This is a genomic window from Pseudotabrizicola sediminis (assembly GCF_004745575.1).
Lineage (GTDB): Bacteria > Pseudomonadota > Alphaproteobacteria > Rhodobacterales > Rhodobacteraceae > Pseudotabrizicola > Pseudotabrizicola sediminis.
On sequence record NZ_RPEM01000001.1, the window covers coordinates 455,381 to 511,002 of the forward strand.

A 55,622-nucleotide genomic window follows, 5' to 3' on the forward strand; every position below is an offset into this window, starting at 1 on the left:
CCTGCACCCGACAATCAAACTGTCCGCCTTTGATGTTATCGTTATAAAACCGTCCTAGCGAAGAAGCAGATCGCCATTCGGAAACTGTCTCCGGATCAACTGCGCAGTAGTGATAGAATGTGCCTGTCAAATCAACCAACAGATAGGAACGCGCTTCGTCAAAGCACAAACGCTTAACTAAGCTCGACGGTTTGGTGGGCGCGCAATCGAACGTATGCAGCGATACCCTACCTTGATACTTCACATCAACCGTTTCCGCCTTTGCAAACCCTACCACGAGAAAAGTAAGCGCGGATATCATCGTAAGTGCTTGGCGCATTCTCATTGAAATCTCCACAATTGCTAGGTGACGTAGGTTGATGGCCAGTTTCGCCACCATAGCCTGTGAGTCAACAAACAGGGGAAGACACCAAGTGAAAAACTCCCATCATGCTTTCCACCTACAAGAAGCCCCCCGATGTAGCGCGACTTCAAAGCGAAGTGGTGAGGGATGCAAAGGCCCAGCCGTGAGAGGGTGGACAGTATGTCGGATGCATGGCGCACGGGGAGGCGCACCCGACGGAAAGAGCAACGGGATGTGGCGGCACGGAGGCCGCACAAAGGAAAACGACACCTTCTGCAAGTTGACGCAAGCGTTAACGGGCTGGACGAAGGCTGTTGCCGCATACGATTAGGGGGGATGCTCAATCCTTGGCCGCAGCCGACACAGGACCGGAGGTTGCTGCAAAATTTGCTTGTCCACAAAATGGAGCTTCTGGGCCGGGGGGGGGGGGGGGGGGGGGGGGGGGGGGGGGGGGGGGGGGGGGGGGGGGGGGGGGGGGGGGGGGGGGGGGGGGGGGGGGGGGGGGGGGGGGGGGGGGGGGGGGGGGGGTATTCGATCCTTCCCTGCGACACCACGAAGGACCGGGGTGGATTGCCCATCCATCATAAACGGGACCAAAAAAGGTTCGGCCAATCGACGCCATGTGCCACATCGCCAAGCGTTTTCAGGTGGTGGGGTGTGATGTGGGGTATACCCCGAAAAACGCTAAATTAGTCAATAAAATCAATGGTCATTGGCGGAGTGGAAGGGATTCGAACCCTCGAGACGTTGCCGTCTGCACCCTTAGCAGGGGTGTGCCTTCGACCACTCGGCCACCACTCCACTGACCCGTTTAAAGAGGCGGCGCGGCGGNCTGCACCCTTAGCAGGGGTGTGCCTTCGACCACTCGGCCACCACTCCACTGACCCGTTTAAAGAGGCGGCGCGGCGGGGGCAAGGGGCTGTGTCGAAATATTCTGTGGCGCTCTGTCGGGCGGCCGTTCTGGTCAGGGCTGTTCCATCGCGGCGCGCCATTCGGCCAGAAAGCGGCTGCGCGACATCGGGTCCAGATTGGCCAGCAACCCCGGGTCCAGCCGGATCGGGCGCAGGTGCGGGTTGCGGTCAAAGGCCGCCCCTTCGACAGTCACCAGCCCGTCACCGCTGGCAATAAGCGCCTGACCATCGGCCGACAGCATGTAGCGCAGAAAATCGGTCGCGGCTCCCGGCGCGGCAGCGGTTTGCGGGACCAAAGCGGTGCGCAGCAGCGTCAGCGTGAAATCCTCCAGCTCCACAACGGTGACACGGTCCACATCCGCGCTTCCGGCATAGATCCCAAGCACGTTATAGCCCACCAGCAGGCGGCCTTCGCTCACAGCCTCGATCATATCGACCGAACAGCAGAACAGCTGCGCGTCCAGCCGCCCCATCACCTCGGCCAGCCGCCAGAAAGTATCGGACAACCGCGCATCCTGCGCCGCGAACAGATAGCCCACGCCCGAAACCGCCGGGTCATAGGTGCCCACGCGCCCGCGGAAGCGGTCCGGATTGTCACGCAACAGCGCAATCAGCTCGCGCCGGGTGCGCGGCACCGGCTCCCCCGGCAGCAGGGCCTGATCCGACAGGATCAGCACCACAGGCTCCTGCGCCACCGACACCAGCAGATTGCGCCAGCGGGCCCAGGACGGGTGGCCCGCAATCAGATCTTCGGGCAGCGGCAAGGCAAAGCCGTCATTGGCCAGCTTGACCTGCAGATCCATCGCCGATGAGATTACCAGATCAAACGCCGCCGCGTCTTCGGCGATGGCGCGGTGGACCTGTTGGCTGGTTGCCATCACATAGGTCAGCCCCAGTCCGGGATTGCGCGCCAGATAGCCGGTGATCACCGGCGCCAGCACCGCGATATCGGTGGTCGACAACACCGACAGCACCCGCTGCGGATCGGCGGGGCCAAACACCTGTGTCGCCTCGACCTCAAAGGCCAGGGTTTCGGCGGCGCTGAAGATCAGGCCGCAGATCAGGCCAGTGGCAAACAGAATTCCGCGCATGCGCCGCCCCCCTGCCGGGCGCGCAGGCGGAAGGTGCCCCCCATCGCGCCGGCTGCTTCTTCGACAATGGTCAGGCCCAGACCCGACCCCATCACATCACCCACATTGTCACCGCGACGGAACCGGCGCAGCAGGCGGTCCGGCTCTGTGCCGCCCAGCCCCCTGCCCCGGTCCGCCACGGTGACCACCGCCATCGGCCCCTCGGCCAGCGCCGACACCTCGACCACCGAATCCGGTGGTGAATACTTGATCGCATTGTCCAGGATGTTGCGCAAAGCCGCCTCGATCAGCACCGCATCGCCCTCGCAGGTCAGCACCGCGGGAATGGTCAGCACCAGATCCATATCCTTCATCCCCGCCGCCGGGGCCAGGCGCGCAGCCACCGCCCGCGTCATCGCCGCCAGATCCAGCTTGGCCCAATCCGCCTGATCGGCACGGTAGAGCACGGTGGCATGGTCCAGCAACTGCCCGGCCGAGCGCGCCGCATCATCGGCCGACCGGATCAGCCCGCGCAGCCGCGCGCGCGTGTCTTCCTCGCTCGACTGGCGCAGCGCCAGTTCGGCCTCGTTGCGCATCACCGCCAGGGGGGTGCGGATGTGGTGTGCGGCCTCGGCAATAAAGGTCTCGGTCTGGCTCAGCGTGCCGCGCAGCCGCCCGATGAAACTGTTCAGCGCGGTGACAAAGGGCTGCAATTCACGCGGGGCCGGGTGGCGCACCGGGCGCAGATCGCGGGGGCCGCGCCGCCCCACCGCCTCGGCCAGCAGATCGATCGGGCGGGTCAGGCTGCGCGCGACCAAGAGCGCCAGCGGAATTGCCGCCAGAAACACTGCCAGCCCCAGAGCTGCTGCCTGCAGCCCCAGCCGTGCGGCAATCGCCTCCTGCCCCTCGCGCGTCTGGCCCAGCAGCACCAGCGCCGGTGCGGCCCGGCCATCCACCCGCAGCGACCTTGCCACCGCCGCCACCCGGATCTGCGCCTCGCGGAACGGCACGGTATAGAACACCGGGGTCAGGGCCGTGGGCAACCGGCCCGGCAAAGGCAGATCGCCATATCCCGTCACCGTCAACCCGCCGATGTCGACCCGGTAGAAGATGCGCTCCTCTCCCATCGCGGCCAGCATCGACAGGGTCGCGGGCTGCATGTCGATCACAACGCCCCCTTCTTCGGCGCGCATTTCTTCCGCCATGCCCTGTGCCGCCGCGCCCAGCACCGCATCCAATGTTGCTTGCGACGCGCGACCGGCCCCGACCTGCACCGCCAGCGACAACACCAGCGCCAGCACCGCCGCCAGCACCAGCAGTTGCACCACCAGCCTGCGGCGCAGCGACGGGGCCCGCAGCACCTTTTCCCGCCCGCTGTCGCGACCCGGCACGCCTCAACCGTCGGTCAGGCGGTAGCCAAGGCCCCGCACGGTTTCGATCCGGGCCTCACTGCCCGCCAGTTTCTTGCGCAAGCGGCCCACATAGACCTCGATCGCATTGTCGGTCACCGGTTCCGAGAATGAAAACAGCCGGTCGCACAGATGCTCTTTCGACAGGATACGCCCCGGCGCATTCAGGAACAATTCCAGCAACCGCACCTCGCGCGATCGCAGATCCCGCGATTCGCCGGCAATGACCACAGTGGCCGCCAGCGGGTCGAAACTCAGGTCGCCAAATCGGCGAAAGGTCTGCACCGACCCGCCCTTGCGCCGCAACACCGCCCGGCACCGCGCTTCCAGCTCGGCAAAATCGAACGGCTTGGTGATGTAATCATCCGCCCCGGTGTCCAGCGCATCCACCCGGTCACTGACCGCAGACCGCGCCGTCATCACGATCACCGGGGTCTGTCTTTCCGCCCGGCGGTGCCGCGCCAGAAAATCCCGCCCGTCCCCATCCGGCAGCATGATATCCAGCAATATCAGATCGTAAGACGCCGACAGCAGAAATTCCTCCGCCTCGGCCAATGTGCCGGCATGGTCCACGCCATGCCCTTCCAGCCCCAGCCGCGCCGCGACCGATGCGGCCAGATCTGCATTGTCTTCGACCAGCAGGAACCGCACAGCACCCCCGTTTGCCTGTTCTCACCCTGCACAGAAAATTTGCGCATGACAGGTTCGTGTCAGCTTTCCAGCTTTGTGTATGTCCTGCAAGACCCGTGCGTCACGAGGAAAACACGGGCTGCCTGACATCTTGAGTCTCGGGAGGACTTACATGCGACTAACCATCAAGACGCTGGCTCTCAGCGCAACCGCCGTCATTGGCATCACCACATCGGCGATGGCCACCGAATGCATCGCGCCCGCCAACCCCGGCGGCGGCTGGGACTTCACCTGCCGCCAGATCGCGAACATCATGCAGGAAACCGGCCTGTCGCCGAACATGGTGCAAGTCACCAACATGGCCGGCGCCGGTGGCGGCATCGCCTATACCCATGTCGTCGGCCAGCGCAACGCCGATCCCAATACCTTCGTTGCCGCCTCTTCGGCCACCACCACCCGTCTGGCTCAGAACGCCTTTGGCGGCATGACCGCTGATCAGGTCCGCTGGGTCGGCACCATCGGCGGTGATCCGGGTGTGATCGTTGTGGCCAAGGACAGCCCGCTGCAAACCATCAACGATCTGGTCGAGGCGGTGAAGGCCGATCCGTCCAAGGTCGCTTTTGCCGGTGGCTCGGCAGTGGGCGGCTTTGACCACCTCAAGGTGCTGATGCTGCTCGACCGCGCCGGGTTCGGCGATGCGCGTGCGGTGAAATACATCGGTCTTGACGGCGGCGCGGATGCCATCACCCAGACCGTGGGCGGCTTCACGCAAGCCATGACCGGCGACATCTCGGAAATCCAGGGCTTCATCCGTTCGGGCGACGTGCGCGCTCTGGCGGTCCTGTCAGATGAGCGCGTGGCCGGATTCGAAGACATCCCGACCGCGAAAGAGCAGGGCATCGACATGGTCGCGATGAACTGGCGCGGCATCTATGTGCCAAAGGGCATTTCCGATGAGGATTACGCCAAATGGACCGACACCCTGCAAAAGGTGGCCGATTCCGAGCAATGGCAGAAGGTGATGACCGAAAACGGTCTGGCCCCCTATACCCTGATCGGTGCCGAGTTCGAGACGTTCATCAACGAAAACATTGCTGAAATCACCGAAATTTCCAAAGAAATCGGGCTGATCCAATGATGCGCGCCGACCGCATCTTTGGTGTGGTCATGATGATCGTGGCGCTGGGGTATATCCTCAGCGCCATGACCATCCAGACCTCGTTCCTGTCCGACCCGGTGGGGCCGCGTGTGTTTCCCTATATGGTCGCAGGCGTTGTGATGATCTCCTGTCTGGTCATGATCCTGCGCCCCGACCCCGAGGTGCACTGGCCCGTCGGCGGCATGCTGTTGCAGATGATCTTGGCCCTCGCCGTTCTGCTGGGCTATGCCATGCTGATTCAGCCTTTGGGCTTCATCATCCCCACCGTGATCGCCGCAGGCATCCTGTCCTGGCAGATCAACCCCCGACCGGTTCCGGCGGCATTGTCCGGCCTTGGCCTTGGCATCGGGCTGTTCGTGCTGTTCAAATTCATCCTCGGGCTGGGTCTGCAAGGCCTTCCCCGCGCCCTGATGGGCTGACCCAGAGGACCACACCCCATGGATATTTTCGCAAATCTGGCGATGGGCTTCGGCATCGCCCTGACCCCCTATACGCTGATGCTGGCGCTGATCGGCTGCTTTGTCGGCACCATCATCGGTGCCCTGCCCGGCCTTGGTCCATCAAACGGCGTGGCACTGCTGATCCCGATCTCGTTCTCGATGGGCCTCTCGGCGATCCCGGCGCTGGTGCTGCTCACCTCGGTCTACTACGGCGCGATGTATGGCGGGCGGATCAGTTCGATCCTGCTGAACATTCCGGGTGACGAGCCTGCGATGATGACCACGCTGGACGGCTATCCGATGGCCAAACAGGGCTTTGCGTCGGATGCTCTGGTGATCTCGGGTGTGGCGTCGTTTGTCGGTGCCTTTCTTGCCACCATCGGCCTGATGTTCCTGTCGCCGATGCTGGCGCAGGTCGCGTTCAAGTTCGGCCCTGCCGAATACTTCGCGCTGTACATGCTCGCGTTCTGCACCCTTGGCGGCATCGGGTCAAACAATCAGGCCAAGGCAGCGCTTGCCGCCGCCATCGGTCTGGGCATCTCGATGATCGGGCTGGACAAGACCACCGGCATGCCACGCTTCACCTTCGGCGAGATGCACCTGATGGACGGGGTTGATTTCCTTGTCGCCATCGTCGGGCTGTTTGCCGTGGCCGAAGTGTTCCACTTCATCGAAACCCATGGCAAGGACAGCGCCATCGGCGTCAAGCTGGGCAAGATCACCGTGAACTGGGCCAAGCTCTGGTCCACCCGCTATGCCATGCTGCGCGGGTCGGGCATCGGCTTTGTCGCCGGCATCCTGCCGGGGGCTGGCGCGTCACTGGGGTCGTTCCTCGCCTATATGACCGAAAAATCGTCGGCCAAGGACAAATCCACCTTCGGCAAGGGCAACCCCAACGGCGTGGCCGCGCCCGAGGCGGGCAACAACGCCGCCGCCGGTGGCGCGCTGATCCCCATGCTGACTCTGGGTGTGCCGGGGTCCGGCACCACCGCCGTTCTGCTGGCGCTGCTGCTCACGCTCAACATCACCCCCGGCCCGCTGCTGTTCACCGAACGGCCCGAGGTGGTGTGGTCGCTGATCGCATCATTGCTGATCGCCAACTTCATGCTGCTGATCCTGAACGTTCCGATGGTGAAGGTGTTTGTGAAAATCCTGCAGGTGCCAAGCTGGGTGCTTCTGCCGGGTGTGACGATGATCGCCTTTGTCGGCATCTACTCGCTGACCGGATCGTCCTTCGACATGATGCTGATGGTGGCCTTCGGGGTCATGGGCTGGCTGTTCCGCAAGCTGGATATCCCGACCGTGCCCGTGATCCTCGGCATCCTCTTGGGCAACGCGATGGAAGACAACATGCGCCGCGCCATGGTGCTGTCGGATGGCGACTGGACCTATCTGTTCTCGTCCCCCATCGCCATCGGGCTGTGGATCGCCGCTGTTGTCGGCTTTGTGGCGCCGATGTTCCTGCGTGGGGTCTTGAAGAAGCCGCCGCAGCCGTCCACAGACATCGGCATCCCGGATTAAGGATCAGACCCATGCCCACCCGCGTTCTTGTGCCTTCGGGCGTCCTCGGCCTTGGCTTCGACCGGACCGCACTGGCGCGCGGGGTGGCCATGCGCCCCGACATCATCGCAATCGACGGGGGGTCCACAGACAGTGGGCCCTTCAGCCTTGGCGCGGGCCAGTCGAAATACGCCCGCGCCGCCACCAAATCCGAATGGCGCGATCTGATGCTGGCGCGGGCAACCGCTGGCGTGCCGCTGGTCATCGGCACCGCAGGCACCTGTGGCGCGGATGCGACGGTGGACTGGATGTTCGACATCACCGTGGAGCTGGCGCGCGAGCTGGGCCAGACCCTGCGCATCGCCCGGCTTTATTCAAGCCAATCGCCGGATACCGTAACCACCGCTCTGGCACAGGGCCAGATCACCCCCCTCTCCCCCGCCCCCGAAATCTCTGCCGAAACCCTTGCGAGCATGACCAACATCGTCGCCCTCGCCGGGGCCGAACAGATGCAGGCCGCCCTGCAAACCGGGGCCGATATCGTCATCGCCGGCCGCACCACCGACACCGCCACCATCGCAGCCTTGCCACTGCTGCGCGGCGACCATCCGGGTGGCGCATGGCACGGCGCCAAGATCGCCGAATGTGGCGCGCTGTGCTCCACCAACCCCACCTCGGGCGTGATCGTGGTCGATTTTGACGAAACCGGCTTCACGGTCGAGGCGATGCATGAAACTGCCCTGTGCACGCCGCATTCCGTTTCCGCCCACATGCTTTACGAAAACACCGACCCCTTCATCCTCTATGAACCCGGCGGCCACCTTGACGTGACGCGCGCCCGCTACACCGCGCTGGACGCCCGCCGCGTGCGGGTCGAAGGATCAGAGTGGGTGCCCGGCCGCTACACGGTCAAGCTTGAGGGCGCGCGGATCGCGGGGTACCAGACCACCATCCTCGCCATCCTGCGCGGGCAGCATTACGCCAGCCACGCGCGGGAATGGGTGGCCAAACTCACCACCTTCCTGGCCGACACCATCAGCCGCCGCATGGACCTTGCGCCAGACAGCTACGCCCTCGACTTCCGCCTGATCGGCGTCGATGGCGCTTTGGGCGGCCTGGAAAACCGCGAAGGTTCACCGGTCGAGGTTGGCGTGCTTGGCATCGTCACCGCCCCCACGCAAGCCATTGCCGCCGAAATCGGCAAGCTGATCAACCCCTTCGTGCTGCATTACCCGCTGACCGAGAATGAAGAACTGCCCACCTTCGCCTTCCCCTATTCCCCCGCCACCACCGACCGCGGCGCGCTGTATGAATTCGCGCTGAACCATGTGATGGAACTGGCCGACCCGATGTCCGCCTTCCGACTGACCGTGACGGAGGTCGGCGCATGAAAACTCTTGGTCAGCAAGTCCTCAAGGTCCGCTCGAAAAACGCTGGTCCCTTCTGGGTCACCATCGACATTTTCTGCGGCACGGCGCAGGCTTACGCGGCGATCCTCCCACGGCTGCACACCGCAGTTGTGGCCCGCCTCTACGGCACGCCGGAACAACTGGTGAAACGCTTCGACATCGCCGATCTGTACGTCATCAAATTCTCGATCCCCCGCCCGGTGGTCCAAGGCTCGGCGGCAGACCGCGACATGCATGGCGCGCAATGGGCGCATCTGCTGGATGAGATGTTGTTGTGACCTTTCTGACCAGACCGCGCCTGCTGACCTTTGCCATCGCCATCACAGGGGCCGCTTTGTTCCTGTTGCTGCAGCTGCCGCTCGCCCTGCTGCTCGGCCCGATGGCCGCCTGCCTCGTGGCGGCGCTTCTGGGCGCAAAGATGCAGGATGCGGGCACGCTTGGCACCTTCATGCGTACCTTTCTGGGGGTGGCCGTCGGGTCTTCCATTACGCCTGAAACCATCGGCCACCTGCCCGATTTCGCTCTGTCCTTGCTGTTCGTGCCGCTGTTCATCGCGGTGATCGGCGCGGTTGGCTACCCGCTGTTTCGCTATGTCTTCGGCTTCAACCACCCCACCGCCTGGTATGCCGCCATGCCCGGCGGCTTGCAGGACATGCTGGTGTTCGGCGAAGAAGCAGGCGGCGACGTGCGCGCGCTCTCGCTGATCCATGCCACCCGCGTACTGGTCATCGTTACCGCAGCACCCCTGATCATGACGCTGTACTGGGGCATCGACCTGACACAGCCGCCCGGCAAACCGGCGCTGGAAACCGACCCGGTGCAGATCGCCCTGATGATCTTTGCCTGCTTTGCCGGCTGGAAGATTGCCGAGCGTGTCGGCCTGTTCGGTGCCTCGATCCTCGGTCCGATGATCCTGACCGGCGCGCTGTCGCTGGGCGGCATCATCACCACCCGCCCGCCGGCCGAAATCATCTGGGCCGCGCAGTTCTTCATCGGCATCGCGGTCGGGGTGAAATACTCCGGCATCACTTGGAAGGAGTTGCGGATCGACGTGGGCGCAGGCGTGGTCTACGCCCTGATGCTCGCTGCGATTTCGCTGGCGTTCTTTGAGGTGATCTACCTCGCGGGCTTCGCCCCCGCGCTGGATGCGTTCCTTGCCTTCCTGCCCGGTGGGCAGGCCGAAATGGTGGTCATCGCCATCATCGCAGGGGCCGATCTGGCCTATGTGGTCAGCCACCACCTGCTGCGCATCATCCTGGTGATCATGCTCGCCCCCATCGTGGCGCGCCTCTTCCGTTAGCCCGGCACCTCATCCGCCACCACCGCCACACAGTCCCCCGGCTTCACCAGCCCCGGAAAGTGCCGCGCAGTGAACAGCCCGCCCCGGCGCAGACGCACTTCCACCGGCGCGGTTCCGGTGCGGCCTGTTGGATAGATCAGCGCAATCACCTGCCCCGCCGCTACCCGGTCGCCCAGATCGGCGGTAAACCGGATCAGCCCGCCGTCTTCGGCAAAGGCAAAGCAATCCCCGTCCGGCATATCCAGCCATTGCGTCGGACGGTCGGCCACCGCGCCCCGCACTATCCCCGCTGCGATCAGCAGGTTGCGCAGGCCAACTACCGCAATCCCCACCGTGCGGGCAGAAGCCGTCCCGCCACCGCCCAGTTCGGTGGTGACAAACACCTTTCCCATCTCCTCGGCGGCGGTGTCATACATGCCCACCGCATCAATCTCCAGCATCCGCACCGAATACGGGGCACCAAAGGCCCGCACGAGGCGGAACGCCTCGGCCTCCTGCGCCTTGTCAGGCAGCACATGGGCGGCGCAGAACGGCAGGAAATCCAGTGTCTTGCCGCCCGAATGAAAATCCATCACCACATCGGCCATCGGCAGAAGCACACGCTGGAAGTAGTCGGCGATCTTTTCAGTCACCGACCCGTCAGGACGGCCCGGAAAGCTGCGGTTCAGGTTGCCCCGGTCAATCGGCGATGTCCGCGTGCCCGCCGCAAACGCAGGCTGGTTCATTGCAGGCACAATGATCACCCGGCCCGTCACCTGATCGAGGCTCAGCCCCCGCGCCAGATCGAACAGCGCCACCGGTCCCTCATACTCATCGCCATGATTGCCCCCGGTCAGCAGCGCCGTCGGCCCTGCCCCGTTCTTGACCACACAGACCGGAATCATAACCGACCCCCAGGCCGCATCGTCCCGGCTGTAGGGCAGGCGCAGGAAGCCGTGCTGCACACCATCTGCGTCAAAATCCACCGATGCCGTGATGGGAGAGTCGCGCATCGCCTACCCCTTCACAAACAGCTGGCGCGGCACGTCTGCCAGACATTCAACGCCCGTCTCGGTGATCAGAATGCTTTCGGTGATCTCCAGCCCCATATCTTCCAGCCACAGCCCGGTCATGAAATGAAAGGTCATGCCTTCCTGCAACACCGTGTGGTCGCCCCGGCGCAAAGACATGGTACGCTCGCCCCAGTCTGGCGGGTAACTTACGCCAATGCCGTATCCGGTGCGGCTGTCCTTCTGAAAGCCAAAGCGGGCGAGGGTGTCAAAGAACCCAGCCGCAATATCCTCACAGGTGTTGCCCGGCTTTGCTGCCGCAAGGCCAGCCGCCATGCCTTCAAGAACCGCCTCTTCGGCGCGCAGAAAGGCATCCGTCGGCTTGCCCAGAAACAACGTGCGCGACAGCGGCACATGATAGCGGTTCACACAGCCCGCGATTTCAAAAAACGTGCCTTCGCCGGATTTCAGCGGGCTGTCATCCCAAGTCAGATGCGGGGCGGCGGCATCGGCACCCGATGGCAACATCGGCACAATCGCCGGATAATCGCCGCCGATCCCCGGCACACCGCGCAAAGACGCGTCATAGATTTCCGCCACCAGATCGCATTTGCGCATGCCGGGTTCGGCCACATCAACAATCCGCCGATGCATTTCAGACACGATCTTAGCTGCATCCCGCATGTAACTGATTTCACGCGCTGATTTAACCGCGCGCTGCCAGTTTACCAAGCCGGTCGCATCCACCAGATCTGCTTTCCCCAAACCTGTCAGCAAACTCCGGTAAGCGGCTGCCGTAAAATAGTAATTGTCCATCTCGACCCCAATCCGGCCCCGCGCCAGACCGCGCGCGGTCAGTTGCGCCGAAAGATCGTCCATCGGGTGGCGTTCGGTCGATTGTACATAGTGGTCGGCATAGGCCAGCATGTCGTCGGGCTCCAGCCAGGCCGTGCGTCGCGCCCCCTCGCGGTCCATGCCCCGGCCCCACCAGAACACCGCCCCTTCCAGCGGCACCACCACGCCCTGATGCACATAGAACGACCAGCCGTCATAGCCGGTCAGCCAGTTCATGTTGCTGGGGTCTGACACGATCAGACAATCCAGCCCCCGTGCCGACATATCGCGCCGCACCCGCGCCAGACGGGCGGCAAACTCTTCGCGTTCAAATTTCAGCTTCGGCGTGATCATCGGCCCCTCACACATGCGTATGCGCAAGGCTTGCGCCCGTTTCCCGGTCCGTCAAGCCCCCGCGCTTGCGCCCCGTGCCGCGATGGTGTTCGTTGGCGGCCAAAAGGGGCCTGACCATGCGGCTGGATGCCATCGACCTGAAGATCCTTGATGCCGTGCAGCGTGACGGCCGCATCACCAAGCTGCGGCTGGCCGAGACGGCGGGCCTGTCGCCTACCCCGGTCTGGCTGCGCCTGCGCAAGCTGGAGCAATCCGGCCTGATCGCGGGCTACCACGCCCGCCTTGCCCCGCGCAAAGTCATGCCCTTTGCCGCCGTAATCATGGAAATCACCCTGTCCAACCACCGTCAGGCCGATTTTGACCGGTTTGAGCGCGCGGTGAAAACTGCGCCGCAGGTGGTGGCGATCTGGTCGGTCGGGGGCAAGGTGGATTACTTTTTGAAAATCCTGACCCCGGATATCGAGGCGTATCAAACCCTTGTCGATGACTGGCTTGCCACTGACATCGGGATCGAACGCTATTTCACCTATGTCGTGACCCGCACGGTGAAGGACGACCCCGATTTCCCGCTTGCCCTGCTGGGATAGAGACTTTCTCTGAATATTACCGCCCAAACAGACCAGACACTTCGCCAAACCCGAATGTTTGGTCCCCTCCTTCGCCCCCCACCTGCCATGCTGCGCGCAACACAAAGGACACAGCATGACCGACCGCGCCAATGACCTGACCGCCTGGGATCGCGACCATTTCTTCCACCCCTCTACCCCCGCAGGCCAGCACGCGCGCGGCGATACCCCGCGCCGTCAGATTGTGGGCGGCGACGGGGTGCATATCATTGATTCGACAGGAAAACGCAGCCTTGATGCTTTTGGCGGGCTCTACTGCGTCAACGTAGGCTACGGCCGCACCGAGATTGCCGATGCCATGGCCGCACAGGCGCACGCGCTGGCCTATTACCACGCCTATGCCGGGCACAGCACCGAGGCCAGCATCACGCTGTCCCGCATGATCATCGAACGCGCGCCTGCCAATATGAGCCGGGTTTACTTCGGCCTGTCGGGGTCTGATGCGAATGAGACCAACATCAAACTTGTCTGGTATTACAACAACATCCTTGGCCGGCCCGAGAAGAAAAAGATCATCAGTCGCTGGCGCGGCTATCACGGGTCGGGCGTGATGACCGGCAGCCTGACCGGCTTGCAGGTCTTCCACGACCATTTCGACCTGCCGCGTGCGCCCATCCTGCACACAGATGCCCCCTATTACTTCCGCCGCGATGACCTTGACCTTACCGAGGCGCAGTTCACCGCCCGCTGTGCGCAGCGGCTGGAAGACATGATCCTGACCGAAGGCCCCGACACGATCGCGGCCTTCTGGGCCGAACCGGTGCTGGGCACCGGGGGCATCGTGCCGCCACCGGCAGGCTACTGGCCCGCCATTCAGGCGGTGCTGGTGAAATACGATATCCTGCTGGTCGCGGATGAGGTTGTTACCGGCTTTGGCCGTCTGGGCACGATGTTCGGGTCAGACCATTACGGCATGACGCCCGATCTGATCACCATCGCCAAGGGCCTGACCTCGGCCTACGCGCCGCTGTCTGGCTCCATCGTGTCGGACAAGATCTGGCAGGTCATCGTCGACGGGGCCGACCGGATGGGCCCGATGGGCCATGGCTGGACGTATTCCGCCCACCCGGTCTGCGCCGCCGCCGGGGTGGCGAACCTGAAGCTGATCGACGATCTGGGTCTGGTCGAAAATGCAAGGACAACCGGGGCGTATCTGCGGCAAGGTTTGCAAGACGCGCTTGGCACACACCCCAATGTCGGTGATGTCCGGGGCGAAGGCATGCTGGCCGCGGTCGAACTGGTCGCAGACCGCGACAGCCGCCGCTTCTACGACCCGGCGCAGAAAATCGGCCCCCGGATCGCCACCGCGATGCTGGAGCGTGGCGTCATCGCCCGCGCCATGCCGCAAGGCGACATCCTCGGCTTTGCCCCGCCGCTGTGCCTGACCCCGGCAGAGGCCGACACCATCATCAGCGTGACGCGGGACGCCATCACCGCCACCTTGGGCTGAACCAGACCAACGGGGCGGCTACCGGCCCCCTCCCTGTGTCAGGCCGTCACATCCTGCTTGTAGAGCCAGTCAAACCGCTTGATCGCGGCACCGGGGGCCACCACCGACCCCAGCCGCAGCCCCAGATGCGCGATGCCGCGCGCAGGGCCCGACAGGTGATACAGCCGCGCATTGGTATTGGCTGCCGCCACAATCCGGGCGCACCGCGGCAGGCGCGCGGCCTGATAGGCCGCAAGCCCCGCCGCCATACTGTCATGCGTGGCCAGACAGTCGGCCAGCACCCAGGCATCTTCCAGCGCCATGCAGGCCCCCTGCGCCAGAAACGGCAGCGTCGGGTGCGCCGCATCGCCCAAAATGACAGCCGCCCCCTGATTCTGCACTGCAAACCATTGCTTCGCCACCGGATGCCGGAACAGCCCCCACAGCCAGACATCCTCCACCTGATCCAGCCAGCCGCGCACGCGCGGGGAAAACCCCTCGAACGCCAGCTTCATGTCCATGCTGTCATCGCGGATAGTCCAGCCTTCTTCCACCCAGGCCCGCCGCTCTTCCACCGCCACGATGTTGCGCAGGGTGCCGCCGCGCAGCGGATAGCTGACCAGATGCCGCCCAGGCGCCATATGCACCTCGGCCCGGTTTTCCACGCCCGGAGTCTCTGGGATCAGCGCCCGCCACGCCACCTGATGGGTAAAGAACGGGGCCACCTTGCCGGTCAGTGCCGCCCGCAGGGTCGAATGCAAACCGTCTGCGCCGATCAGCAGATCGGTCTCCCCCGCCGCGCCTTGCGCGTTCTGCCACCGGGGCCGCGCGCCGCCAAGGTCAACGGACGCGATCTTTTGCAGCAACCGCAGCTCTACCCCGGCCTCACGCGCGCCCGCCAGCAAGAGCGCGATCAGATCGGCGCGGTGCACAAAATGATAGCCCCCCCCCGCGCCGGAAACATCCAGCCGTGTCACCAGATCACCCGACGGCCCGTCGCGCAGTTCCACCGCCAGCGCGCGGGTCGAGGCCGCCTGCAGCGCATCGCCCAAACCCAACGCACGCAGCACCGCCGCGCCATTCGGGCTGATCTGCAAGCCCGCCCCCACCTCGCGGATGGCGTCGGCCTGTTCCAGCACCACCACCTGCGCCCCGCGCAAGGCCAGCGCGCGGGCCACCGCAAGCCCGGCCACTCCGGCCCCCAGAACCGTCACGCTTTGCCCGATCAGGCTCATCCGCCCATCCTCCGTCTTCCAATGCAGAACGCCGGACCATCGGCCCGGCGTCATTCCTTCGTCGGCCCCAGACGGGCCGGCAAACTTTGCGACGGGCCTAATCCTCGCGGTGAACCTTTTCCCGACGCTCATGCTTTTCCTGCGCCTCCAGCGTCATTGTCGCAATTGGCCGCGCATCCAGCCGCTTCAGGCTGATCGGTTCGCCGGTCATCTCGCAATAGCCGAATTCGCCATTGTCGATCCGGCGCAGCGCGGCTTCGATCTTGGAAATCAGCTTGCGCTGGCGGTCGCGGGTGCGCAGTTCCAGCGCGCGGTCGGTTTCTTCCGATGCGCGGTCGGCCAGATCGGGCACGTTGCGCCCGCTTTCGGTCAGATTGCCCAAGGTTTCCGCGCTTTGATCCATCAGCTCCTGCTTCCAGGTCACCAGCTTGCGGCGGAAATACTCCAGCTGCCGGTCATTCATGAAAGGTTCGCTCTCGGCGGGACGATAATCATCCGGGAGGAAGGCTTCTGGCTTCATCGCAGCACTCTCCAGTTGGTCGGAACGCGGCGACAGGTGGGCTTCTGTCATGGCGCACTCCTGTTGGCGCAGCACCTAGCTCTTTTCGCGGCCGTTGTCACTAGCTGTTGCGAGATTTTGTGGTCACGGATAGCGTGCGCCACATCTCCCCGCAGCAATCCCCGGACGTGCAATGACCTTTTCCTCGACTGACCGCTATGTCGCCACCAAAGACCTGACCGTGGCGGTCAACGCCGCCGTCACCCTGCAACGCCCGCTGCTGGTAAAGGGTGAACCCGGCACCGGCAAGACCGAACTGGCCCGGCAGGTGGCAGAGTCGCTGGGGATGGAATTGATCGAATGGCATGTAAAATCAACGACAAAGGCCCAGCAAGGCCTTTATGAATACGATGCCGTCAGCCGGCTGCGCGACAGCCAGCTGGGCGACGCCCGCGTGCATGATGTGGCCAATTACATCCGCAAGGGAAAGTTGTGGCAAGCCTTCATCGCGCCCGCGCGGGTGGTGCTGCTGATCGACGAGGTGGACAAGGCCGATATCGAATTTCCGAACGATCTGTTGCAGGAACTCGACCGGATGGAGTTTCATGTCTACGAGACCGGCCAGACCGTGCGCGCCTTGCACCGGCCCGTGGTCATCATCACCTCGAACAATGAAAAGGAACTGCCCGACGCCTTTTTGCGCCGCTGCTTTTTCCACTACATCCGATTCCCCGATGTCGAAACCCTGCGCGCGATTGTGTCCCTGCACTTCCCGGATATCAAAGAGGCGCTGCTGACCACCGCCCTGATCCAGTTCTTTGAGATCCGCGACACGCCGGGGCTGAAGAAAAAGCCCTCGACCTCCGAAGTGCTGGACTGGCTCAAACTGCTGCTGGCCGAAGACCTGAGCGCGGAAGACCTGCGGCGTGATGCGAAATCCGCGCTGCCACGTCTGCACGGTGCGCTGTTGAAGACCGAACAGGATGTGCAGTTGTTCGAAAAGCTGGCCTTCATGGCGCGTGGCAATCGCTGAGCGCGGCACGCGGCGTGTATTTCCGAATCGGGTTGATTTGCGGGGGCTTAGCGCACCTTCTTCAGGCGACAGATCACCTTTGCCTCCGCCAGGATCACGGATATCCGGCAGATGAAACATACTGACACATCCCGTGCAACCTGCCGGGCAGATAGGGCGCCAAGGCCCCCGTTCAGCGCCATGGCTGGTACGGCGGGCGGGCGGCAGGGATCACAGGATTGACACCGCCCCGTCGCTTTGCCGACATAGGCCCCTGATCATCGGGTGCTGTCAGCGCCCTCAGGTTCCCGGTCCCGGCCATGCGCGCAAGCGCCAGACGGGAAAGGGCGGGGCTCGGGGGGGGCCCCGGACATGTTGCGGGTTTCGGCTGTCCGGTTCTGCCCGGATGGCCGGACCGGGTTGAAACCGGGGTTCTTGCCGTGCCCCCAATGCAAAGAGCTGCCTCATGCGCCTGTCCCCGCTGTTCGCAGCCCTCGCTGTCGCCTCCGCCCTTTTTGCCTGCGCACCTGCGCGCGAAACCGATGTCAGCAAGGCGGCGTTCGACCCGCCGCTGGCCCTGCCGGGCAACCTGCCCTTGCGCAGCTTTGCCCCGGCGCAAGCCACCGGGGCGTTGCGAAGCAATGCCGAAATGGCACAGGATTTTCTGGACCTGAATTTCCGCATGGAAAGTGGCCGCACCCTGCCGGTGCTGACCCGGTTCGAGGAGCCGATCACGGTGGCGCTGTCAGGCGACGTGCCCGCCACCGCGCGCAATGACCTGACCGGTCTGCTGGCCCGGCTGCGGGCCGAGGCGGGGCTGGATATCCGCCAGACCAACGCCCCCGCCGCCATCACCCTTGATTTTCAGCCCAAGGCCGCCCTGTCCCGCGCCGTACCCTCTGCCGCCTGTTTCGTGGTGCCCAATGTGACGGGGCTGGCGGATTACCGCAAGAAACGCGGCAGCGCCGCGGTGGACTGGGGCCAGCTGCCGCAGCGCACCCGGATTGCGGTCATGCTGCCGTCGGATTCCAGCCCGCAAGAGGTGCGCGATTGCCTGCACGAAGAACTGGCGCAGGCGTTGGGTCCGCTCAATGACCTGTTCCGCCTGCCCGACTCTGTGTTCAACGATGACAATTTTCACTCGGTCCTGACCGGGTTTGACATGCTGATGCTGCGGGTTCACTACGCCCCGGACCTGCGGTCGGGCATGACAGAGGCGCAGGTCGCCGCCCGCCTGCCCGCGATCCTTGCCCGTCTGAACCCCGCCGGACAAAACGTCGCGGGTGGTCCCAAACAAATCAGCCCGCGCGCCTTCCTTTCGGCAACCCAGACCGCCTTTGGCACAGGGGCCGGTGCAGGCGGGCGGGCCAGCGGTGCGGCCCGCATGCTGGCCATCGCCCGCGCCGAAGGCTGGACCGATGGCCGTCTGGCCTTCAGCCATTATGCCCATGGCCGCGCCCTGACCGCCCGCGACAGTGCCGCCGCGACCGAAGCATATTCTCAGGCCGCGCAGATCTGGCGGGCGCAACCCGGCGGCCAGATCCATGCCGCCCATGTCGACATGCAGCTGGCGGCCTTTGCGCTGTCATCGGGGCAGAATGACGCCGTGCTGTTCCTGACCGCCCGCGCCATCCCCGTCGCCCGCAGCCACCAGAATGCATCCCTGTTGTCGTCGCTGCTGGCAATGCGGGCCGAAGCGCTGACCACGCTGGGCCGCGCGGCCGAGGCGCGGTCGGCGCGTCTCGACAGTCTGGCTTGGGCGCGCTATGCGTTCGGCTCAGAGGCGCAGGTGCGGGCCCGGATGTCGGATATCGCGGCACTGGCCCGGCGCGGCGGACGGGGCTAAGGCGGAACCGCCCCCCGCACAGCAGGCAAGGGGAAGCGGATGATCGTTCTGGCTGGTTTGGTCCTTGGGGCCATCTTCGGGGCCTATACTGCCCGCAAACGCGGCGGCAACCGGCTGGATATGGCACAATACGCCGCAGGCTATGCCATCGCGCTGATGCTGCTGGGCCTGTTCGTGACCATCTTCATCGAGCGCGTGCTGGCCTGATGCCCGGCGCGCGGAAAGGCTGAGCGATGTTCCTGCCGTTCTTCGACTGCCTTCGAAAAACCGGCGTGCCGGTATCCTTGCGCGAATATCTGGCCTTTCTGGAAGGCATGGCCGCCGGGCTTGCCACCTATGATGCCGACGCCTTCTATTACCTGGCCCGCACCGCAATGGTGAAGGATGAACGCCACATAGACCGGTTCGACCGCGCCTTTGCGACAAGCTTTCAGGGGCTGGAGGCGATCACGCCCGAACAGGTTCTGGACGCCATCGACCTGCCCGCCGACTGGTTGGCGCGACTTGCCGAGCGTCACCTGACGGCTGAGGAACGCGCGGAAATTCAAGCGCTTGGCGGCTTTGACGCGCTGATGGAGACGCTGAAGGCGCGGCTGGCAGAGCAAAAGGGCCGCCATCAGGGCGGCAACAAGTGGATCGGCACCGCCGGCACCAGCCCCTTCGGTGCCTATGGCTACAACCCCGAAGGGGTCCGCATCGGGCAGGACCGGTCGCGCCACCAGCGCGCGGTCAAGGTCTGGGACAAGCGCGAATTCCGCAATCTGGATGACCAGGCCGAGCTTGGCACCCGCACCATCAAGATCGCCCTGCGCAGCTTGCGCCGCTGGGCCCGCGATGGCGCGGCGCAGGAATTTGACCTGGACCGAACGATCCAGTCGACCGCGCGCAGCGGGTTTCTCGATGTGCAGACCCGGCCAGAGCGGCGCAATGCGGTCAAGGTGCTGATCTTCTTCGACATCGGCGGCAGCATGGACCCCTACGTGCGGGTGATGGAAGAGCTGTTCTCTGCCGCCCGCAGCGAATTCAAGCACCTTGTGCCGTTCTACTTCCACAATTGCCTGTACGAAGGTGTGTGGCAAGACAATGCCCGCCGCTGGGATGCACAGACGCCCACAGCCGAGGTGTTGCGCAGCTATGGCTCCGATTACCGCTGCATTTTTGTCGGCGACGCCGCCATGTCGCCCTACGAAATCCTGCACCCCGGCGGGGCCAATGAACACTGGAACCCGGAATCCGGTCAGGTCTGGCTGGAACGCGCCTGCGCCCAATGGCCGCATCACCTGTGGATCAACCCAGTGCCCGAGGCGCATTGGCAGTACACCCAATCCACCCGACTGATCTCCGGCATTTTTCAGGGCCGCATGGTGCCGATGACGATTGAGGGCCTGACCCGCGGCATCAGGCAGATCCGATGACCCTGCTGCGCCGCCATCCGGTTCTGGCCACCCTGTTCGTGCTGGCCCTGATCCTCACGCTGGTCTTTGCCGGGCGGTTTGTGGCGCAGGTGGTGTACTGGTCCGACCCCGCCCGGCAGGAACAAGAGGTCGAGGGCTGGATGACCCTGCGCTACATTGCCCGAAGCTGGCAGCTGCCGCCGCGCGATCTGTATGAGGCGGCAGGGCTGCCCGGTCCGACGCGGGGCCAGCCGATGACGCTGGAGCAACTGGCCGTAGACCGGGGCATGCCGCTGGACGCCCTGATCGCCGAGGTCGAGGCCGGTATCGACCGTCTGACCGCCGCGCGCGACGGGGCCCACGCACCGTGACCGACTGGATGCTCTCTGCCGTGCCGACCTATGGGCCATGGCTGGTGGCGCTTGTCACCTTTCTGTCCTGTGTCGGCGTGCCTGTCCCTGCGTCGATGCTGATGCTGGCCGCCGGGGGCTTTGCCGCCGCCGATGATCTGGATGTCTGGCAGGTGGCACTCGCCGCGCTGCTGGGCGCAGGGCTTGGCGACCAGACCGCCTATTGGGTGGCGCGCAAGGGCGGGGCGCCTTTTGTTGACCGCATCGCCACCGGGGCCCGTGCGCCGCTTCTTGCCCGCGCCCGCGCCCTTGTTGCTTCGCGTGGCACCATCGCGGTGTTCCTCAGCCGCTGGCTGGTCAGCCCGCTGGCCCCCTACGCCAGCCTGATCACCGGGGCAAGCCGCATGGGGTGGCTGCCCTTTACCACCGCCGCTGTCGCGGGTGAGGTGGTCTGGGTTGGCGTCTATGTCGGTGCGGGCTACACCTTTGGCGACAATCTGGAAGCGGCCACCGAATTTGCCGGATCCATCCTTGGCTTTCTGGCCGCCGGCGCCATTGCGGCGGGTCTGGGCTGGTGGCTCTGGACGCTTGCAAAACGCGGGGATTGACCCTTTCCCTTTGCCCCCTTCCGCCCCATATTCCGTACCATGATAAAGTTCCTGCCCATCCTCCTTGCCATCGGTTACGCGCTGCTGATGTGGCGGTTTTCCGTATGGCGCACGGCAAAGATGCTCGACGAACAGAGCCAGCCGCTGACCGACCCCGCCATCACCCGTTTGGCCGACCGGATGGCACGGGCGCTTGAGATCCCGACGATCAAGGTCAATGTCTTCGAGATTGACGCCGTCAACGGCCTTGCCGCCCCTGATGGCCGCATTTTCCTGACCCGTGGGTTCCTCAACCGCAAGGCGCGCGGCGAGGTCAGCGCCGAAGAACTGGCCTCGGTGATCGCGCATGAACTGGGCCATGTGGCCCTTGGCCACACCCGCCGCCGGATGATTGATTTCACCGGGCAGAATGCGGTGTTCATCATGCTGTCGGCCCTGTTGAACCGCTTCATCCCGTTCCTTGGCGTCTGGATCGCCAACCTGATCTCCACCGCGCTGATGGCCCGCATGTCGCGCCGTGACGAGTTCGAGGCCGATGCCTATGCCTCGGCGCTGCTGGTCAAGGCGGGCATCGGAACCGCGCCGCAGAAATCGCTGTTCCGCAAACTGCAGGCGCTGACCAACAACGCAGGCGCAGGCGTGCCCGCCTGGCTGCTCAGCCACCCCAAGACCGACGACCGCATCAAGGCCATCGAAGCCGCCGAAATCCGTTGGCAAGCCCGCTAGCTGCAGCGGGCAAGCCCGCTAGCTTTGGCGGTTTTACGGAACCAGCCCTGCGTCCCGCACGTTCCCCCTATGTAATGACACATATACAGGAGGCATCATGTCCGCCCCCCAGACAAACATCGACAAACAAAAACGCCGTCACCGTGGCCCGCTGCTTGGCATGATCGTGGTGGTGATCGCCGTGGGCATCGGCTTCGTGTGGTGGCTGGGGTATGAGGCTGCCGAGAGCGATCCGGTGCAGGGCGACCAGACCCAGATCGACGGCCGCACCGGCGAACAGGTCCCCCCCGGGTCTGCAGCGGACACGCCTGACCCTACGGTCGTGCGGCGTGAAGAGCAGTCGTCCCCCGGAGTACCGGCCCAGAATGTCGACCCGCAGACCCCGGCCGATATCCCGGCGGTTGACCCGATCGAGCCGGAAACATCCACGCCGTCCACCTACTAAGGCGCGCGGCGCGGCGGATATCCGTTCAGATATCACAGGCGCGGCAGACCGGTTTCAGCGGGTTACCGCGTACAGCGCTTTGGCCAGCCGGTTCAGCCGCGACCGCTTCAACAGCGATTTGCGGCTGAATGCCTGACCCGCCAACCGGCAGGCGGTGGCATGCACATCCGCCACCACCTGCGACACGGTGTCCGGGTTGCGCGACCACAGCTCCCACAGGAACCCATCCGGATCGCGGCGGTCCACCCCCTCTTCCGCCAGCAGATGGCGCGGGAAATCCATGGCATTGAAGGTGACGATGCAATCGGCCGATCCGCCGATCGCCACTGCCAGCACATGCACATCATCAGGGTCGGGCAGCATCAGCCGCGCCTCGATATCGGGCCGTTCCCGCAGCATCGCCTCTGGGAATTTCGCCCGCAGCAGCGCCGCCTCGCCTTCGGCAATCATCTGTTGGGCCGGACCCAGCTTGGCTGTCGCTCGCACCCATTCGCGCAGGATGCGTTCCGACACCAAGGGATCATACAGCCCGGCCGCCGCACAGCCCAACAGGATCTCGCGCAGCACCGTGGGATAGATCACGCAGGCATCCAGAACCGCCCTCATGCCGGACGCTCATCGCGCAGGATCGCATTTGCCCGAAGGTGTAGGGCGGGGTTCACCCCGCCATGCCATGACCTGCCGCAAGCGAGGGGAGCCTGCCTCCGGCCAGACATCAGCCATCCAGCCGGAAGGTCAGCGCCTTCAGATAGCCCGATTCCGCCAGTTGCGGCAGCATCGGGTGGTCCGGCCCGGCAAACCCGGTGTGGATCAGCTGCGCGCGGCGCCCGCCACGCCCGATGCCGCGCCCCGAAGCGTTGCGGAACGACGCCAGATCAGCGGCATGTGAACAGGAACACAGCACCAGATAGCCGCCCGGGGCCACCAGCGGGGCCGCCAGCCGCGCCACCCGTTCATAGGCGCGCAACCCCGCCTCCAGCGCAGGTTTTGCTGGCGCAAACGATGGCGGGTCGCAGATCACCAGATCAAACTGCGCGCCCTCGGTGCCCAAAGCCTCCAGCACGTCAAAGGCATCGCCCTGACGTGTGGCAAAGCGCGCCTCTACCCTCATCGCCGCAGCGCCTTGCGCGGCCAGAGCCAGCGCCGGGGCCGACCCATCAACCGCCAGCGCACTTTCTGCCCCCGCCGCCAGACAGGCCAACCCAAAGCCGCCGACATGGGAAAACAGGTCCAGCACCCGCGCGCCCTTTGCCAGCCGCGCGGTAAAGGCGTGGTTGGGGCGCTGGTCATAGAACAGCCCGGTTTTCTGCCCGCCGACCAGATCCGCCATATACAGCGCGCCGTTCATCGGCACCGTCACCGGCCCGTCAACCGCGCCGCGCACCACGGCCACCTCTTCAACCAGCCCCTCAAGGCTGCGCGACCGGCCCGATCCGTTCTTTACGACCGATGCCACACCCGTCACCGCCACCAAGGCCGCGACAAGCACATCCAGATGCGCCTCGGCCCAGGCCGCATTCGGCTGCACCACCGCCACATCGCCGAACCGGTCGATCACCACGCCGGGCAGGCCATCGGCCTCGGCATGCACCAGCCGGTAGAACGGCGCGTCGAACAGCCGGGCCCGCATATCCAGCGCGCGGGCAATCCGCGCCTCGAACCACGCCTGATCGATCACCGCCTCGGGGTCGCGGTCCAGCATCCGGCAGATGATCTTGGATTTCGGGTTGACCGTGACCAGCCCCAAGGGCCGCCGTTCGCCATCCTCCAGCACCGCAAGCTGGCCGGGGGCAAGCCCCTGGGTGCGCCGGTCGGTCACCAGTTCATCGGCATAGACCCAAGGGAAGCCATGCCGGATCGCCCGGGCCTCGGCCTTGGGTTTCAGCCGCACCACGGGCTGGCTGCGGGCGGTGTGGATATCGGAGTCGGGGGCGTCATGCGCGAAGGGAGGGGTCATCATCCCCTCCCCTTACCGCAAACGCCCGGCTTGGGAAATGCCCCTCAGCGCAAGGTAACCACACTGAGCTGCGTCTGCGCGCGGCTGAGCAGCATCGGGTCCGTCACCCGGGCCGACAGCTCTGAGCGGATCGCATCCGCCAACCGCTCCACCACCACCACCCGCTGGGTGCGCCCCGCCAGTTCCTCGGCCACCGCCTGCTTGCCGCCAGCGGCGCGTGCATCCGCCGCCACCACACGTGGCCCGTCGATCACCGCGCCGGTTTGCGCATCGCGCACCGTCAGCGTGAAGCGCATCGAATGGGTGCCGCCGACCGTGTAGCGGGTTTTCTCCGTCACCGAATGGAACCGCGTCACCTCGACATCCACCACCACCCTGCGGCCCGAGGTCATCGTGCCGGTGCCCCGGTCCATCGCCTCGCGGAAGATCGCCGCCACCTGGGCATGACGGTTGCCCATCGGCTCGCCGCGCCAGACGATGTCGGCCACCGGGTAGAACATATTGGCTTCCGAAACGTTCAGGCTGCCCGGCACCGCGATGCGGGTTTCCGTCACATCATATTGCGCCATCAGCACCGGCCGGACATCGCGCAAACCCGTGTCAGGCCCCTGCGTCGCCAGCGTCATCTGCGACCTGTCCGAGCGCATCACATCCGGCCCGCCGCCTGCGCAGGCCGACAGACCCGTCACGACAGCCAGCATCGGCAAAAGAAGCGTCTTCATCACCAAACCCTCCGGGGGAGGTCTTCCCCTGAAAGACCAGATATACCGGCCAAAAATGGCACGATTGCGCGCGAATGCGTGCAAAAGCGGGGTATTGTGGTGGCGGATGGGTAAGCGGTCGCCCAACCCGGACACAAAGCGAAAGGCCCCTACCGGTCCCTGTCAGCCCGGGCTTCCATCCGGTCAGCCATCTCCGCATGCCCTGACGCCCTCAGCCCCTCGACGGTCCCAAGATAATCCATGGCCTCTCTGTTCTGGCTCAGCTTCGATTTTGCCAGAATCCGGCTGACGGCGATCCGGAACGCAACAATCCCATCAAGCATCGCGGTCATGTAATCGGCGGGCGCATCCGCCATCCGCCACGCCTGCGCGCCGTTCAACCGGCGTTCGTGATGCCGCGTCAGCAACCCCACTGCGGCGCGCTTTGCATGATCGTCATGCTGGAACATGATGGTGCCATAGACATGAACAACCTCGTAATTCCATGTCGGCACATGCCGGTGATGCTCCTGTTTCGTCGGATAAAAGTTGGGAGAGACATAGGCATCGTCGCGGCGGAACACCGACAGCACCTCCTGCCCCTCCGCGATCAGGCGGTGCATGTCATTGGCAAGGGCGACATGTCCGACAAGATCACCCTTGGGGGTTTTCAGAAGCGGCAGATGATTGGCAACAAGCCCGAAACCCGTATGGGCAACCACGCAGGCAAGGGGGGCATCCTCCAGCAGACCAGCAATCGACTCACCGCTGACCTCGGCGAAATGGGGGGGAATATACATGGCTGGCCGTGCCCCGTCTGTGATCCTGCCCGAACCATAGGCTGCGCGCCTTTCCATGGCAACGACAGCCCTGTGCCCGTCACAATCCGCCCGTTCCAACCGATCCGGACCTCGCTTCTTTCCCTCACCCTTGTTAGCGCTAACAAATTCTGCTATGCTCACCACATCGCCAGCCCCAACCCAAAGGCCCGCCATGACCATGCACCCAACTATCGCCCGCGTCACCGACCGTATCCGCGAGCGCAGCCATGGGCCAAGGGCAGGCTATCTGCGCCAGATGGCCGCTGCCGTCGCCGCTGGCCCCGCGCGCAGCCACCTGACCTGTGGCAATCAGGCCCATGCCTATGCCGCGATGGAGCAGGACAAGGAAACGCTTGCCACCACCCGCGCGCCCAATATCGGCATCGTCACCGCCTACAACGACATGCTCTCGGCCCACCAGCCGTTCGAGCGTTACCCCGACCTGATCCGCACCGCCGCCCGCGCCGCCGGGGCCACCGCGCAGGTCGCAGGCGGGGTGCCCGCCATGTGCGATGGCGTGACCCAAGGCCAACCGGGGATGGAGCTGTCGCTGTTCTCACGCGACGTGATCGCGCTGGCCGCAGGAGTGGCGCTGTCGCACAACACCTTCGACTCCGCCCTCTATCTCGGCGTCTGCGACAAGATCGTCCCCGGCCTGATCATCGCCGCCGCCGCCTTCGGGCATATCCCGGCCGTGTTCGTGCCCGCCGGGCCAATGACCTCTGGCATCCCGAACGACCAGAAATCCGCCGTCCGCAACGCCTATGCCGAAGGCAAGGCCACGCGCGACGAGCTGATGGCGGCCGAGATGGCCAGCTATCACGGCGCGGGAACCTGCACCTTTTACGGCACGGCCAACACCAACCAGATGCTGATGGAATTCATGGGGATGCACCTGCCCGGCTCCAGCTTCATCAACCCCGGCACGCCCTTGCGCGACGCGCTGACCACCGCAGCCGTCCAACGCGCGGCGCAGATCACCGCGCTTGGCAACGATTTCCGCCCGGCGGGCGAGATCCTGGACGAGCGGGCTTACGTCAACGGCCTTGTCGGCCTGATGGCCACCGGCGGCTCCACCAACCTTGTGCTGCATTTGCCCGCCATGGCGCGGGCGTCGGGGGTGATCCTTGACCTTCAGGATTTTGCCGACCTGTCCGATGTGGTGCCCTTGATGGCCAAGGTCTACCCCAACGGCCTGGCCGACGTAAACCACTTCCACGCCGCCGGGGGCCTGCAATTCCTGATCAACCAGCTGCTCGATGCGGGCCTGCTGCACGCCGATGCCAAGACCGTCGCGGGCGAAGGGCTGGAGGCGTACCGTCAGGAACCCACCCTGAAAGACGGCAAACTCGGCTGGCAGGACGGCCCGCGCGACTCGCTCAACGAAAAAATCGTGCGCCCCGCATCTAACCCCTTTGCCGCCACCGGCGGGCTGAAGCAACTTTCGGGCAACCTCGGGCGCGGCGTGATCAAGGTTTCCGCCGTCGCACCCGAACGGCACATCGTGCAGGCCCCGGTCCGCATCTTCCACACCCAGGACGCGGTCAAAAACGCGTTCAAGGCCGGCGAGTTCACCTCTGACACCATCGTCGTGGTCCGCTTTCAGGGCCCCAGCGCCAATGGCATGCCCGAGCTGCACTCGCTTACCCCCACCCTGATGGTGCTGCAGGATCGCGGGCTCAACGTGGCGCTGGTCACCGATGGCCGCATGTCCGGGGCCAGCGGCAAAGTTCCCGCCGCCATCCACGTCTCGCCCGAAGCGGCCAAGGGCGGCCCCCTCGCCCGCCTGCGCGACGGCGACATTGTCCGCCTTGACGCCGTGGCAGGCACCCTCACCGTGCTGGCGGATGATTTCGACAGCCGCCCCGCCATCACCGTCGATCTCTCGGCCAACAGCCATGGCATCGGACGCGAGTTGTTCAACGTCTTCCGCCAGACCGTCGGCACCGCCGACACGGGCGCCGGCGTGGTGATCTAACGCACGCCCCCCTTGTTCCATCATCTGTTCTTAAATATCCCCGCCGGAGGCTCCGCCATTTCCGCCTCCCTGCCGCCAAAGGACTGACCCCATGACCCCCGCCGAACAATCCGCCCGCGCGCTTGACGTGTGCCGCCTTGCCCCCGTCGTTCCCGTTCTGGTGATCGACGATCTGGCGCATGCAAAGCCGCTCGCACAGGCCCTCGTCGCCGGTGGCCTGCCCGCGCTCGAAGTCACGCTGCGCACCCCTTGCGCGCTTGATGCGATCCGCGCCATGTCGGAAGTGCCCGGTGGTGTGGTGGGGGCGGGCACGCTTCTGACCCGCGCCGACGTGAAGGCCGCCAAAGAGGCCGGGGCCACCTTTGGCGTCTCTCCGGGGGCCACCGACGCGCTGCTTGATGCCTGCGCCGAATTTGATCTGCCGCTGTTGCCCGGTGCCGTCACCGCGTCAGAAGTCATGCGGCTTCTGGAAAAGGGCTACACCGTCCAGAAATTCTTCCCCGCCGAACAATCCGGGGGTGCTGCCTTCCTGAAATCCATCGGAGCGCCGATTCCGCAGGTCAGCTTCTGCCCCACGGGGGGCATCAGCCTGAAAAACGCGGCCGATTACCTGTCGCTGAAGAACATCCTTTGCGTCGGGGGATCGTGGGTCGCCCCGAAAGAGGCGATGGCAAAGGGTGACTGGGCCACCGTCACCACCCTCGCTGTTGAGGCCTGCGCCTTGCGCAACTAAGGTCACGCCCGCGCGCGGGCGGCGCGGGCGTCAATTTTTCGTATTGAATTTACGGCCTTATGCAGCCCAGCTCCATCGGTCGGTCCGCCGTTTGCGGCGCGCCGCGCGCGGCACCTCGGCCCGCAGGTCCTCGGCCAGAGCTTCGGCAATCGCCGCCCCGATTTCGGCCGAGGCGGTGATGCCCTGCACGAACGGCCGGTCGTGCATCAGGTAGGGCAAGGCCGCCAGCACCAGCCGCCCCTCGAACCCCGGAACCCCGGTCAGCGCAAAGCCAGCGTCCAGGTCCGGCACCTCCTGCCCCGCCTCCAGCAGCGCCCGGCGCAGCCCGGCAAAGGGCATGTCCTGTGCCGCCATGGGGCGCTGGCCGCGCGCGTCGATGAAGACGTCAAAGTGCAACTGCCGCGTCTGCGCAGCATCCTCTTTTGACTGAGCCAGAGTGATCACAGTCTGCTGATCGCCGGCCTGAAGATCGCCGATTTGCAAATCATAGTCATCCCCCAGCCCCTCCACCCCCAGCACGCCCGCATCACGCAGAGCCAGCAGGCGGCGGATCGATTCCGGCGGCACGGCGGCGTAATTGTCGATGAACACGCGCTTCAGCCCCGCATCAAACCGGGCGCGGTCTGGGTCGGGCAGGCTGGCCACCACCTCTTCAACCTGCTCATGCATGCGCAAGATCGCATAGCGCCAACCCACCGTGACCTTGTTGGCCTTGTTCGCCTCGACCTCGCGCAGGTTCTCGCGCGCCCAGCCAAAGGGGTCGCGCGCCATCCGGTCGGCGAAATAGGCCTGCGCAAAATCATCCGCTGTCAGTGTCTCCAGCCCGATCTGCATGGCATAGTCCGGGTCCGCCCCCGCAATTTCGGCGCGGAACAGATCAAACACCGCATCCAGCGGCTGTGGCCCGGCCAAAGCCCGCGCCAGCGCGCTGTCGGTCATCACCCGCAACGGCGCGTAGGGTATGGGGCAGTAGAAATCCGCCTCGGGCAGCACCCCGCTGCGCGACATCAGGGTGATCCGCAGACCATTGCCGTCCCCCGGCGCGTCATGGCGTTCATAGGTCAGGTCTTCCCCCTGCCCTGTGCGACGGAACCGCCCATGCTGCGTTGCCACCGCCATCGCCGCGTCGATCCCGCTCAGCGAGGTGCCAAGGATGCCAACGCGCACCGCCGGGATATCGGTCTGGATCAACCCGGACCACGGGTTGAGGAAATAGCGCCCGCTGCCCGGATCATCCTCGCCAAAGCTGTGGCCGGAGGCGACGATCACATGGTCAAACACACCCTCGTCGGGCGAAACCCCATCCACCACCAGCCGCAACCCGCCCGTGTCCGCAAGAATATCCGTCACCTCGACCTCGGTCCGCACCTCCACCGCATGGCCCGCCGCCTGCGCCAGACCGATCAGCTGTTGAAACTGCGCATGGAAGTAGCTGCCCAGCATCAGCCGGGGTGTGAACAGCCGTTCATCCAGATCGGCACGCGCCAGGCCGAACCGCTCCAACGCCGCATCGGGTTGCGCCTGCATCCAGTCCAGATAGCCGGTAACCAGCGGCGGAATTTCGATGCTGGCGATATTGGCCAGCATCGCCTTGGTCGCCGACTCAAGCGAATAGGGCGTGCCCACCCCAATGGTATCGCCTTTTTCATACAAGGTGATCCGGCAGGCCGGCCCCGCCACCAGCCCGGCAAAGGTATAAAGCCCGGTTGGACCGGTTCCCACAATCGCAACTGATCTCATGCTGTCTGTCTCCTGACCAGCGAACGCTTCGGTGCTGTCACAAACGCGCATCAAAGCCCGCAGGTTCCGCAGTCTCCGTGTAGGGCATGCGCAGCACATCCCAGACGAGACATGCAAAAAAACTGCGCCGGGGGAAAGACTTCCCCCGGCGCAGGACCACTCATGAAATACCAAACGGGAAATCAGACAACTTGTTAACTATCGGTGCGTGGAACAGCCCCGCACCGAATGCCGTGAACCTGAGGCGACGCAGGCAAGGCCGCGCGGCCGTCAGTCCAGATGCCGCGTGTCTTGCAACAGCAGCGTCAGCTCATCGCGCATGTCGCGCAGTTGGGTTACATCCGCCGGGGGCATGCCCGATGCGCCGATGGCCTCGTCAAAGGCTTCCAGCACATGGTTTTCGCCGTCGCGGATGCTGTCCATCACATCCTCGTCAATGTCATCGAACAGGGCACGCAACGACACCACAGCCTTGTTCACCGTGCCCATGAAGCTGCCATCGGCATCGGGTTCGACCCCGTGCCGGATCAGTACGGCGGTCAACGCCGCATTATGGCGGTCGTGAATGGCGCGAAAGCGTTCGGCCACCGGGCGGAACTCCGGCTCGGCCTTGTCAACCATGGTCACATAGCCTGCCAGCGCATCTGCCGTCCGGCGTTGCAGCACCAGCAGCGCATCGGCGGCATCCGGGGCGGCTTCGGGCGAATCGCCCGCTTCGGTATCAAGCATCATCGCGGCGGTTGTCGGGGTCAGCATGGAAACTCCTTTCACGCGGTTGCGAGGGGTCTGTCTGGCCGCCTTGCGCAGCCTCACGGGTATAACGCCGTTCACCCGGCTACGGTTCCGGCCCAACTTTCAGCTTTGCACAAACACCAGCACAGACTGCCCCGGGACAATCACTTGCCCCGATACCGGACCATCGCCCGCACCATCCGGCACCACCGCCTCGGCCGCAGAGTCCAGCCGCAGGGTCCAGTCACCTTCGGGTAAGGCAAAACCGCTGTCATCGCCTGCATTCAGCAGCACCAGCACATCGGCCCGCTCCGCCCGGCGCAAAAGCAGGCCCAGCGGACCTTCGTGCTCCCAGTCACCATCGGTCATTTCGCGACCTTCGGCCTGCAGCCAGACCGCTTCATCGGCCATGCCGTCGCCATCCCCCGCTCCCACGGCAAAGCGTCGCCGGGCCAGACCCAGATCGGCGCGCAGGGCGATCATCTGCCCAACCGCCTGCACCAGCCCGGGCTTCGCCTCGGCCCAATTGAGCCAGGCAATCTCGTTGTCCTGACAATAGGCGTTGTTGTTGCCCTGCTGGGAATGACCCATCTCGTCGCCCGCCAATATCATCGGCACGCCTTGCGACATCAGAAGGGTCGCCAGCATTGCCTTTGCGCGGCGCAAGCGGCCATGGGTGATGCCGGGGTCATCGGTCGGCCCTTCGGCCCCCATGTTGTGCGACAGGTTGTTGTCATGGCCATCGGCATTGCCCTCGCCATTGGCGTCATTGTGCTTGCCGTCATACGATAGCGTGTCCCACAGGGTGAACCCGTCATGCGCCGCGATGAAGTTGATCGAAGATGTGGCAGGCCGCCGCGAATGGTGGAACTGCACCGGCGACCCCAGCAGGCGCTGCGCCAGATCGCCGCGCTTGCCCGCATCGCGCCGCCAATAGCTGCGCAGATCATCGCGCGCCTTGTCGTTCCATTCCCGGAACGGCCACGGAAAGCCGCCCACCTGATACCCGCCCTCGCCGATATCCCAAGGCTCGGCGATCAGCTTCACGCGACTCAGCACCGGGTCCTGACGGATCGCGGCAAAGAACGCGCCTTCGCGCTCGAACCCCGCGCTTTCGCGCCCCAAGGTCGACGCAAGATCAAAGCGAAAGCCATCCACATGCATGACCTGGACCCAATAGCGCAAGCTGTCCAACACCATGCGCAGCACCATCGGATGCGACACGTTCAGCGTGTTGCCGCAGCCGGTGGTATCGAAACTGTGTCGCGGGTTTTCCGGTGACAGCAGGTAATAGGACGCATTGTCGATCCCCCGGAACGACAGGGTGGGCCCCATTTCATTGCCCTCGGCGGTATGGTTGTAGACCACATCCAGCAGCACCTCGATTCCGGCATCGTGGAACCGCCGGATCGCATCCTTGATTTCCGACAGCTTGCCGGTCTTGAGGTACGGCGCATTGGGCGCAAAGAACGACAGCGAGTTGTAACCCCAGTAATTCGACAAGCCGTTTTCCAGCAGATGCCGGTCCTGCACAAAGGACTGCACCGGCAACAATTCAATCGCCGTGATCCCCAAGGCCTTCAGATGGTCGATCACCGGGGCGGAGGCCAGCCCGGCAAACGTGCCCTGATCGGCCTGCACCACCCCGTCATGGCGCATGGTCAGCCCTTTGACATGCGCTTCATAGATCACCGTCCTGTCCCATGGGGTCTGCAAGGCCCGGTCCGCCGACCAGTCATAGGCCGGGTCCACCACCAGCGCGCGCGGCATGAACGGGGCGGAATCGCGCTCGTCAAACCCGGTATCCTCGCCGCCCACCGGATAGCCGAACAGCGCATCATCCCACTGCAGCGGCCCGGTCAGCTGCCGCGCATAGGGGTCCAGCAGCAGCTTGTTGGCGTTGAAGCGGTGCCCCGCTTCCGGGGCATAGGCCCCGTGCGCACGGTAGCCATAGGCCTGCCCCGGTGCCAGCCCGGGCACAAAGCCAAACCAGACCCCGCCCTCCATGTCGGGCATGTCCATGCGGGCGGTTTCGGTCTGGCCATCGGGACCATACAGGCACAGCTCCACCCGCTCGGCATGGTCGGAAAACAGCGCGAAATTGACACCCTCACCGTTGTGTTCCGCCCCAAGGGCATCAGGATGGCCTGCGTCCCGGTCAAAGGCCACATCCTGCATTACGGCTTTCAGCATCACGACACCATCTGTTGGAAAAATTTCAACCGCCCGGGGCGGGCCGTGCGGGGCATGCGTGCGGCCCGGCGCGACAGCATCTGGGTTGTCACCAGCGTGGTGCCCCCCGGTGTCACCCGGAACCAGCGCGCATCTTCCACCGGGTCTTCGCCCACCACCAGCCCTTCGGGCAGCGTCACACCCGGCGCGATCAGCGCCCGTGTCAAGCGGCAGCCCGGCGACAGCCGCGCGCCCTCCATCAGCACCGATTGCTCGATCACGCCCCAACCGGATTTGCCGGCCGGGCTGTGCAGTGGCGCAAACAGCCGAAGCCCCCCCACCGTAGTCGACATGCCAAAGCGCGACAGCACCGGATCGAGATCGGCCAGATCGGGCGATGGCAGGGCGCAGGGCACCTGACCCGACTCAAACAGCAGCGCAGTCTCGCGCAAGCTGTCCAGCGTGCCCACATCGCGCCAGAACGCGGGCCGCCCGCGCTCGGTGTCCCAGATCCAAGCAAAGGCATCACCCGCCGCCACCGCCTGCGGCAGGATGTCATGGCCGAAATCATGGCCGCTGTCTTCCCGTTGCGCGTCGCGCGTCAGCACATCGCGCAGCCAGTGCCAGTCGCAGATATAAATGCCCATGCTGGCCAGTGCGTGATCGGGGTCACCCGGCAGGGTCGGCGGATCCGCAGGCTTTTCCACGAAATCCCGGATCTGCCCACCCGCATTTGCCGTGATCACGCCAAAGCCGCGCGCCGCATCGCACGGCACCGGCTGCGCCGCCACGGTGATCCGCGCGCCCGAGGCGCGATGCGCCGCGATCAGCGGGCGATAGTCCATTTCATACACATGATCCGCCGACAGGATCAGCACCTCACGCGCGCCCAGCGCATCGAGTTCGGCCCGGTTCTTCCACACCGCATCCGCCGTACCCGTATACCCCAACGGCGAGTCGGGCAGGTCAGACCCCCGCCGCAACCGCAGCGCCCCTTCGCCCAACCGCCCGGACCAGGCGGCCTGCACATAGTCTTCCAGCGGCCCGGCCCGATACTCGCTGGCCAGGATCACGCAGTGCAGCCCCGACCGCGCGATGTTTTCAAAGGTGAAATCGACAATCCGCCGCCGCCGCGCAAAGGGCAGCGCCGGTTTACAGGTCCGCTCGGTTAACTCATGGAGCCGCGAGCCGCGCCCCCCGGCGAGAACGATTGCCACCAGATCGGCAGAACCATCGTCATGCGTCGCGTCAGTCACCATGCGGGCCATTGTGCGGGTCTCCGGAAACAGGGACAGGTGCCGTGTCAGCACCAATGTCGGTCAACTGTGTGAAGTTACACACCAACGCCGCAATCGCCGGTTCGGTTTCATGAATTCTGCGCGCCTGGGCAGATTTTGCGCCGGGGTACCGCCGGTTTACAACGGCCAGAACCACAGGATCGCCGGCATCCCCACCACGATCACGATCGCCTCCAGCGGCAGTCCCATCCGCCAGTAATCCGAAAACCGGTAGCTTCCCGGCCCCATGACGATGGTGTTGTTCTGATGCCCGATCGGGGTCAGAAACGCACAGGACGCCGCAATCGCCACCCCCATCAGATAGGAATCGGCATTGGTCCCCGTCGCTTCCGCAAGCCTGATGCCCACCGGGGCCGCCAGAATGGCGGTGGCGTTGTTGTTCAGCACGTCCGAGATGAACATCGTCGACACCATCAGCACCAAAAGTCCCACCCAGGCTGGCAGCCCCGATGTCGCCGCCGCCAGCGCCCCCGCAATCAGCCCCGACGCGCCGGTGCTGTCCATCGCCATCCCAAGCGGGATCAGCGAGGCGAGCAGGATGATCACCGGCCAGTCGATGTGATCATACAGATCCTCGACCCCCAGCACCTTGACCAGCACGTAGCCGATCACCACCGCCCCCAGCGCCACCGGCATGGTCACCAGCCCCAGGCTGACCGCCGCAATCGCGGCGACAAACATCAGCACCGCCCACACCGCGCGCTTTTCCATCGTCACCGTCTCGCGCCGGCTCAGCGGCAGCAGGCGCAGCGCGTCGGCAATCGCCTCTGCCTCCGTCTCGGGGATCAGCACCAGCAGGATATCGCCCGCCAGAATCTTGGTGTCGCGCAGCTTGTCATGCAGGGTGCGGTCGCGCCGCAGAATACCCAGCAGAACCGAGTCGTGATCCACCGCCAGCCGCGCCTGCCGCGCCGTGCGCCCCACAATGCGCGACGCATTGGTCACGACGAATTCCACCATCACCTCACCGGCCAACGCGATCCGGGGGGCATCTGCCGACAGGCCATCCGGGTAAGCCAGCTGCATCTCGACCCGAACCTCTTCCAGCAGGGTCGGGTTCGCCTCGACCAGCAGAATATCGCCGAGTTCCAGCACAATGCTGGCGGGCGCGCCGTAGACCCGCCGCCCGCGGCGCTTGACGGCAATCAGGCTGGCCCCCAGCTTTTCGCACGCGGCGCGCAGTTCGGCCTTGGTCTGGCCGATCGTCTTTGCCGCCTCTGGTACCACCAGTTCGGCCACATAATCGCGCATCCGCGCTGCGGCATCCTCGGCCGCAGTGCCGTCATGACGCTGCGGCACCAGCCGCCAGCCGACGAAGGCCACGAACAATAGCCCCGCCACCGCCACGATCCCGCCCGCATAGGCGAAATCGAAGAAGCCAAAGCCTGTGCCTGTCGTCTCGGCGCGAAAGCTCGAAATGATCAGGTTCGGCGGCGTGCCGATCAGCGTGATCATCCCGCCCAGGATGGTGGCAAAGGCCAGCGCCATCAGCGTCAGCCCCGCCCCCCGCCCGGCTTTGCGCGCGGTCGCCACATCAACGGGCATCAGCAGCGCAAGCGCTGTCACGTTGTTCATCACCGCCGACAACAGCGCCCCCACCGCCCCCAACCGCAAGACATGCATCGACACCGGAAGATCCGGGTCCGACAGCACCCGGGCCAGTGCATTGATCGCCCCCGTCCGGATCAACCCAGCTGACACCACCAGCACCAATGCCACCGTCACCACCGCCGGATGCGCAAAGCCCGAAAACGCCTCGTCCACCGGCACCACGCCGATCAGAACGCCCACGATCAGCCCGGCAAAGGCCACGATATCATGCCGCCACCGCCCCCAGATCATCAGCACGACGAGCGCCGCAAACAGCGCAAACAACAAAATCTGGGGTTGGGTCACTTGGGGGGATGCTCCTTGGTTTAACCACGTAACGCGGCTGAGGATCAGCGGTTCCGGCCCCCCGATCATCGGCCCAGATATTGGCCTCGGGCCATCAGATCAGCGTTTGTGCTGCAACAGGGCAGGCACGCTGATCGCCAGAAGGATCAGTGCAAGCGGCATCGAGAAGAAGAACCCGATCTGGCCATATCCCAGCGCACCGATCACCCCTCCGCCCAGAAAGGCACCCACCAGCCGCAGCAGGATCCGCAGCTTGACACCGTCCACCCGCACGCCAAGTCCGGGCCGCACCAGCCAAAGACAGGCGCGCCCGGCTTCTATCCCGATATCGGTGATCATGCCGGTTGCATGCGTCGTGCGGATGCGCGCGCCCGAGATCTTGGTGATCGTCGCATTCTGCATCCCCATGATGAAACACAGGCAGGCCAGTGCGAACAGCCGGCCTGCCTCGCTGGTCAGGGTGCCGCCAAAGGCAAAGCAGAACAGAAACATCCCCTGCACCGCCAGGGGCCAGGCAAACTGCAGCCGGATCGCGGCCGCGCGGGCCAGATGGATCAGCACCGTGCTCAGGCCCGCACCGGCGACAAAAGCCGTGATGGCCAGAGCGCTGACAAAGACAATCCGCAGGTTCAGGGTCACCAGATTGTCGGCCAGTTGCGACAGATATCCGGTCATATGCGATGTGTATTGCCCCAACGCGAAAAATCCGCCCGCATTCGCGGCCCCGGCGATTCCCGCCAGAACCGTCGCCAGCACAAGATCATTCCCGGCCGAGCGCCGATGCGTCACAATGGCCCGCGCCAGACGTAGAGGATGCAGAATGCGGCGTCTGGTTTTCATCGCATATCCGACTGTCAAATTTGCCCCGCGCCGGCGTGACCCGGGCCCTGCACCGCGAGGTGCCAGACACGCCCTCATCAAGACCAGGGAGACCCATCGGCCCTGTGGCCCCCGGCGCCTCCTATGCGCCCAACCGTGCCGCCCGTCCACCCCTGCGGCGCGGCGGGTCCGGGCGCACCAGCGCCTGCGTCAGCACCGCGCTCATCGGGTGGTCTGGTGCGGCCAGCGCATATTCGGCCAGCACCGCCCGCAGCGCCTCGTCCACATCCACCCCCGGCTGCAGGCTCAGCGCCCAGTCGATGAAGATCGACCGGCACTCCGGCCCCGTTATCCCCTCGATCCGGTAGCTTTCGCGTACCAGCCCTTTGGGGTCTGCCTCATCCTGCCGCATCACCGCTCTCCCCATCAAGGTCCCCCATCAGCCCGGTGATCACCCGGTCCGCACGGCCCGTCACCGCCTCCAGCCGCGCGGTCAGCGCCTCGGCGCTGGCCTCGCCCGTTTCGCGCAACAAAAACGCCCGCCCGCCGATGCCAAGCCCCTCCATCTCCAGTGGCCCTTCGGTCAGCAGCCGGGTGCCGCATTGCAGCCGCCACAGCAGTCTGTAGGCGTCCAGCAGCGCCGTCTGATCCGCCTGCGACACACCCGCCGCCGATCCCGCCGCAATCTGGCGCTCGACCCCGCGCGCGGGGCTGCCGCCGATCAGCGCCAGCATCTGCGCGCACAGCTCCACATCCATCAGCCGACCGGCACCGTTCTTGGCCTCCCAGCTGCCCTTGGCAGGCTTGGCCGCCTGCAACCGCTGCCGCATGGCGGCAACATCGGCGCGCACCGTCTCTCCCTTGCCCTTACGGGCCAGCAGGTCGCGCCGGAACGCCTCCCATTCCGCCGCAAGCCCCGCATCCCCCGCCAGCGCCCGTGCGCGCGTCAGCGCCAGATGCTCCCAGGTCCAGGCCTCATCCTCCTGATAGCCGGTGAAGCTCTGCCATCCCGTCGCCACCGGCCCCTGCCGCCCGGATGGCCGCAGCCGCATGTCCACCTCATACAGCCGCCCCTCCGACATCTGCGCCGTCAGCGCCGTCACCATCGCCTGCGTAAGGCGCGCATAATAGGGCCGCGTGGCAAGCGGTTTCGGACCGGTGGACTCCTCTATCCCCGCCGCATCATAAATCATGATCAGGTCCAGATCCGACCCCGCATTCAACCGCTGCGCGCCCATCGAGCCCATTCCGATCAGCACCGCCCCGCGCCCCGGCATGGCCCCGTGCTTGCGGGCAAATTCTGCCGCCACAACGGGCCACAATGCGCCGACCACCGCATCGGCCAGATCGGCATAGGATTTTCCGGCCTCGAACGCGTCAATCAAGCCGCGCAAATGATGCACGCCGACGCGGAAATGCCATTCCCGCGTCCAGCGCCGGGCGGTATCCAGCTTCTTCTCGTAATCCGGCACCTCGTCCAGCACCTTTGCCAAGTCCGCCCGCAAACCCGCCGTTCCCGGCCAAGCGGTCCAGAAACTGCCGCCGATCACCGCATCCAGCACACCCGCATTGCGCGACAGATGCCGCGCCAGCGACGGCGAGGTGCCCGCGATGTCGATGATCAGTTCGATCAGCGTCGGATTGGCCTCGAACAGCGAAAAGATCTGCACCCCGGCAGGCAACCCGCCCATGAACCCATCCAGCGCGCGCAGCGCCTCATCCGGGTTGGCGGCGCGGTGCAGCTGCTTCAACAGCTGCGGACGCAAGCGCTTGAAAATCGCCTGCGCCCGCTCGGATCGCAGCGCCGGGTAATGCATCCAGCCCGCCACAATCTTGCCCGCCGCCTCGGACAGCTCCGGCCCGGTTTCTGCCTCGCCGGGGGCAAAGAAGGCATCGGTCAACGTATCGACCCGCGCAATCCGCTCCAGCAACCCCTCACGGAACGCCGCCTCCTCCTGCCCGCAGAAAGCGGCGATCCGCGCCACCCCTTCGGCGGTGACCGGCAGATCATGGGTCTGTGCATCCCCCACCATCTGCAACCGATGCTCCAGCTCGCGGTGCGCGCGGTACAGCGTGGTCAGCTCCTGCGCCACGTTCTCCGGCACCCAGCCTTTCTCAGCCAGCACCGCCAGCCCCCCTACCGTGGTGCAGTCCCGCAGGTCAGGGTCGCGCCCGCCCGCAATCAGCTGCCTTGTCTGGGTAAAGAACTCGATCTCGCGGATGCCACCCTGCCCCAGCTTCATGTTGTGGCCCTCGACCACAACCCGCCCGTTCAGCCCGCGATGCTCGCGGATGCGCAGGCGCATGTCATGCGCGTCCTGAATCGCGGCGAAATCCAGATGCTTGCGCCAGACAAAGGGGGTCAGCGTCTTCAGAAACCGCGCCCCCGCCGCCAGATCGCCACCACAGGGCCGGGCTTTGATATAGGCCGCGCGCTCCCATGTGCGGCCGACGCTTTCATAATAGCTTTCCGCCGCCGCCATCGACAGGCACACCGGCGTCACAGAAGCATCGGGCCGCAAGCGCAGATCGGTGCGGAAGACATAGCCATCCCCGGTCAGATCCGACAGGATCGCCGTCATCTTGCGGGTGACGCGAATGAAGGCCGCCCGCGCCTCCTGTTCCACACCCGGATAGCGGGTCTCGTCAAACAGGCAGATCAGGTCGATGTCGGACGAATAATTCAGCTCTCCCGCGCCCATCTTGCCCATGGCAAGGCAGACCATCCCCGCCGCCGTCGCCGCATCCTCAGACACTGCCCCGGGTATCTTGCCACGCCGGATCTCTTCGGCGACCAGCCTGATCATCGCCAGATGCACCGCGCGGTCGGCCAGCCCGGTCAACGCGCCGGTAACCTCCTCCAGCGCCCAGACCCCGCCCAGATCACACAGCGCCGTCATGAGCGCGGTCCGCCGCTTGGCCTGCCGCAAGCCTGCGCCCAGATCGTCCAGCGACAACGCCTCGATCCGGGCAAATTCGGCGTCCAGTGCGGCCTCCGGCCCCGCCGCCAAAGCCGTGCGCAGCCAGTCGGCCTCGCGCGACATCAGCCCACGAAGGTAGGGGCTGCACCCGGCCGCCCCCGCCAACAGTTCCGCCACCTCCGGTCCCAGATCGGCAAAGGCAACCCGTGCCTCGTCTCCGGTGGCGCGGTCAAAAGGATGCGGAGATCGGGTCAGCCGTGCTGAAAAATCGGTCATCATGGCCGCAGCTTTGACCAAGGATGCAGGCAGGGTCAATTCCTGACGCATATCACAGGCGGAAACGGTGGAAGGGGCTCTGCCCACGGATCCGCACCTTTCCCAGATACGCCCGCGCGAAGCGCTGTGCGGAGCCGGTTGGCCGCAGGCCAGAGGCGACTGAAAAACAATGCGGCGCAGCCGCTCAATTGTCTTAAAGCCAACTCAGGCGGCGGGCGCGTCCTTGAACTTGATCGACTCGCCGCAGCCGCAGGCCTCGGCCACGTTGGGGTTGCGGAACTTGAACCCGGCGTGCAGCAGGTCAACCTCATAGTCGATCTCGGTGCCGATCAGAAACATCTGCGCCATGGGTGCAATCATCACCCGGGCACCGTCCTGTTCCACCACAGCGTCCAACGGGTTCACCTCGGACACGTAATCCATGGTGTATTCCATCCCCGCACAACCGCCTTTCTTGACGCCGATGCGCAGGCCCTGACGGCCGTCTTTTGCCATCAGCCGCGCAATCTGGCTGGCGGCAAGGGGGGTCAGGGTAACGGCGGCTTTGCCGGGGATGCCAAACATGGGGTGCTCCTGTCTCTGTCCCCAATCTAAGGCGAAAGGTCGGGAATTCCAAGCGGTGGCAGCGATGATAACACCATCACCGTGCCGATCGCCGTCAGCATCGCCCAGCCGAAGGACGCCAGCGTGCCGATGATGACATATTCCGACAGCCGCGACTCCTCCTTGACCGCGCCAAAGCGCAGCACGGATTTGGCGGCGATCAGAAAGCCGATGCCGCCGGGCTCGCCCGCCAGGATCAGCACAAAGATGATCCCGCGCTCCAGCATCCCGATGATCCGGCCACCGCCGGGCAGACCGTCCAGGCCCACCTCGCCCCAGGGCCGCATCAGCAGACCAAGCGCAAAGCCACCCGCACGGGTGGCCAGCACCGCACCTGCGATCACCGTTGCTGCGGCGGGCAGCCAGAGCGGGGCGTGCGCGGCCCACAGCCCCTGCGCCCAAAGCTGCGGCGCAAGGCCGGCGACCAGGCCCAGCGTCACCAGATGCGCCGCCTGATCGGCGACAAAGGCGGCAATCCCCGACAGGCGCGCGCCAATCGCCACCTTGGCCGCATCAATTCCAAGATGCGCCAGGCTCAGTCCCGCCACCCAGGCCGCCGCCTGCGGCGTCTGCACGCCCAGCAGCACAGTGGCAACCGCGCCCACCACCCCGATATGCGCCATCATCCAGCCGATGTGCCCCCCGGCCTTGGCCAGTGCCATGCGTCCCGGTTGCAGCACGAAATCCGCCAGCACATGCGCCAGCAGCAGCAGGGCAAGGGTTTCAGCCATCAGCAGCCCCTTGCGCAAACTGCGCGGCAAAGGCGCGGGTGGCCTGCCGCGTCAGATCGAACCCGGCCGCCGACAAGCGCGCCGCGAAGGCCTGCCGCGAAATCCCCAACCGCTCGGCCTGCACCTGCTGGCTGTACGGCCCGTCGGGGTCGAGCGACAGGGCGACCGCCTCGGCCTGTTCCGGCGACCAGCCCTGCACCTGCGCGTCAAGATAGGCCATCAGCGCATGGTGCAGCGGGTCCACCCCTTTCCCGGCCAGGGCCAGCCACTGGCCATCGGTCATCGCATCCAGCGCCCGGCCGGACTGGACAAAGGCCGTTCCCCCCGCCGTTCCAAGAGTGCCCGTGTCAAAGCCGGTGGCATCGCCCAACCCAAGTGCCATTCGGCTGGACAGAAGATCCATGGCGCGCAGTTGCGCGGCAAGGAACAGCATGGCCTCCAGACCCCGCCCCGCCGCGCCGATATAGGCCTGCCAGCCGTCACCACGATAGCGGTGAAAGCGGGTGTCATCGCCGAACCGGTCCACCGCCTCTTCGATCACCATCATGGTGTCATCGACCTGCGCCGCAGTGCCGCGGGTTGACAGGATCAGATCGCCGGTAAGGACTGCGTGAAACTGGGCCATGCGCAAGTCATATGACTTGCATTGCCAATATGCAAGTCAAACGGCCTGCACTCTTTGATGCAAGCCAAGTGCGTTGGATTTTCAACAAACAAGCCAAACATCCAGCACCCCTAGAGCAAGCCAAACGGCTTGCAAATGAAAAATGCAAGCCGGATGGCTTGCATTCAGATCGCTACAACTGTTGTAACGCCTACATGAAGCCCAGTTCCAGCCGGGCCTCATCGCTCATCATCTCCATCCCCCAGGGCGGATCAAAGGTCATCTGCACATCAACCTGCTTGACGCCAGCCAGCGGCTCTACCGCATCGGCGACCCAGCCCGGCATCTCACCCGCCACCGGGCAGCCGGGGGCGGTCAGGGTCATGATGATACTGACCGCGTTTTCCGTATCAATCTCAACCGTGTAGATCAGCCCCAGATCAAAGATGTTCACCGGGATTTCCGGGTCAAACACCGTGCGGCAGGCATCGACCACCGAGTCATACAACGGATGATCGGTGCTCGATGGTTTGATGAGCGGGGTGCCCTCGACTTTTGTTTCGCTGTTCATTCCGACCTCATCAAGGGTTGTTGAGGGATTATATAGGAAATCCAGCCCGCCCCGTCCAGTGCGGCAGATCAGTCCCGGTGCGGGCGGGCTTCGGGCAGGTTGATGCGGGCGACCTGTTCGGCAATCGGGTCCATCGATAGCGGGTGCAACTCGGCCCGGTGCGCGGCGGGATCACCCAAATCCTGCCACGCGCCGCCCTTGTAAATCTCCAGCGCGGAAAACCCGGCCTTGTAGCCCATCTTGCGGCTGCCCGGCACCCAATAGCCAAGGTAGACGTAAGGTAGCCCCGCCTCGCGCGCGATGGCGATATGGTCCAGGATGATATGGGTGCCAAGCGACAGATCAACCAGATCGGGGTCGTAAAAGCTGTAGACCATCGACAGCCCGTCATCGAACACATCGGTCAGGCAGACCGCAGCCAGCGCAGCCCCGCGGCCCCCCGCTGCATGCGGGCGGGTGTACTCGATCACCCGGCTTTTGATCGGGGTTTCCTCGATCATCGCGGCGAATTCAAAGATATCCATGTCGGCCATGCCACCATCGGCGTGGCGCGCATCCAGATAGCGGCGGAACAGCGCGAACTGATCTTCGGTGGCCCAGGGGCTGGTGGCATTGCGGCGCAGATGCGCTGCACGGCGCATGACGCGGCGCTGGGTCCGGCTGGGCTGAAAATCAGCCACCCGGATGCGGGCCGACAGACAGGCCGAGCATTCGGAACAAGACGGGCGGTACAGCACATTCTGGCTGCGGCGGAACCCCTGCTTTGACAGCGTATCATTCAGCCGCTGCGCATGTTCGCCCTGCAGCGCCGTAAACAGCTTCCGCTCCATCCGCCCCTCAAGGTACGGACAGGGCTGCGGAGCCGTCACATAGAACTGGGGCGCAATGGGAAGGGTGTGGCGCATGGCTGACTGATTGTGAAAAGATGTATCACGTTAGCAAGCCACGCGCCGGACGCCAAGACGGCATTTGTCGCACGCCATCACTTGATCATCTCGGATGGGTCAGCGTGTGGCCGGACTGTTGATCGCCACCGAGCCCATCACCAGATCGCTGAGGCCCTGCCCGCGTGACGAGGTCAGCATCAGCACGACCGACACCACCTGCGGCGCAACGAAAGCCATCGACAACGTATAGCCCAGCGTGTGCAGCAATGCGTTCGCACCATCAAAACGCTGGCCATTGCGGTCAAGAAATTCGATGTTCATCAACCGCATGCCCCAGGTGGCCGAACGGCCCGACAGGGTCAGCCAACGATAGACAAAGCCGACCACCAAAAACAGCGCTGGCAGGAAAAACAGGGCAGTAAAGGCCGTGAACGGCACGATCAGCGCCGTCGCCAGACCGATCAGCACAAGGTCCAGCACCCAAGCCAGAAAGCGCTTGGGCAGGACACCTTCGTAAAACGCGGCATGGCGCTCGGGGTCGGGTTGCATATCGGACATCGTCATAGGGGAAACAGTGCGCATGGCAATCGGTCCTGAACAAGAGGGTTCGTGCGGAAAAGGGCGGATAGGGGCGGCGGCCCGCAACCGGGCCGCCACATCTCAGACATCAATACTCGCCACGCGGGCCAGCTTCGGCAGCAACCGGCGGGCGCGCGGCCCCTTTGGCGCGGTCTTCCATGAAACTGTCGAATTCCTGCTTGTCCTTGGCGTCGCGCAGACGCTGCAGGAAGGACTCGAAGGCACCCTGTTCGTCTTCCAGGCGGCGCAGCGTATCGGCCTTGTAGGCGTCAAAAGCGCTGTTGCCCGAAGACCGCCAGGCGGCGTGACGGCTGGTGCCACCATCGCGGCGGCTGGCGCAGAATTTACCTTTGAACATGCTTTTGCTCCATTTGTTGGCGTAGGTCATGTATATCACCAGGGCCAGCCCGACCGGCCAGACAAAGACAAAGCCCAGCACCATGGCGGCGATCCACGCCCCACGGCCCCGTTCATCCATCCAGTCTTCGGCACGGCGCAGTCTGTCTGTCAGGCCGCCGAGCGCAGGCGCTTTGGCGGTGGTATCGGGGGAATAGGTCATAGCGTCTCTCCATCTCGGCGGCTGCGTGCCCGGTTGGCACCCCTTTCGGGGCGTCATGCCCGTCAGGTCGTAATGTGAATGCCTTTCACATGACACAAGATGCGCACGCCCTGCCCTTCGGTCAAGATGCGATGTAAAACATTTTTACATTATTTTCGGCCCGCAAAATCTGATGTGGTTCAAGAGCGCGATGCCGCGCGATTGGCGCTTGTGTCATCAGGACCGGCTTCTATGATCGCGCCCTGTCAATCTGAACTGTGTCAATCTGAACTGTGGAGAAGGCGAGATGCGCAAACTGGCGGCTGGAAACTGGAAGATGAACGGAACGCAGGCCAGCCTGTCCGAGGTGGTGGCGCTGCTGAACGCCCATCCTGCCCCGGCCTGTGACATGCTGCTGTGCCCGCCAGCCACGCTGCTTGCGCGGATGGCCGATCTGGCACGCGGCACGGCGCTGCTGGTGGGCGGGCAGGATTGCCACGCCGGCACAAATGGCGCGCATACAGGGGATGTCTCGGCTGGCATGCTGGCCGATGCCGGGGCGGCCTGTGTGATCGTCGGCCATTCCGAACGCCGCACCGACCACCACGAGTCAGATGCGCAGGTGATGGCCAAGGCGCAGGCGGCGCAGGTGGCCGGTCTGGTCGCGGTGGTCTGCATTGGTGAAACCGAAGCTCAGCGCGATGCGGGCGACACGCTGGATGTGATCGGTCGTCAGCTGGTGGGGTCGGTGCCCGAAGCCTCCACCGCCGCAAACTTGGTGGTGGCCTATGAACCGGTCTGGGCCATTGGCACCGGACGCACGCCCACAATTGCCGAAATTGCCGAGGTGCACGCGTTCATCCGCGCCCGCCTGACCGCGCGGATCGGCGCGCAAGCCGATGGCGTGCGCCTGCTGTACGGCGGGTCGGTCAAGCCGTCGAATGCCGCCGAGATTTTCGCGGTGCCGCATGTGGACGGCGCGCTGGTCGGCGGGGCCAGTCTGAAGGCCGCTGATTTCGGCGCGATTGTCGCGGCGCTGTCTGCGGCCTGAGCGGCTGCGCTGATCCCGGTGCCTGATTGCGGCACGGGTTGCGTCGCGGGCAGGCAAGCCTGCGGCGGTGGCGACAGGCATCAAGGCCAGATGACCGTCGTACCCGCCACCCTGCCCCGACCCTCGCTTGCGCTGGCGCATCTGGCCTGCGCCGGATCTATGCTGGTCTGGGCGGCGGGGCTTCCGGCGGCAGACCTGCTGATCCCGCATGTACCGGCCCTGACCCTGACCGCCGCGCGGATGACCATTGCCGCGCTTGCCCTGCTGCCGGTCTGGTGGCTGCTCGACGGATCGCGCGCCATTCTGGGCGCCGCATGGGGCATCGGGCTGATGATCGGGGCGGTCAACAGCCTTGGGGCCTTTGGGCTGATCCTGGGGCAGGCAAGGTCTGATGCGGTGACGGTGGCCATCGTTTCTGCCGCCATGCCGATCATCGGCATGGGGATCGAGGTAGTTCTTGATGGCCGCCGGATCACGCGCGCGCTGATCCTTGGCATCGGGCTTTCGCTGTTGGGCGGGCTGATCGCGCTGGACGGGGGCGGATCGGGTGGTGGTACGGTGCTGGGGGCGCTTCTGTGCCTTGGGTCCATCGTGATCTTCACCTTCAGCTCGCGCTGGACGGTGACCGCCTATCCCCGCCTGTCGCCCTTGGGGCGCACGACGATCACGCTCTGCGGCGGCGCGCTGGCGGCTGTGGTGATGGCGGGGCTGGCCACGCTGTTTGGCCTACCCGCACCCGAATGGGACGCGCTTGGCCTGCCCGAGGCCGGGGCGATGTTTGTCTATGCCTTTGCCGCACTTGCCCTGTCGCAGGTGCTGTGGATCACCTCGGTCGGGCGGCTGGGGATCGGCATCGCTTCGCTGCACATCAACGCCACGCCCTTCTATGTGATGCTGATCCTGTTCGCCTTTGGCGGCCCGTGGCTCTGGCATCAGGTGTTTGGCGCGGCGCTGGTGGCGGTGGGGGTGATGGTGGCACAAGGCCTCTTGCACCCGTCCCGCCTGCGCGGGTAAGCCCATGCCCATGCAGACCCTGTCCCAATCCCCGACCGAGCCGGATTTTGTCCAGAATCCCTATCCGTTCTACGAACGTGCCCGCGCCGCCGGCCCGTTCTTTCACTGGCAGGACTACGGGCTGATCTGCACGCCTGTCGCGGCGGCGGCCAATGCCATCTTCCGCGACCGCCGCTTTGGCCGCGAGGTGCCGCCCGACCTCGCGCGCCCGATTGCCCCGCACACCGCCCCGTTCTACGCGGTCGAGGCGCATTCGATGCTGGAGCTGGAGCCGCCACGCCACACCCGCCTGCGCAGCCTTGTGCTGCGCGCCTTCACCTCGCGCCGGATCGCCGGGTTGCAGCCGGATGTCGAAAGCCTGAGCCACAGCCTGATCGACGCGCTGCCGGAGGGCGAATTCGACCTGATCACCGGCTTTGCGCAGGCCCTGCCGGTGATCATCATCGCCCGCCTTCTGGGCGTACCCGAGGATATGGCGGGGCAGCTTCTGCGCTGGTCCAACGCGATGGTCGGCATGTATCAGGCGCGGCGCACGCATGACATGGAGGTTGCGGCCAGTGATGCCGCGCGCGACTTCTCCGACTTTCTGCGCGGCTATGTCGAACAGCGCCGCAAAGCCCCCGCCGATGACCTGATCACCCAGCTGATCGCGGCCGAAAGCGACGGCGAACGCCTGTCGACGGATGAGCTGATCACCACCTGCATCCTTTTGCTGAACGCAGGGCACGAGGCGACGGTGCACACCATCGGCAATGGCGTGAAAACCCTGCTGGAAACCGGATCTGTGGCGCAGATCCTGTCGCCCGACACGGTGCAGGACACGGTAGAAGAGATCCTGCGCTTCGACCCGGCGCTGCACATGTTCACCCGCACCGCCTATGAAAGCGTTGAGGTGATGGGCCATACCTTCGCGCGCGGCGATCAGGTGGCGCTGCTGCTGGGGGCCACCAACCGCGACCCGGCCCTGTGGGACCGCCCCGACCACTTTTTGCCGGGGCGCACCGCAAAGCCTAACCTGACCTTCGGCGCGGGCCTGCATTTCTGCGTCGGCGCGCCGCTGGCCCGGCTGGAACTGCAGATCGCCCTGCCCATACTGTTTCGCCGCCTGCCCGGCCTGCGTCTGGCCGAAGCCCCCCGCTACGCTGATGTTTACCACTTCCACGGGCTGGAGCGGCTGTTGCTGGCGCGATGACGCCTGCGCCAGCCCCTATGGCCACGCGATCCTGAAGGTGCTGCTGGTGGCGTGAGGTCTGGGCGACCCTATAATGGCAGCACGGTGGTGGACTTGATCTCTTCCATGCTCAGCAGGGCTGTCACGTTGTAGATCTTCACCTCGGAAATCAGCGCCTGATAGAACTGATCATAGGCGCGGGCATTCCTGACCCGCACTTTCAGGATATAGTCGATATCGCCCGCCAGCCGGTGCGCCTCCAGCACTTCGGGGCGGTCGCGCAGGGTTTTGAGGAACTTGCGCTGCCATTCGGCCTCATGCTCTGACGTGCGGATCAGCACGAAGAAGCAGGCCTCCAGCCCCAGCGCCTCGGCGTCCAGAATCGCGGTCTGACGGGTGATCACGCCCTGTTCGCGCATCCGGCGGATGCGGTTCCACACCGGCGTTTTCGACGACCCCACCTTGCGCGCGATTTCATCCAGCGACTGGCTGGAATCCAGCTGCAATTCGCCAAGGATTTTCCGGTCCAGTTCGTCCAGTTGGGCCGCCATTCACCATTTCCTTCGTTTTGCAGAACCCCTGCCCCGCTTCGGCGCAGTATCGGAACAGGTTTCCTTATCTGCAAGGGGGCATGGCGGGGGGCAGGGAAAATATCCTATATTGACGCGGCACAGCCAAAGGAATCCGCCATGCCCACGCTGCACCAGCCCTTGCTGCCCGCCGTCGCCTTTGTCGGCGCAGGCCCGGGTGCGGCCGAGCATCTGACGCTGGGGGCTTACCGCGCGCTGCAAGAGGCCGAAGTGGTGATCCATGACCGGCTGGTGGGGGCCGAGGTGCTGGCGCTGATCCCGGCCACGGCGACCCGCGTCGATGTCGGCAAGGAAGGTTTTGGCCCCAGCACCGCGCAGGCCACGATCAACGCGACACTGGTTGCCCATGCAAGGACCGGCGCGCGGGTGGTGCGGCTCAAGGGCGGCGATTGCGGGATTTTCGGGCGGTTGGATGAGGAGATGGACGCGCTGACCGCAGCGGGCCTGCCGTTCCGCATCCTGCCCGGCCTGACCTCCGCCACCGTGGCTGCCGCCAACATCGGCCAGAGCCTGACCAGACGCGGTCGCAACGCCAGCCTGCGCATCCTGACCGGGCATGACATGGCCGGATTTGCCGAACAGGACTGGCGCGGCATGGCGCGGACGGGGGAGGTTGCGGCGATCTACATGGGCAAGAAATCGGCCCGTTTCATTCAGGGCCGGCTGATGATGCATGGTGCGGCCCCCGGCACCGATATCACCATCGTCGAAAACGTCAGCCGCGCCGATCAGCGCATCATCGGCACCACCCTCGCCCATCTGCCCGAGGCCATCGCCACCTGCGACGGGCCGGCCGTTATCCTGTTCGGCCTCGCCCCGCGCGCGGCTGCGTCCTCCCTTGCCCAATTGAAAGAAGCCACCGCATGAGCCGCCAGTTCACCCCGAAAGTCGTCACCGCCAACCGCCTGCGCGAAGGCGATGTGGTGTACCTGACCGCCGATGACCAATGGTCGCCGCTGCACCATCAGGCAGAGCTGATCGAGGATGAGGCCCATGCGCAACTGCGCCTGCTGCATGCATCGAGCCAGAAACTGCTGATCGTGGGCCCCTATCTGGCCGATGCCAAGGCAGGCCCCAGCGGGCCAGAGCCGGTGCATTTCCGCGAGGCATTCCGCACCCGTGGCCCGTCGAACTATGACCACGGCAAGCAAGCAGATCTAAGGGCATAAAGATGTATTCCTATTCCGACTTCGACGAGTCCTTCGTCCGCGCCCGTGTTGCCCAGTTCACCCAGCAGGTCGAACGCCGCCTTGATGGCTCGCTCACCGAAGAGGAATTCCGCCCGCTGCGCCTGATGAACGGGCTTTATCTGCAACTGCACGCCTATATGCTGCGGGTAGCCATTCCCTATGGCACCATCAGCCCGCATCAGATGCGGCAGCTGGCGATGATCGCCGACACCTATGACAAGGGCTATGGCCACTTCACCACCCGGCAGAACATCCAGTTCAACTGGCCCATACTGCCCGATGTGCCCGCGATCCTTTCCGCACTGGCAGATGTCGAGATGCACGCCATCCAGACCTCCGGCAACTGCGTGCGCAATGTCACCGCCGACCATTTTGCCGGGGCGGCGGCGGATGAGATTGAAGACCCGCGTCCTTACGCCGAACTGCTGCGGCAATGGTCCACCGATCACCCCGAATTCCAGTTCCTGCCGCGCAAGTTCAAGATCGCCATCACCGGTGCCCCAAATGACCGCGCCGTGACCCGCGCGCATGACATCGGCCTGCGTATGGTCAAGAACGCCGCGGGCGAGTCGGGGTTCGAGGTGATGGTCGGCGGTGGCCTTGGCCGCACACCGATGATTGCGCACACGGTCAGGAATTTCCTGCCCGTGGCCGATTTGTTGCCATATGTCGAGGCGGTTCTGAGCGTTTACAACACGCTGGGACGGCGCGACAACAAGTACAAGGCCCGCATCAAGATCACCGTGCATGAGACCGGGAAAGAAGAGATTTCCCGGATGATCGAAGAGCGGTTCGCTGAATTGCGCCCGCTGTTCGGTGGCCATGATCAGGAATTGCTGGAAGACATCCGTGCCGCCTTCGCGCCGCCTGCGTTCCGCAACGCGCCGCTGGGTGCCTATGACGCGTTCTACAAGGCCGACCCCACCTTCCGATCCTGGGCCGACACAAATCTGTCGCAGCACCGCAATGACCAGTATGCCATCGTCACCATCAGCGTGAAGGCGCATGGCCAGACGCCCGGCGACGCGTCCTCGGATCAGATGCGCATGATGGCCGATCTGGCCGAGCGCTATGGCCACAACGATCTGCGCATCAGCCACGAGCAGAACGTGATCCTGCCGCATGTCCACAAATCCGACCTTCCGGCGGTGCATGCGGCCCTTGCGCAGGTGGGGCTGGCCACCGCCAATGTCGGGCTGATTTCCGACATCATCGCCTGCCCCGGCATGGATTACTGCGCCCTTGCCACTGCGCGATCGATCCCGATTGCCACCCAGATCGCAGACCGCTTCGAGGCGCTGGATCTGGAGCATGACATCGGGCCGATGAAGATCAAGATCTCGGGCTGCATCAACGCCTGCGGGCACCACCATGTCGGCCATATCGGCATTCTGGGGCTGGACCGGGCGGGGGTGGAAAACTACCAGATTACCCTCGGCGGCGACGGCACGGAAACCGCCGCCATCGGCGACAAGACCGGCCCGGGCTTTGCCTATGACGAGATTGTGCCGGCGGTGGAACGCATCATGCGCGCCTACCTGACTGTGCGCGAGGCCCCGCAGGAAACCTTCCTGCAAACGGTCCGCCGTTTGGGGCTAGACCCGTTCAAAGCCGCGCTGTACGGGACCGAAGGCGCTCAGGATGCCGCGTGATCTGCACACCGGCCCGGTGGCAGAGCGGGTGGCAGCGCTGAACACGCGCTATAAGCACCACTCTGCCACCGCCGTGCTGGAACACAGCCTGAAGGATGACGATCTGGGCCGGGTGGCCTTGGTCTCATCCTTTGGCGCGGAATCAGTGGTGCTGCTGCATCTGGTGTCGGTGATCGCCCCCGAAACCCCGGTGCTGTTCATCGACACAAAGATGCTGTTCACGGAAACGCTCGATTACCAGCGTCAGTTGGCCGACATGCTGCACCTGTGCGACGTACGCACCATCCGCGCCGCGCAGCCGCGCGTGGCGTTCGAAGACCCGGATGGCAGCCTGCACCAGTTCAACACCGATGCCTGCTGCGCGGTGCGCAAGGTGGAACCGCTGGAACGCGCTCTGTCGGGCTTTGACGGCTGGATCACCGGACGCAAACGCTATCAAAGCAACACGCGCGGTACGGTGGATTTCTTCGAATCCGAAGGCGATACCCGCATCAAGGTCAACCCGCTGGCCCATTGGGGCCGCGAAGATCTTGAGGACTATATCGTCAACAACCGCCTGCCACGTCATCCGCTGGTGGCCAAAGGCTACCCCAGCATCGGCTGCGCGCCCTGCACCAGCCCGGTGAAACCGGGTGAAGACCCGCGCGCAGGCCGTTGGCGGGGAACACAAAAAACCGAATGCGGCATCCATTTCATTGATGGCAAACCCGTTCGCATCACAAAGGACAGTGCCGCATGAGCGTGATCGTCACCGATACGGGCTTTGCGCCCGCCCCGCCCGTCAATGCCGTTACTCTGGCCGATATCGACAGGCATCAGGGCACGCTGGACCTGACCCACACCGATGACCCGGCGACGGTTGAACCGCACCTTGCAGGGCTGACGCTGATCCGCATCTCGTTTCCTGTCTTCAGCGATGGCCGGGCCTTTACCGTCGCACGCCGGTTGCGGATGCTGGGCTATACCGGCGAATTGCGCGCCACCGGCCCGGTGATTTCCGACCAATACGCCATGGCGCGGCGCGTCGGCTTTGACTCGGTCGAAATCCCCGATGATCTGGCCGCACGTCAGCCCGCCGACCAGTGGCAGTTCCGCGCCGACTGGCAGGCGCATCATTATCAGGCACGTCTGCGCGCCTGACAGCCCTGAGACACCCCGACGCTTTCCTCCGATCCGGATCATAGCTAGAAGGAAGATGCCGGTGTACCCGCCGGACACAAATCTCATGACCGAAGTGACCCTGATGACCGACGCAAGCCCTGCCCCGGCCCCCGCCGCAAAACCGCACCTGCCCGACGCGGCAAAAGTCACCTCCGTGACCCATTGGACCGACCGGCTGTTTTCCTTCCGGGTCGAACGCCCGCGCACCTTGCGCTTCCGTTCGGGTGAGTTCGTGATGATCGGCCTGATGGGCGACACCGGCAAACCGCTTTTGCGCGCCTATTCCATCGCGTCGCCCGCCTGGGACGAAGAGCTGGAGTTCTATTCGATCAAGGTGCCCGATGGCCCGCTGACCAGCCGGCTGCAACATATCAAGGTCGGCGACGAGATCATCCTGCGCCCGAAACCCGTGGGCACGCTGGTGCATGATGCGCTGCTGCCCGGCAAGCGGCTGTGGTTTCTGGCCACCGGCACCGGCATCGCGCCTTTTGCGTCGCTGATGCGCGAGCCGGACACTTACGAAAAATACGACCAGATCATCATGATGCACACCTGCCGCGAGGTGGCGGAACTGGACTACGGCCGCCAGCTGGTGGAAAGCCTGAAAGATGACCCGTTGATCGGCGAGCTGGTGGGCGACAAGTTGCTGTACTATCCCACCACCACGCGCGAACCCTACCCTCGCATGGGCCGCGTCACCGACAATCTGTCCTCGGGCAAGGTCTTTGCCGACCTCGGCCTGCCGCCGATGGACCCTGCCACCGACCGCGCCATGGTCTGCGGGTCACTGGCGTTCAACGTGGATGTGAAGGCCATTCTCGAAGGGTTCGGCCTGCGCGAAGGGGCCAATTCGGAACCGCTGGAATATGTGGTGGAAAAGGCCTTTGTCGGCGACGGCATCTGAACCGATCGTCCCGAAACAGAAAAAGGCCGCGCACCCTGCGCGGCCTTTTCCCGTTCTGGTCCCGGATCAGAGGCCGAGGGCCGATTTGACCTGAGTGATCACGCCTTCCAGCAGGGCCGGGTTGGAAGATGCGGCATCCACGGCAGAGGTCAGCGTGGTTTTGGTCGCGGCATCCAGCGACGAGCTGGCGATCAGGCCCTTGACCGCATCGGCGTTGAAATTCTCCGGGTCAAGCGCTGCGGCCCCTGCCGTGGCTGCGCTGGACGCGGCCTCTTCTGCGGCGTCGGCTGCGGATTCGGCGGCCACATTGGCCGCGTTTGCGGCATCGGTGGCCGCGTCGGTGGTCGCCTCGGCAGCACCTTGAACCGCTTCGACAGCGGCAGCGGCTGCACCCTGGGCCGCTTGGGCGGCTTCGGCAGCGGCGGCTTCGGCAGCGGCGGCGGCCGCTTCCACCGCTTCGGTCACGGCGCTTTCGGCCTCTGCAGCGGCGGCCTCTTCGGCGGCAGCAGCAGCGGCGGCTTCGGCCTCGGCAGCGGCGGCCGCAGCGGCTTCTTCCGCTGCCTGCGCTTCGGCAGCAGCGGTGGCGGCGGCCTGCTCAGCGGCCTGTTGTGCCGGCACATAGCTGAACTGGTAATATCCGCCAGCGGCCAGCAGAATGACGACCGCGCCAATGATTACAGTTTTGTTCATCTTGATACTCCCATATCCGGGTGTCCCGCCCGGTTGCGTCGCCCATATGGCAGGTGAGCACCCGGTTGAAAAGACGTGCGCCGCACTGCGGCATGGATTTGGCAGCGATTGGCCGCTTTTCTGCACGTCTTCGGACCAAAATCGCGGTGAATCACATTGAACCCAAAGCGCAGGGCGTTTATCTTGCCTGCGCCTGTGCAAACCACCAAAGGACGAAAACCATAGCCCGCAGACCCCACAACGCCCCGCCGCAACGTGACACCGGCCCGCGTATCAATGATCGCATCCGCAGCCCGGAAATCCGCCTGATCGGCGCGGATGGCGAAAATGTCGGCGTCGTGACGCCCGCCCGCGCCATGGCGATGGCCGAAGAGGCTGGGCTTGATCTGGTCGAGATCAGCCCGAATGCCGAACCGCCGGTCTGCAAGATCATGGATTTCGGCAAGTTCAAGTATGAGACGCAAAAGCGGGAGGCCGAAGCCCGCAAGAAGCAGCACATCATCGAGATCAAGGAAATCAAGTTCCGTCCCGGCACGGATACCCATGATTACGACGTGAAGATGCGCTCGGTCCTGAAGTTTCTGGAAGAGGGTGACAAGGTCAAGATCACCCTGCGTTTCCGGGGCCGCGAAATGGCCCACCAGAACCTTGGGATGGAACTTCTGAACCGCGTGGCCGCTGATGTCGGCGACAATGGCAAGGTAGAATCGATGCCCCGGCTGGAAGGCCGCCAGATGGTGATGATGATCGGCCCGAAATAAGGGTTCAGCATTTTCGCAGACCATTCGTGACGGATTGCGGGGGCCAGTGCGGCCCCCGTTTTCATGCCGGGCGGCGCGCTTCGCGTGGCTGCGGGCGGATCGGGATTTCCTTCAGCAATCCCCCCACCCCCATGGCGGCGATGTCATCATCCCCAAGCGTCAACCCGCAGGCCAGCCGTTCCAGCACCCAGTCGGCCCCGTTCAGCGCCGGGCTGCGCGCGCAGCCCGGCAGGCCGATCACCGGGCGGTCCCCAAGCTGGCCGTGAAACAGCAGATTGCCCGGGTCCACCGGCATGCCAAACCGCGCGACACGCCCGCCCGCCCGGCGCAGCGCTTGCGGGGCGGTGTCATGCAGGTCTGATG

The 55,622-nt window shown here is 64.8% G+C and carries 58 protein-coding genes and 1 tRNA gene (2 of these 59 running past the window's edge); 28 read left to right on the forward strand and 31 right to left on the reverse strand.

Annotated features, from left to right (window positions below; translation table 11 throughout):
* From EEB11_RS02120 to EEB11_RS02145, 5 genes are all read right to left on the reverse strand, one after another.
* Positions 1–376, reverse strand: partial view of a KTSC domain-containing protein gene (locus tag EEB11_RS02120; protein WP_210134364.1) — the 5' portion only. The gene continues 14 nt to the left of window position 1, outside the view; the window shows 376 of its 390 coding nt (coding positions 1–376); its start codon is at positions 374–376; its stop codon lies beyond the left edge, outside the window.
* Between the two features lie 680 nt (positions 377–1,056).
* A tRNA-Ser gene (locus EEB11_RS02130) sits at positions 1,057–1,144 on the reverse strand.
* A 163-nt stretch (positions 1,145–1,307) separates the two neighbouring features.
* The gene (locus EEB11_RS02135; protein ID WP_135428750.1) at positions 1,308–2,345 is read right to left on the reverse strand and encodes an ABC transporter substrate-binding protein; all 1,038 of its coding nucleotides are present in this window, start codon (positions 2,343–2,345) and stop codon (positions 1,308–1,310) included.
* Entirely contained in the window at positions 2,315–3,715 is a 1,401-nt protein-coding gene (locus tag EEB11_RS02140; protein WP_135428751.1) for a sensor histidine kinase, read from the reverse strand. Before EEB11_RS02140 ends, EEB11_RS02135 begins: the two co-directional genes overlap by 31 nt.
* Positions 3,716–3,718: 3 nt before the next feature.
* Positions 3,719–4,384, reverse strand: coding sequence for a response regulator transcription factor (locus tag EEB11_RS02145; RefSeq protein ID WP_135428752.1), 666 nt, complete (start codon positions 4,382–4,384; stop codon positions 3,719–3,721).
* Between the two features lie 151 nt (positions 4,385–4,535).
* Between EEB11_RS02145 and EEB11_RS02150 the strand changes: the two genes are divergently transcribed.
* From EEB11_RS02150 to EEB11_RS02175, 6 genes are read left to right on the forward strand one after another with little or no spacing between them, the layout of a single operon-like run.
* Positions 4,536–5,501: a Bug family tripartite tricarboxylate transporter substrate binding protein gene (locus tag EEB11_RS02150; RefSeq protein WP_135428753.1), complete on the forward strand. Its 966-nt coding sequence runs from the start codon at positions 4,536–4,538 to the stop codon at positions 5,499–5,501.
* A complete protein-coding gene (locus EEB11_RS02155) occupies positions 5,498–5,941 on the forward strand; it encodes a tripartite tricarboxylate transporter TctB family protein (RefSeq protein WP_245298731.1) in 444 nt (147 codons plus the stop codon). Before EEB11_RS02150 ends, EEB11_RS02155 begins: the two co-directional genes overlap by 4 nt.
* An 18-nt stretch (positions 5,942–5,959) precedes the next feature.
* Positions 5,960–7,483, forward strand: a complete 1,524-nt coding sequence (locus tag EEB11_RS02160) for a tripartite tricarboxylate transporter permease (RefSeq protein WP_135428754.1) — start codon at positions 5,960–5,962, stop codon at positions 7,481–7,483.
* Between the two features lie 11 nt (positions 7,484–7,494).
* The gene (locus EEB11_RS02165; RefSeq protein ID WP_135428755.1) at positions 7,495–8,853 is read left to right on the forward strand and encodes an acyclic terpene utilization AtuA family protein; all 1,359 of its coding nucleotides are present in this window, start codon (positions 7,495–7,497) and stop codon (positions 8,851–8,853) included.
* The gene (locus EEB11_RS02170; protein WP_135428756.1) at positions 8,850–9,149 is read left to right on the forward strand and encodes a DUF4387 family protein; all 300 of its coding nucleotides are present in this window, start codon (positions 8,850–8,852) and stop codon (positions 9,147–9,149) included. The genes EEB11_RS02165 and EEB11_RS02170 overlap by 4 nt, the downstream gene beginning before the upstream one ends.
* Entirely contained in the window at positions 9,146–10,171 is a 1,026-nt protein-coding gene (locus tag EEB11_RS02175) for an AbrB family transcriptional regulator (protein ID WP_135428757.1), read from the forward strand. Before EEB11_RS02170 ends, EEB11_RS02175 begins: the two co-directional genes overlap by 4 nt.
* Here the strand turns inward: EEB11_RS02175 and doeB are convergent.
* Together doeB and doeA are read right to left on the reverse strand one after the other, a co-directional pair.
* Complete coding sequence (doeB, locus tag EEB11_RS19460; protein WP_167852635.1) at positions 10,168–11,163, reverse strand: N(2)-acetyl-L-2,4-diaminobutanoate deacetylase DoeB; 996 nt, start codon at positions 11,161–11,163, stop codon at positions 10,168–10,170. The genes EEB11_RS02175 and doeB overlap by 4 nt on opposite strands.
* A gap of 3 nt (positions 11,164–11,166) precedes the next feature.
* Positions 11,167–12,348: an ectoine hydrolase DoeA gene (gene doeA / locus EEB11_RS19465; RefSeq protein ID WP_167852636.1), complete on the reverse strand. Its 1,182-nt coding sequence runs from the start codon at positions 12,346–12,348 to the stop codon at positions 11,167–11,169.
* 116 nt (positions 12,349–12,464) lie between these two features.
* On the opposite strand from doeA, the gene EEB11_RS02185 reads away from it, so the two are divergent.
* Together EEB11_RS02185 and EEB11_RS02190 are read left to right on the forward strand one after the other, a co-directional pair.
* A complete protein-coding gene (locus tag EEB11_RS02185) occupies positions 12,465–12,935 on the forward strand; it encodes an Lrp/AsnC family transcriptional regulator (protein WP_135428758.1) in 471 nt (156 codons plus the stop codon).
* 115 nt (positions 12,936–13,050) lie between these two features.
* On the forward strand, positions 13,051–14,424 hold the full coding sequence (locus tag EEB11_RS02190; RefSeq protein WP_135428759.1) for an aspartate aminotransferase family protein: 1,374 nt from the start codon (positions 13,051–13,053) through the stop codon (positions 14,422–14,424).
* A gap of 38 nt (positions 14,425–14,462) precedes the next feature.
* Here EEB11_RS02190 and EEB11_RS02195 read toward each other — a convergent pair whose 3' ends face one another.
* Complete coding sequence (locus tag EEB11_RS02195) at positions 14,463–15,638, reverse strand: FAD-dependent monooxygenase (RefSeq protein WP_135428760.1); 1,176 nt, start codon at positions 15,636–15,638, stop codon at positions 14,463–14,465.
* Positions 15,639–15,735: 97 nt separating this feature from the next.
* Complete coding sequence (gene dksA, locus EEB11_RS02200; RefSeq protein WP_103333674.1) at positions 15,736–16,158, reverse strand: RNA polymerase-binding protein DksA; 423 nt, start codon at positions 16,156–16,158, stop codon at positions 15,736–15,738.
* 172 nt (positions 16,159–16,330) lie between these two features.
* Between dksA and EEB11_RS02205 the strand changes: the two genes are divergently transcribed.
* From EEB11_RS02205 to EEB11_RS02235, 8 genes are all read left to right on the forward strand, one after another.
* The gene (locus EEB11_RS02205) at positions 16,331–17,170 is read left to right on the forward strand and encodes an AAA family ATPase (protein ID WP_135428761.1); all 840 of its coding nucleotides are present in this window, start codon (positions 16,331–16,333) and stop codon (positions 17,168–17,170) included.
* 445 nt (positions 17,171–17,615) lie between these two features.
* On the forward strand, positions 17,616–18,995 hold the full coding sequence (locus EEB11_RS02210; RefSeq protein ID WP_135428762.1) for a DUF2927 domain-containing protein: 1,380 nt from the start codon (positions 17,616–17,618) through the stop codon (positions 18,993–18,995).
* Between the two features lie 39 nt (positions 18,996–19,034).
* Positions 19,035–19,202: a hypothetical protein gene (locus tag EEB11_RS19470; RefSeq protein ID WP_167852637.1), complete on the forward strand. Its 168-nt coding sequence runs from the start codon at positions 19,035–19,037 to the stop codon at positions 19,200–19,202.
* 26 nt (positions 19,203–19,228) lie between these two features.
* On the forward strand, positions 19,229–20,410 hold the full coding sequence (locus EEB11_RS02215) for a vWA domain-containing protein (protein WP_135428763.1): 1,182 nt from the start codon (positions 19,229–19,231) through the stop codon (positions 20,408–20,410).
* On the forward strand, positions 20,407–20,760 hold the full coding sequence (locus tag EEB11_RS02220) for a hypothetical protein (RefSeq protein ID WP_135428764.1): 354 nt from the start codon (positions 20,407–20,409) through the stop codon (positions 20,758–20,760). Before EEB11_RS02215 ends, EEB11_RS02220 begins: the two co-directional genes overlap by 4 nt.
* A complete protein-coding gene (locus EEB11_RS02225; RefSeq protein WP_135428765.1) occupies positions 20,757–21,347 on the forward strand; it encodes a DedA family protein in 591 nt (196 codons plus the stop codon). The genes EEB11_RS02220 and EEB11_RS02225 overlap by 4 nt, the downstream gene beginning before the upstream one ends.
* Positions 21,348–21,386: 39 nt before the next feature.
* Positions 21,387–22,073, forward strand: a complete 687-nt coding sequence (locus tag EEB11_RS02230) for a M48 family metallopeptidase (protein WP_135428766.1) — start codon at positions 21,387–21,389, stop codon at positions 22,071–22,073.
* Between the two features lie 97 nt (positions 22,074–22,170).
* A complete protein-coding gene (locus EEB11_RS02235) occupies positions 22,171–22,518 on the forward strand; it encodes a hypothetical protein (RefSeq protein ID WP_135428767.1) in 348 nt (115 codons plus the stop codon).
* A gap of 54 nt (positions 22,519–22,572) precedes the next feature.
* On the opposite strand, the gene EEB11_RS02240 is transcribed toward EEB11_RS02235, so the two are convergent.
* The 4 genes from EEB11_RS02240 to EEB11_RS02255 all read right to left on the reverse strand — a co-directional run bounded on the left by EEB11_RS02240 (position 22,573) and on the right by EEB11_RS02255 (position 25,976).
* A complete protein-coding gene (locus EEB11_RS02240; protein WP_135428768.1) occupies positions 22,573–23,124 on the reverse strand; it encodes an RSP_2648 family PIN domain-containing protein in 552 nt (183 codons plus the stop codon).
* Between the two features lie 109 nt (positions 23,125–23,233).
* Positions 23,234–24,475 carry an RSP_2647 family RNA methyltransferase gene (locus EEB11_RS02245; protein WP_135428874.1) on the reverse strand — a complete coding sequence of 414 codons (1,242 nt, stop codon included), beginning with the start codon at positions 24,473–24,475 and terminating at the stop codon, positions 23,234–23,236.
* A gap of 44 nt (positions 24,476–24,519) precedes the next feature.
* Positions 24,520–25,197: a DUF6778 family protein gene (locus tag EEB11_RS02250; protein WP_135428769.1), complete on the reverse strand. Its 678-nt coding sequence runs from the start codon at positions 25,195–25,197 to the stop codon at positions 24,520–24,522.
* A gap of 149 nt (positions 25,198–25,346) precedes the next feature.
* Positions 25,347–25,976, reverse strand: a complete 630-nt coding sequence (locus EEB11_RS02255; RefSeq protein WP_135428770.1) for an FMN-binding negative transcriptional regulator — start codon at positions 25,974–25,976, stop codon at positions 25,347–25,349.
* Positions 25,977–26,169: 193 nt separating this feature from the next.
* Between EEB11_RS02255 and edd the strand changes: the two genes are divergently transcribed.
* Positions 26,170–27,975, forward strand: coding sequence for a phosphogluconate dehydratase (gene edd, locus EEB11_RS02260; protein ID WP_135428771.1), 1,806 nt, complete (start codon positions 26,170–26,172; stop codon positions 27,973–27,975).
* 91 nt (positions 27,976–28,066) lie between these two features.
* On the forward strand, positions 28,067–28,708 hold the full coding sequence (locus EEB11_RS02265) for a bifunctional 4-hydroxy-2-oxoglutarate aldolase/2-dehydro-3-deoxy-phosphogluconate aldolase (RefSeq protein WP_135428772.1): 642 nt from the start codon (positions 28,067–28,069) through the stop codon (positions 28,706–28,708).
* 57 nt (positions 28,709–28,765) lie between these two features.
* On the opposite strand, the gene EEB11_RS02270 is transcribed toward EEB11_RS02265, so the two are convergent.
* From EEB11_RS02270 to EEB11_RS02340, 15 genes are all read right to left on the reverse strand, one after another.
* Positions 28,766–30,448, reverse strand: coding sequence for an FAD/NAD(P)-binding protein (locus EEB11_RS02270; protein WP_135428773.1), 1,683 nt, complete (start codon positions 30,446–30,448; stop codon positions 28,766–28,768).
* Positions 30,449–30,718: 270 nt separating this feature from the next.
* Positions 30,719–31,204, reverse strand: coding sequence for a DUF2383 domain-containing protein (locus EEB11_RS02275; protein WP_245298732.1), 486 nt, complete (start codon positions 31,202–31,204; stop codon positions 30,719–30,721).
* A gap of 99 nt (positions 31,205–31,303) precedes the next feature.
* On the reverse strand, positions 31,304–33,373 hold the full coding sequence (gene glgX, locus EEB11_RS02280) for a glycogen debranching protein GlgX (RefSeq protein WP_135428774.1): 2,070 nt from the start codon (positions 33,371–33,373) through the stop codon (positions 31,304–31,306).
* Complete coding sequence (locus EEB11_RS02285; RefSeq protein ID WP_245298733.1) at positions 33,373–34,620, reverse strand: sugar phosphate nucleotidyltransferase; 1,248 nt, start codon at positions 34,618–34,620, stop codon at positions 33,373–33,375. The genes glgX and EEB11_RS02285 overlap by 1 nt, the downstream gene beginning before the upstream one ends.
* A gap of 147 nt (positions 34,621–34,767) precedes the next feature.
* Positions 34,768–36,546 carry an SLC13 family permease gene (locus EEB11_RS02290; protein ID WP_135428775.1) on the reverse strand — a complete coding sequence of 593 codons (1,779 nt, stop codon included), beginning with the start codon at positions 36,544–36,546 and terminating at the stop codon, positions 34,768–34,770.
* Between the two features lie 99 nt (positions 36,547–36,645).
* Positions 36,646–37,386, reverse strand: coding sequence for a YoaK family protein (locus EEB11_RS02295; protein WP_135428776.1), 741 nt, complete (start codon positions 37,384–37,386; stop codon positions 36,646–36,648).
* Between the two features lie 121 nt (positions 37,387–37,507).
* On the reverse strand, positions 37,508–37,777 hold the full coding sequence (locus tag EEB11_RS02300; RefSeq protein ID WP_135428878.1) for a hypothetical protein: 270 nt from the start codon (positions 37,775–37,777) through the stop codon (positions 37,508–37,510).
* Positions 37,764–40,562, reverse strand: coding sequence for a [protein-PII] uridylyltransferase family protein (locus EEB11_RS02305; RefSeq protein ID WP_135428877.1), 2,799 nt, complete (start codon positions 40,560–40,562; stop codon positions 37,764–37,766). Before EEB11_RS02305 ends, EEB11_RS02300 begins: the two co-directional genes overlap by 14 nt.
* Positions 40,563–40,766: 204 nt before the next feature.
* Positions 40,767–41,126 carry a HesB/IscA family protein gene (locus EEB11_RS02310; RefSeq protein WP_135428777.1) on the reverse strand — a complete coding sequence of 120 codons (360 nt, stop codon included), beginning with the start codon at positions 41,124–41,126 and terminating at the stop codon, positions 40,767–40,769.
* Positions 41,127–41,152: 26 nt separating this feature from the next.
* Positions 41,153–41,896 (reverse strand): DUF3307 domain-containing protein, encoded by a 744-nt coding sequence (locus EEB11_RS02315; protein ID WP_135428778.1) that lies wholly within the window; start codon positions 41,894–41,896, stop codon positions 41,153–41,155.
* Complete coding sequence (locus tag EEB11_RS02320; protein WP_135428779.1) at positions 41,889–42,521, reverse strand: hypothetical protein; 633 nt, start codon at positions 42,519–42,521, stop codon at positions 41,889–41,891. Before EEB11_RS02320 ends, EEB11_RS02315 begins: the two co-directional genes overlap by 8 nt.
* 190 nt (positions 42,522–42,711) lie before the next feature.
* Positions 42,712–43,071 carry an SUF system Fe-S cluster assembly protein gene (locus EEB11_RS02325; RefSeq protein WP_135428780.1) on the reverse strand — a complete coding sequence of 120 codons (360 nt, stop codon included), beginning with the start codon at positions 43,069–43,071 and terminating at the stop codon, positions 42,712–42,714.
* A 68-nt stretch (positions 43,072–43,139) separates the two neighbouring features.
* Entirely contained in the window at positions 43,140–43,976 is an 837-nt protein-coding gene (locus EEB11_RS02330) for an arginyltransferase (RefSeq protein WP_135428781.1), read from the reverse strand.
* 99 nt (positions 43,977–44,075) lie between these two features.
* On the reverse strand, positions 44,076–44,540 hold the full coding sequence (locus tag EEB11_RS02335) for an RDD family protein (RefSeq protein WP_245298734.1): 465 nt from the start codon (positions 44,538–44,540) through the stop codon (positions 44,076–44,078).
* An 85-nt stretch (positions 44,541–44,625) separates the two neighbouring features.
* Positions 44,626–45,096 (reverse strand): DUF2852 domain-containing protein, encoded by a 471-nt coding sequence (locus EEB11_RS02340; protein WP_135428782.1) that lies wholly within the window; start codon positions 45,094–45,096, stop codon positions 44,626–44,628.
* 286 nt (positions 45,097–45,382) lie between these two features.
* Between EEB11_RS02340 and tpiA the strand changes: the two genes are divergently transcribed.
* The 3 genes from tpiA to EEB11_RS02355 all read left to right on the forward strand — a co-directional run bounded on the left by tpiA (position 45,383) and on the right by EEB11_RS02355 (position 48,332).
* Positions 45,383–46,126 (forward strand): triose-phosphate isomerase, encoded by a 744-nt coding sequence (gene tpiA, locus EEB11_RS02345; protein ID WP_135428783.1) that lies wholly within the window; start codon positions 45,383–45,385, stop codon positions 46,124–46,126.
* Positions 46,127–46,216: 90 nt separating this feature from the next.
* Entirely contained in the window at positions 46,217–47,140 is a 924-nt protein-coding gene (locus EEB11_RS02350) for a DMT family transporter (protein WP_135428784.1), read from the forward strand.
* A gap of 10 nt (positions 47,141–47,150) precedes the next feature.
* On the forward strand, positions 47,151–48,332 hold the full coding sequence (locus EEB11_RS02355) for a cytochrome P450 (RefSeq protein ID WP_135428880.1): 1,182 nt from the start codon (positions 47,151–47,153) through the stop codon (positions 48,330–48,332).
* A 68-nt stretch (positions 48,333–48,400) separates the two neighbouring features.
* On the opposite strand, the gene EEB11_RS02360 is transcribed toward EEB11_RS02355, so the two are convergent.
* Positions 48,401–48,862, reverse strand: coding sequence for an Lrp/AsnC family transcriptional regulator (locus EEB11_RS02360; RefSeq protein WP_135428785.1), 462 nt, complete (start codon positions 48,860–48,862; stop codon positions 48,401–48,403).
* A gap of 138 nt (positions 48,863–49,000) precedes the next feature.
* Here EEB11_RS02360 and cobA point away from each other — a divergent pair, with 138 nt between their 5' ends.
* From cobA to EEB11_RS02390, 6 genes are all read left to right on the forward strand, one after another.
* On the forward strand, positions 49,001–49,768 hold the full coding sequence (gene cobA, locus EEB11_RS02365; protein WP_135428786.1) for a uroporphyrinogen-III C-methyltransferase: 768 nt from the start codon (positions 49,001–49,003) through the stop codon (positions 49,766–49,768).
* The gene (locus EEB11_RS02370; RefSeq protein WP_135428787.1) at positions 49,765–50,070 is read left to right on the forward strand and encodes a DUF2849 domain-containing protein; all 306 of its coding nucleotides are present in this window, start codon (positions 49,765–49,767) and stop codon (positions 50,068–50,070) included. The genes cobA and EEB11_RS02370 overlap by 4 nt, the downstream gene beginning before the upstream one ends.
* Before the next feature lie 2 nt (positions 50,071–50,072).
* Complete coding sequence (locus EEB11_RS02375) at positions 50,073–51,743, forward strand: nitrite/sulfite reductase (protein WP_135428788.1); 1,671 nt, start codon at positions 50,073–50,075, stop codon at positions 51,741–51,743.
* Positions 51,733–52,482 (forward strand): phosphoadenylyl-sulfate reductase, encoded by a 750-nt coding sequence (locus EEB11_RS02380; protein ID WP_135428789.1) that lies wholly within the window; start codon positions 51,733–51,735, stop codon positions 52,480–52,482. Before EEB11_RS02375 ends, EEB11_RS02380 begins: the two co-directional genes overlap by 11 nt.
* Positions 52,479–52,883, forward strand: a complete 405-nt coding sequence (locus EEB11_RS02385) for a DUF934 domain-containing protein (RefSeq protein ID WP_135428790.1) — start codon at positions 52,479–52,481, stop codon at positions 52,881–52,883. Before EEB11_RS02380 ends, EEB11_RS02385 begins: the two co-directional genes overlap by 4 nt.
* A gap of 103 nt (positions 52,884–52,986) precedes the next feature.
* Positions 52,987–53,808 (forward strand): ferredoxin--NADP reductase, encoded by an 822-nt coding sequence (locus EEB11_RS02390; protein WP_135428881.1) that lies wholly within the window; start codon positions 52,987–52,989, stop codon positions 53,806–53,808.
* 66 nt (positions 53,809–53,874) lie between these two features.
* Here EEB11_RS02390 and EEB11_RS02395 read toward each other — a convergent pair whose 3' ends face one another.
* Positions 53,875–54,498 carry a hypothetical protein gene (locus EEB11_RS02395; protein ID WP_135428791.1) on the reverse strand — a complete coding sequence of 208 codons (624 nt, stop codon included), beginning with the start codon at positions 54,496–54,498 and terminating at the stop codon, positions 53,875–53,877.
* A 146-nt stretch (positions 54,499–54,644) separates the two neighbouring features.
* Between EEB11_RS02395 and infC the strand changes: the two genes are divergently transcribed.
* A complete protein-coding gene (infC, locus tag EEB11_RS02400; protein ID WP_245298735.1) occupies positions 54,645–55,259 on the forward strand; it encodes a translation initiation factor IF-3 in 615 nt (204 codons plus the stop codon).
* Between the two features lie 61 nt (positions 55,260–55,320).
* On the opposite strand, the gene EEB11_RS02405 is transcribed toward infC, so the two are convergent.
* Positions 55,321–55,622: the final stretch of a molybdopterin-binding protein gene (locus EEB11_RS02405; RefSeq protein ID WP_135428792.1), read on the reverse strand. Its footprint extends 709 nt past the window's final position; the window shows 302 of its 1,011 coding nt (coding positions 710–1,011); the start codon falls outside the window, past its right edge; the stop codon is at positions 55,321–55,323.

Bases quoted from the DNA above. Each gene is read 5' to 3' on its own strand.
- EEB11_RS02135 (WP_135428750.1), bottom strand. From the start codon at position 2,345: ATGCGCGGAATTCTGTTTGCCACTGGCCTGATCTGCGGCCTGATCTTC.
- EEB11_RS02150 (WP_135428753.1), top strand. From the start codon at position 4,536: ATGCGACTAACCATCAAGACGCTGGCTCTCAGCGCAACCGCCGTCATT.
- EEB11_RS02155 (WP_245298731.1), top strand. From the start codon at position 5,498: ATGATGCGCGCCGACCGCATCTTTGGTGTGGTCATGATGATCGTGGCG.
- EEB11_RS02160 (WP_135428754.1), top strand. From the start codon at position 5,960: ATGGATATTTTCGCAAATCTGGCGATGGGCTTCGGCATCGCCCTGACC.
- EEB11_RS02165 (WP_135428755.1), top strand. From the start codon at position 7,495: ATGCCCACCCGCGTTCTTGTGCCTTCGGGCGTCCTCGGCCTTGGCTTC.
- EEB11_RS02170 (WP_135428756.1), top strand. From the start codon at position 8,850: ATGAAAACTCTTGGTCAGCAAGTCCTCAAGGTCCGCTCGAAAAACGCT.
- doeB (WP_167852635.1), bottom strand. From the start codon at position 11,163: ATGCGCGACTCTCCCATCACGGCATCGGTGGATTTTGACGCAGATGGT.
- doeA (WP_167852636.1), bottom strand. From the start codon at position 12,348: ATGATCACGCCGAAGCTGAAATTTGAACGCGAAGAGTTTGCCGCCCGT.
- EEB11_RS02185 (WP_135428758.1), top strand. From the start codon at position 12,465: ATGCGGCTGGATGCCATCGACCTGAAGATCCTTGATGCCGTGCAGCGT.
- EEB11_RS02190 (WP_135428759.1), top strand. From the start codon at position 13,051: ATGACCGACCGCGCCAATGACCTGACCGCCTGGGATCGCGACCATTTC.
- EEB11_RS02195 (WP_135428760.1), bottom strand. From the start codon at position 15,638: ATGAGCCTGATCGGGCAAAGCGTGACGGTTCTGGGGGCCGGAGTGGCC.
- dksA (WP_103333674.1), bottom strand. From the start codon at position 16,158: ATGAAGCCAGAAGCCTTCCTCCCGGATGATTATCGTCCCGCCGAGAGC.
- EEB11_RS02205 (WP_135428761.1), top strand. From the start codon at position 16,331: ATGACCTTTTCCTCGACTGACCGCTATGTCGCCACCAAAGACCTGACC.
- EEB11_RS02210 (WP_135428762.1), top strand. From the start codon at position 17,616: ATGCGCCTGTCCCCGCTGTTCGCAGCCCTCGCTGTCGCCTCCGCCCTT.
- EEB11_RS19470 (WP_167852637.1), top strand. From the start codon at position 19,035: ATGATCGTTCTGGCTGGTTTGGTCCTTGGGGCCATCTTCGGGGCCTAT.
- EEB11_RS02215 (WP_135428763.1), top strand. From the start codon at position 19,229: ATGTTCCTGCCGTTCTTCGACTGCCTTCGAAAAACCGGCGTGCCGGTA.
- EEB11_RS02220 (WP_135428764.1), top strand. From the start codon at position 20,407: ATGACCCTGCTGCGCCGCCATCCGGTTCTGGCCACCCTGTTCGTGCTG.
- EEB11_RS02230 (WP_135428766.1), top strand. From the start codon at position 21,387: ATGATAAAGTTCCTGCCCATCCTCCTTGCCATCGGTTACGCGCTGCTG.
- EEB11_RS02235 (WP_135428767.1), top strand. From the start codon at position 22,171: ATGTCCGCCCCCCAGACAAACATCGACAAACAAAAACGCCGTCACCGT.
- EEB11_RS02240 (WP_135428768.1), bottom strand. From the start codon at position 23,124: ATGAGGGCGGTTCTGGATGCCTGCGTGATCTATCCCACGGTGCTGCGC.
- EEB11_RS02245 (WP_135428874.1), bottom strand. From the start codon at position 24,475: ATGACCCCTCCCTTCGCGCATGACGCCCCCGACTCCGATATCCACACC.
- EEB11_RS02250 (WP_135428769.1), bottom strand. From the start codon at position 25,197: ATGAAGACGCTTCTTTTGCCGATGCTGGCTGTCGTGACGGGTCTGTCG.
- EEB11_RS02255 (WP_135428770.1), bottom strand. From the start codon at position 25,976: ATGTATATTCCCCCCCATTTCGCCGAGGTCAGCGGTGAGTCGATTGCT.
- edd (WP_135428771.1), top strand. From the start codon at position 26,170: ATGACCATGCACCCAACTATCGCCCGCGTCACCGACCGTATCCGCGAG.
- EEB11_RS02265 (WP_135428772.1), top strand. From the start codon at position 28,067: ATGACCCCCGCCGAACAATCCGCCCGCGCGCTTGACGTGTGCCGCCTT.
- EEB11_RS02270 (WP_135428773.1), bottom strand. From the start codon at position 30,448: ATGAGATCAGTTGCGATTGTGGGAACCGGTCCAACCGGGCTTTATACC.
- EEB11_RS02275 (WP_245298732.1), bottom strand. From the start codon at position 31,204: ATGCTGACCCCGACAACCGCCGCGATGATGCTTGATACCGAAGCGGGC.
- glgX (WP_135428774.1), bottom strand. From the start codon at position 33,373: ATGCTGAAAGCCGTAATGCAGGATGTGGCCTTTGACCGGGACGCAGGC.
- EEB11_RS02285 (WP_245298733.1), bottom strand. From the start codon at position 34,620: ATGGCCCGCATGGTGACTGACGCGACGCATGACGATGGTTCTGCCGAT.
- EEB11_RS02295 (WP_135428776.1), bottom strand. From the start codon at position 37,386: ATGAAAACCAGACGCCGCATTCTGCATCCTCTACGTCTGGCGCGGGCC.
- EEB11_RS02300 (WP_135428878.1), bottom strand. From the start codon at position 37,777: ATGCGGCAGGATGAGGCAGACCCCAAAGGGCTGGTACGCGAAAGCTAC.
- EEB11_RS02305 (WP_135428877.1), bottom strand. From the start codon at position 40,562: ATGACCGATTTTTCAGCACGGCTGACCCGATCTCCGCATCCTTTTGAC.
- EEB11_RS02310 (WP_135428777.1), bottom strand. From the start codon at position 41,126: ATGTTTGGCATCCCCGGCAAAGCCGCCGTTACCCTGACCCCCCTTGCC.
- EEB11_RS02315 (WP_135428778.1), bottom strand. From the start codon at position 41,896: ATGGCTGAAACCCTTGCCCTGCTGCTGCTGGCGCATGTGCTGGCGGAT.
- EEB11_RS02320 (WP_135428779.1), bottom strand. From the start codon at position 42,521: ATGGCCCAGTTTCACGCAGTCCTTACCGGCGATCTGATCCTGTCAACC.
- EEB11_RS02325 (WP_135428780.1), bottom strand. From the start codon at position 43,071: ATGAACAGCGAAACAAAAGTCGAGGGCACCCCGCTCATCAAACCATCG.
- EEB11_RS02330 (WP_135428781.1), bottom strand. From the start codon at position 43,976: ATGCGCCACACCCTTCCCATTGCGCCCCAGTTCTATGTGACGGCTCCG.
- EEB11_RS02335 (WP_245298734.1), bottom strand. From the start codon at position 44,540: ATGCGCACTGTTTCCCCTATGACGATGTCCGATATGCAACCCGACCCC.
- EEB11_RS02340 (WP_135428782.1), bottom strand. From the start codon at position 45,096: ATGACCTATTCCCCCGATACCACCGCCAAAGCGCCTGCGCTCGGCGGC.
- tpiA (WP_135428783.1), top strand. From the start codon at position 45,383: ATGCGCAAACTGGCGGCTGGAAACTGGAAGATGAACGGAACGCAGGCC.
- EEB11_RS02350 (WP_135428784.1), top strand. From the start codon at position 46,217: ATGACCGTCGTACCCGCCACCCTGCCCCGACCCTCGCTTGCGCTGGCG.
- EEB11_RS02355 (WP_135428880.1), top strand. From the start codon at position 47,151: ATGCAGACCCTGTCCCAATCCCCGACCGAGCCGGATTTTGTCCAGAAT.
- EEB11_RS02360 (WP_135428785.1), bottom strand. From the start codon at position 48,862: ATGGCGGCCCAACTGGACGAACTGGACCGGAAAATCCTTGGCGAATTG.
- cobA (WP_135428786.1), top strand. From the start codon at position 49,001: ATGCCCACGCTGCACCAGCCCTTGCTGCCCGCCGTCGCCTTTGTCGGC.
- EEB11_RS02370 (WP_135428787.1), top strand. From the start codon at position 49,765: ATGAGCCGCCAGTTCACCCCGAAAGTCGTCACCGCCAACCGCCTGCGC.
- EEB11_RS02375 (WP_135428788.1), top strand. From the start codon at position 50,073: ATGTATTCCTATTCCGACTTCGACGAGTCCTTCGTCCGCGCCCGTGTT.
- EEB11_RS02380 (WP_135428789.1), top strand. From the start codon at position 51,733: ATGCCGCGTGATCTGCACACCGGCCCGGTGGCAGAGCGGGTGGCAGCG.
- EEB11_RS02385 (WP_135428790.1), top strand. From the start codon at position 52,479: ATGAGCGTGATCGTCACCGATACGGGCTTTGCGCCCGCCCCGCCCGTC.
- EEB11_RS02390 (WP_135428881.1), top strand. From the start codon at position 52,987: ATGACCGACGCAAGCCCTGCCCCGGCCCCCGCCGCAAAACCGCACCTG.
- EEB11_RS02395 (WP_135428791.1), bottom strand. From the start codon at position 54,498: ATGAACAAAACTGTAATCATTGGCGCGGTCGTCATTCTGCTGGCCGCT.